At 44.9% G+C, this 57671-nt stretch carries 44 protein-coding genes and 1 pseudogene (1 of these 45 running past the window's edge); 33 read left to right on the top strand and 12 right to left on the bottom strand.

What is annotated here, in order from left to right:
• The 11 genes from QZW82_RS16900 to QZW82_RS16850 form a co-directional block, all read left to right on the top strand.
• Positions 1-330: the 3' portion of a hypothetical protein gene (locus QZW82_RS16900; protein ID WP_293150138.1), read on the top strand. It extends 54 nt beyond the left edge of the window; the window shows 330 of its 384 coding nt (coding positions 55-384); its start codon lies beyond the left edge, outside the window; the stop codon is at positions 328-330.
• Between the two features lie 240 nt (positions 331-570).
• Complete coding sequence (locus QZW82_RS16895) at positions 571-2025, top strand: transposase (RefSeq protein ID WP_293142584.1); 1455 nt, start codon at positions 571-573, stop codon at positions 2023-2025.
• 193 nt (positions 2026-2218) lie between these two features.
• Positions 2219-2662 carry a hypothetical protein gene (locus QZW82_RS16890; protein WP_293150196.1) on the top strand — a complete coding sequence of 148 codons (444 nt, stop codon included), beginning with the start codon at positions 2219-2221 and terminating at the stop codon, positions 2660-2662.
• A 24-nt stretch (positions 2663-2686) separates the two neighbouring features.
• Positions 2687-3256 carry a Uma2 family endonuclease gene (locus QZW82_RS16885; protein ID WP_293150136.1) on the top strand — a complete coding sequence of 190 codons (570 nt, stop codon included), beginning with the start codon at positions 2687-2689 and terminating at the stop codon, positions 3254-3256.
• Between the two features lie 95 nt (positions 3257-3351).
• The gene (locus tag QZW82_RS16880) at positions 3352-4722 is read left to right on the top strand and encodes a DNA phosphorothioation system restriction enzyme (RefSeq protein ID WP_293150134.1); all 1371 of its coding nucleotides are present in this window, start codon (positions 3352-3354) and stop codon (positions 4720-4722) included.
• 504 nt (positions 4723-5226) lie between these two features.
• Positions 5227-5490 carry a hypothetical protein gene (locus QZW82_RS16875; protein ID WP_293150132.1) on the top strand — a complete coding sequence of 88 codons (264 nt, stop codon included), beginning with the start codon at positions 5227-5229 and terminating at the stop codon, positions 5488-5490.
• On the top strand, positions 5487-7553 hold the full coding sequence (locus tag QZW82_RS16870; protein ID WP_293150130.1) for an AAA family ATPase: 2067 nt from the start codon (positions 5487-5489) through the stop codon (positions 7551-7553). Before QZW82_RS16875 ends, QZW82_RS16870 begins: the two co-directional genes overlap by 4 nt.
• Positions 7543-8199, top strand: a complete 657-nt coding sequence (locus QZW82_RS16865) for a Uma2 family endonuclease (RefSeq protein WP_293150128.1) — start codon at positions 7543-7545, stop codon at positions 8197-8199. The genes QZW82_RS16870 and QZW82_RS16865 overlap by 11 nt, the downstream gene beginning before the upstream one ends.
• A 12-nt stretch (positions 8200-8211) precedes the next feature.
• Positions 8212-8532, top strand: coding sequence for a nucleoside triphosphate pyrophosphohydrolase (locus tag QZW82_RS16860; RefSeq protein WP_293150126.1), 321 nt, complete (start codon positions 8212-8214; stop codon positions 8530-8532).
• An 80-nt stretch (positions 8533-8612) separates the two neighbouring features.
• Complete coding sequence (locus QZW82_RS16855; protein WP_293150124.1) at positions 8613-9083, top strand: DNA phosphorothioation-associated protein 4; 471 nt, start codon at positions 8613-8615, stop codon at positions 9081-9083.
• A 13-nt stretch (positions 9084-9096) separates the two neighbouring features.
• A complete protein-coding gene (locus tag QZW82_RS16850) occupies positions 9097-10113 on the top strand; it encodes an endonuclease/exonuclease/phosphatase family protein (protein WP_293150122.1) in 1017 nt (338 codons plus the stop codon).
• 56 nt (positions 10114-10169) lie between these two features.
• On the opposite strand, the gene QZW82_RS16845 is transcribed toward QZW82_RS16850, so the two are convergent.
• The gene (locus QZW82_RS16845) at positions 10170-11762 is read right to left on the bottom strand and encodes a DGQHR domain-containing protein (protein ID WP_293150120.1); all 1593 of its coding nucleotides are present in this window, start codon (positions 11760-11762) and stop codon (positions 10170-10172) included.
• A 193-nt stretch (positions 11763-11955) separates the two neighbouring features.
• Here QZW82_RS16845 and dndB point away from each other — a divergent pair, with 193 nt between their 5' ends.
• Positions 11956-13095, top strand: coding sequence for a DNA sulfur modification protein DndB (gene dndB, locus QZW82_RS16840; RefSeq protein WP_293150118.1), 1140 nt, complete (start codon positions 11956-11958; stop codon positions 13093-13095).
• 6 nt (positions 13096-13101) lie between these two features.
• On the opposite strand, the gene QZW82_RS16835 is transcribed toward dndB, so the two are convergent.
• Positions 13102-14277 carry a DNA sulfur modification protein DndB gene (locus QZW82_RS16835; protein WP_293150116.1) on the bottom strand — a complete coding sequence of 392 codons (1176 nt, stop codon included), beginning with the start codon at positions 14275-14277 and terminating at the stop codon, positions 13102-13104.
• 172 nt (positions 14278-14449) lie between these two features.
• Here QZW82_RS16835 and dndC point away from each other — a divergent pair, with 172 nt between their 5' ends.
• From dndC to QZW82_RS16800, 7 genes are all read left to right on the top strand, one after another.
• A complete protein-coding gene (gene dndC / locus QZW82_RS16830; RefSeq protein ID WP_293150194.1) occupies positions 14450-16138 on the top strand; it encodes a DNA phosphorothioation system sulfurtransferase DndC in 1689 nt (562 codons plus the stop codon).
• Positions 16139-16498: 360 nt separating this feature from the next.
• Positions 16499-16951 carry an IS200/IS605 family transposase gene (tnpA, locus tag QZW82_RS16825; RefSeq protein ID WP_293150114.1) on the top strand — a complete coding sequence of 151 codons (453 nt, stop codon included), beginning with the start codon at positions 16499-16501 and terminating at the stop codon, positions 16949-16951.
• Positions 16952-16961: 10 nt separating this feature from the next.
• A complete protein-coding gene (locus QZW82_RS16820; protein ID WP_293150112.1) occupies positions 16962-17126 on the top strand; it encodes a hypothetical protein in 165 nt (54 codons plus the stop codon).
• Positions 17127-17249: 123 nt separating this feature from the next.
• Positions 17250-19244, top strand: coding sequence for a DNA sulfur modification protein DndD (dndD, locus tag QZW82_RS16815; RefSeq protein WP_293150110.1), 1995 nt, complete (start codon positions 17250-17252; stop codon positions 19242-19244).
• A 5-nt stretch (positions 19245-19249) separates the two neighbouring features.
• Complete coding sequence (locus QZW82_RS16810; RefSeq protein ID WP_293150108.1) at positions 19250-19885, top strand: restriction endonuclease subunit R; 636 nt, start codon at positions 19250-19252, stop codon at positions 19883-19885.
• Positions 19886-19895: 10 nt separating this feature from the next.
• Positions 19896-20297, top strand: a complete 402-nt coding sequence (gene dndE, locus QZW82_RS16805; RefSeq protein WP_293150106.1) for a DNA sulfur modification protein DndE — start codon at positions 19896-19898, stop codon at positions 20295-20297.
• Between the two features lie 165 nt (positions 20298-20462).
• On the top strand, positions 20463-20657 hold the full coding sequence (locus QZW82_RS16800) for a hypothetical protein (RefSeq protein WP_293150104.1): 195 nt from the start codon (positions 20463-20465) through the stop codon (positions 20655-20657).
• 139 nt (positions 20658-20796) lie between these two features.
• Here QZW82_RS16800 and thiD read toward each other — a convergent pair whose 3' ends face one another.
• Positions 20797-21612 (bottom strand): bifunctional hydroxymethylpyrimidine kinase/phosphomethylpyrimidine kinase, encoded by an 816-nt coding sequence (thiD, locus tag QZW82_RS16795; protein ID WP_293150102.1) that lies wholly within the window; start codon positions 21610-21612, stop codon positions 20797-20799.
• Positions 21613-21761: 149 nt separating this feature from the next.
• Positions 21762-22688 carry a hypothetical protein gene (locus QZW82_RS16790; RefSeq protein WP_293150100.1) on the bottom strand — a complete coding sequence of 309 codons (927 nt, stop codon included), beginning with the start codon at positions 22686-22688 and terminating at the stop codon, positions 21762-21764.
• A 193-nt stretch (positions 22689-22881) separates the two neighbouring features.
• Between QZW82_RS16790 and QZW82_RS16785 the strand changes: the two genes are divergently transcribed.
• Complete coding sequence (locus QZW82_RS16785; protein ID WP_293150098.1) at positions 22882-23646, top strand: MBL fold metallo-hydrolase; 765 nt, start codon at positions 22882-22884, stop codon at positions 23644-23646.
• 176 nt (positions 23647-23822) lie between these two features.
• Here the strand turns inward: QZW82_RS16785 and ftsZ are convergent, their stop codons facing one another.
• Both ftsZ and QZW82_RS16775 read right to left on the bottom strand, forming a co-directional pair.
• Positions 23823-25091, bottom strand: coding sequence for a cell division protein FtsZ (gene ftsZ / locus QZW82_RS16780; RefSeq protein WP_293150096.1), 1269 nt, complete (start codon positions 25089-25091; stop codon positions 23823-23825).
• A 382-nt stretch (positions 25092-25473) separates the two neighbouring features.
• Complete coding sequence (locus tag QZW82_RS16775; protein ID WP_293150094.1) at positions 25474-26373, bottom strand: FtsQ-type POTRA domain-containing protein; 900 nt, start codon at positions 26371-26373, stop codon at positions 25474-25476.
• A gap of 232 nt (positions 26374-26605) precedes the next feature.
• Between QZW82_RS16775 and QZW82_RS16770 the strand changes: the two genes are divergently transcribed.
• The 6 genes from QZW82_RS16770 to QZW82_RS16745 all read left to right on the top strand — a co-directional run bounded on the left by QZW82_RS16770 (position 26606) and on the right by QZW82_RS16745 (position 37946).
• On the top strand, positions 26606-27817 hold the full coding sequence (locus QZW82_RS16770; protein WP_293150092.1) for an RNA-guided endonuclease TnpB family protein: 1212 nt from the start codon (positions 26606-26608) through the stop codon (positions 27815-27817).
• A 251-nt stretch (positions 27818-28068) separates the two neighbouring features.
• Positions 28069-29400 (top strand): ATP-binding protein, encoded by a 1332-nt coding sequence (locus QZW82_RS16765; RefSeq protein ID WP_293150090.1) that lies wholly within the window; start codon positions 28069-28071, stop codon positions 29398-29400.
• A 680-nt stretch (positions 29401-30080) separates the two neighbouring features.
• A complete protein-coding gene (locus QZW82_RS16760) occupies positions 30081-35558 on the top strand; it encodes an AAA family ATPase (protein ID WP_293150088.1) in 5478 nt (1825 codons plus the stop codon).
• A 500-nt stretch (positions 35559-36058) separates the two neighbouring features.
• Entirely contained in the window at positions 36059-36481 is a 423-nt protein-coding gene (locus QZW82_RS16755; RefSeq protein WP_293150086.1) for a pentapeptide repeat-containing protein, read from the top strand.
• Complete coding sequence (locus tag QZW82_RS16750; protein ID WP_293150084.1) at positions 36459-36860, top strand: pentapeptide repeat-containing protein; 402 nt, start codon at positions 36459-36461, stop codon at positions 36858-36860. Before QZW82_RS16755 ends, QZW82_RS16750 begins: the two co-directional genes overlap by 23 nt.
• Before the next feature lie 222 nt (positions 36861-37082).
• Positions 37083-37946 carry a pentapeptide repeat-containing protein gene (locus QZW82_RS16745; protein WP_293150082.1) on the top strand — a complete coding sequence of 288 codons (864 nt, stop codon included), beginning with the start codon at positions 37083-37085 and terminating at the stop codon, positions 37944-37946.
• Positions 37947-38048: 102 nt separating this feature from the next.
• Here QZW82_RS16745 and QZW82_RS16740 read toward each other — a convergent pair whose 3' ends face one another.
• The gene (locus QZW82_RS16740; protein ID WP_293150080.1) at positions 38049-38261 is read right to left on the bottom strand and encodes a hypothetical protein; all 213 of its coding nucleotides are present in this window, start codon (positions 38259-38261) and stop codon (positions 38049-38051) included.
• A gap of 215 nt (positions 38262-38476) precedes the next feature.
• Here QZW82_RS16740 and QZW82_RS16735 point away from each other — a divergent pair, with 215 nt between their 5' ends.
• The 3 genes from QZW82_RS16735 (at position 38477) to QZW82_RS16730 (ending at position 40555) form a co-directional block, all read left to right on the top strand.
• On the top strand, positions 38477-39193 hold the full coding sequence (locus tag QZW82_RS16735) for a pentapeptide repeat-containing protein (protein WP_293150078.1): 717 nt from the start codon (positions 38477-38479) through the stop codon (positions 39191-39193).
• Between the two features lie 133 nt (positions 39194-39326).
• Complete coding sequence (locus tag QZW82_RS32270) at positions 39327-39746, top strand: pentapeptide repeat-containing protein (protein ID WP_366665033.1); 420 nt, start codon at positions 39327-39329, stop codon at positions 39744-39746.
• 338 nt (positions 39747-40084) lie between these two features.
• Positions 40085-40555: a pentapeptide repeat-containing protein gene (locus QZW82_RS16730; protein WP_293150076.1), complete on the top strand. Its 471-nt coding sequence runs from the start codon at positions 40085-40087 to the stop codon at positions 40553-40555.
• A 216-nt stretch (positions 40556-40771) separates the two neighbouring features.
• On the opposite strand, the gene QZW82_RS16725 is transcribed toward QZW82_RS16730, so the two are convergent.
• Together QZW82_RS16725 and QZW82_RS16720 are read right to left on the bottom strand one after the other, a co-directional pair.
• On the bottom strand, positions 40772-49312 hold the full coding sequence (locus QZW82_RS16725) for a DNA/RNA non-specific endonuclease (RefSeq protein ID WP_293150074.1): 8541 nt from the start codon (positions 49310-49312) through the stop codon (positions 40772-40774).
• A gap of 246 nt (positions 49313-49558) precedes the next feature.
• A complete protein-coding gene (locus QZW82_RS16720; protein WP_293150072.1) occupies positions 49559-49963 on the bottom strand; it encodes a hypothetical protein in 405 nt (134 codons plus the stop codon).
• Between the two features lie 332 nt (positions 49964-50295).
• Here QZW82_RS16720 and QZW82_RS16715 point away from each other — a divergent pair, with 332 nt between their 5' ends.
• On the top strand, positions 50296-51099 hold the full coding sequence (locus QZW82_RS16715) for a TPM domain-containing protein (protein ID WP_293150070.1): 804 nt from the start codon (positions 50296-50298) through the stop codon (positions 51097-51099).
• Between the two features lie 403 nt (positions 51100-51502).
• Positions 51503-52138 (top strand): precorrin-8X methylmutase, encoded by a 636-nt coding sequence (locus QZW82_RS16710; protein WP_293150068.1) that lies wholly within the window; start codon positions 51503-51505, stop codon positions 52136-52138.
• A gap of 62 nt (positions 52139-52200) precedes the next feature.
• Here the strand turns inward: QZW82_RS16710 and bchI are convergent, their stop codons facing one another.
• Entirely contained in the window at positions 52201-53271 is a 1071-nt protein-coding gene (gene bchI / locus QZW82_RS16705; protein WP_293150193.1) for a magnesium chelatase ATPase subunit I, read from the bottom strand.
• A gap of 403 nt (positions 53272-53674) precedes the next feature.
• Between bchI and QZW82_RS16700 the strand changes: the two are divergent.
• A pseudogene (locus QZW82_RS16700) lies at positions 53675-53770 on the top strand (1,4-alpha-glucan branching protein domain-containing protein); the annotation flags it as partial.
• Between the two features lie 107 nt (positions 53771-53877).
• Here the strand turns inward: QZW82_RS16700 and QZW82_RS16695 are convergent.
• Together QZW82_RS16695 and QZW82_RS16690 are read right to left on the bottom strand one after the other, a co-directional pair.
• Positions 53878-54552: a PEP-CTERM sorting domain-containing protein gene (locus QZW82_RS16695; RefSeq protein ID WP_293150066.1), complete on the bottom strand. Its 675-nt coding sequence runs from the start codon at positions 54550-54552 to the stop codon at positions 53878-53880.
• Positions 54553-54622: 70 nt separating this feature from the next.
• Positions 54623-55651 (bottom strand): site-2 protease family protein, encoded by a 1029-nt coding sequence (locus QZW82_RS16690; protein WP_293150064.1) that lies wholly within the window; start codon positions 55649-55651, stop codon positions 54623-54625.
• A 943-nt stretch (positions 55652-56594) separates the two neighbouring features.
• Between QZW82_RS16690 and QZW82_RS16685 the strand changes: the two genes are divergently transcribed.
• Positions 56595-57671: S8/S53 family peptidase (locus QZW82_RS16685; protein WP_293150062.1), on the top strand; the 1077-nt coding region annotated here is incomplete at its 3' end.

The following is a 57671-nucleotide window of genomic DNA, read 5'->3' as shown; positions in this document are numbered from 1 at the left end:
GCTTCCTACGCTGGTGAAAAAGCTGGCAGCAAGTTAACTGAATTACGCACTGAAGCCCAAAAGCTGGCAGATGAATTGGTGAAGCGCGGTGAGATGTCAACAGAAGAAGCTCGTCGCTTTGTTGATGATATGGTGCAACAAGCTCAGCAGCAGCAACCACCTGTAGAAGCTGCTGGGGACAAAAAAACCGCTGAACCTCGGCGGATTGAAATTGTTTCTGAGGAAGAAGAAGTTTCTACAAAAGAAACTAAAGAAACCGGCGGCGTAGACAAGCTCCGCGAACAGGTACAGAATTTACAAGACGAATTGCGGCGGCTCAAGCGCGATTAAGCGAAAAAAGCTCGCGCAGCAAAGCATGAAGGGAACTCAGGATAATAATCTTGAGTTCCCTTTTTGAATATCTTCTCTGTCAGATGTGGGTGGATATACCGCAATAGGTAATAGAATTGAGATTAGGTGCGATCGCTTCGCTGGAGGCAGGCTGCTTTCGTATAGTAAACGATTTCTTGTAAATTCCTTGAAGATAGCGGTAGACATTGATACTATGTAATCAACAAAAAACCACCGTGTATGATGAATTCCAATACATTGGATACGGACTCAACTTCACGCGCCAAGAAATTCTTGCCTTTTTGGGACAAGTCATGTCAGGAGATATCGAGACAGTTGTGGTCGTCGATCGCTTTGACCTACTCGCGCCCAGGAGTTGACAGATCCATATTATCAAGTGGATCTGTCAACAGCAAAATTGCTAACTCCTGGTTCTGTGCCGAACAGACTTATCTCCCCAACCAGAAATGGTTGAAGATATCCTATGAATCATCCAGGCTGACGATTGCGGACTCTACTCCCAGCGTCAAGACAAATCTACTATCCAAAAAGATCCGAGTCTACCCGGAAACAAAACTAGCTCAGAAATGGCGGACATGGATAGCCGCAAGCAGATGGTGTTACAATCAAGCAATTGCCATTCTCAAAAATGAAAAAATCGGTAAATATGAATTGCGTAAACGCATCATGGATTCAGCGCCTGAATGGGTGTCTCAACAGCCATACAACCCGCGTCAACTAGCAGTATTTCAAGCCTGTGAAGCACACAAAGCAGCTTGTAAATCCCAAGGTACAGCCAAATTTAGAAGTTGTAAAGCTCCTACTCAAACTATTAGGTTTCAAACAGCAAACTGGAAATCAAACACATTCTATCCGCGCGAAACCAAAGGCTTGTCTTTTAAAGCGTCTGAAGCAATAGTGGAGGTAATGCAACACGAACCAACCCTTAGTATTATCAACGATCAATGGTTTATCTGCTATGCGGTTGACACTGTTGCACCGCCTCCGACTCAATCCGAATTAGCGATTGCCTTAGACCCGGGAATCAGAACATTTATGACAGGATTTGACGGTCATAATATACTGAAATTAGGCAAAAGTGATATCGGTCGCATTTATCGGTTAGCCAGACATTTAGACAAGTTAATGTCTCGGCTCGGAAAAAGCAAAGGTAGTCAGTTTAAGCGGCTGCGGTATCGATCGAGAAAAGTAGCAGCCAGGATTCGTGTTAAGATTAAGAACTTAGTTTCGGAATTGCACAATAAGGCGGCTAATTACCTAGTTAGCAAGTATAAGTTAATTTTCTTGCCAACATTTGAAACGCAGCAAATGGTAAAAAAGGGTAAGCGAAAACTTGCCACGAAGACAGCTAGAGCGATGGTAACTTTGAGTCATTATCGTTTTAAACAAACGTTGAAGCATCAAGCATCCAAGTACGGTTGTGTTGTAGTAGACGTGACAGAAGAGTACACCAGTAAGACTTGCTCAAAATGCGGTCATATCCATAGTAAGTTGGGCGGCTTAAAAACGTTTAAATGTCCCGAATGCGGACACACTCTGGACAGGGATTTAAACGGCGCTTTCAATATTCTGTTGAAAGCTTTGAGGGATACCTCCATGTCTGGTAAGCTGCAAGCTTTCCAGATTATGCCATACACAGTAGATTTGGGTGGATTCCTAGATTTACCGGGTTAAATGTATCTGTACTTATCTGTTAAATATTTTGCAATATAGCCTTTTTCAGTAACATGAGGTGCTCTTATGGGCATAGGGCATAGGGCATAGGGCATAGGGCATAGGGCATGGGGTTCCGCGGGCATAAGCCATTGGATTGGAACCTGCGTACCTCACCACGCTTGAGAACCGCTATAGTTTAGCCGTCAAATTTATGGAAGATTGGTCTAAAGATTTTTTTGAAGTCATGGAAAATGCTGTTTCTGAAGTAGAGCATTTTTTCACCGACATCGGCGAAGAGTTTGTCGAAATGCTGGACGTTTTGGTAAAAATTTCGGAAGAGTTTACTGAACAAGTACAAAATAACCTGATTGTTGAAGTTGATGGTTATTTAAATGAATTTGATGGTTATTTAAATGAATTTCTCGAACCAATAATTGAAATTTGCCGGGACTTTGAGCCGGATTTTGATGAGATAGATTCGTCGTTTGTGACTTATGTAGACCCTTCGCCGACGCAGCATCCGGTTTGTCGCGGTTGCATGAACTATCACGGTCAAGTTTACGGCGGAAATTTGTTGGTTTGTGCGATGCACCCTACTGGTGTGGAATCGGACAGTTGTCCTGATTGGGAAACTGACGGCGATGTGAATTTTTAAGAGTTTTTGAGGGTTGAATCGCTTATGCTAACGTCAATTCAGTCTCCGTCCAAGATTTCTCTGGAAGAGTTTTTGCTGATTCCAGAAACTAAGCCTGCTAGCGAGTATGTTGACGGTCAAATTTATCAAAAATCTATGCCGCAAGGAAAACACAGCACGTTGCAAACCCGTTTTGGGAATAGAATTAATCAGGTGGGAGAACCGCAAAAGTTAGCTTTTGCTTTTTCAGAATTGCGCTGCACTTTTGGAGGACGTTCTATTGTTCCAGATATAGCCGTGTTTGAGTGGTCGCGCATTCTTCTCAATGCTAATGGAGAAATAGAAAATAGGTTTAAAATTGTGCCGGATTGGACAATTGAGATTTTATTGCCGGATCAAAATCCAACTCGGGTTATTAATAATATTTTGTTTTGCTTAAATCACGGTGCTAAATTAGGTTGGTTGATTGACCCGGAAGAAAAATTAGTTCTGGTTTTTAAGCCGCAGCAGCAACCAGAGGGGAAGGAGGGTGAGGATATTTTACCTGTACTCGATGTGCTGTCTGATTTGCAACTGTCCGCGGATGACTTGTTTGGGTTGTTAAGTTTTAATTAGAAATGAGTTACAGTTGAATCAGGGAAGTTTGCATCTAACTACATTTTACAGTGAATCGATCGACCTTTAATCATTCGGAATTTGGGTTCCCGAGGATGCCGCCATCGCTGCAATTGCGACAGTATCAGCAACAGGCGGTTGATAATTGGTTTGCAAATCGGGGACGCGGTACGCTGAAGATGGCGACGGGTAGCGGCAAGACGATTACTGCGCTGGCGATCGCCACTGAATTATACAATAAAATTAACCTTCAAGTCCTGCTCGTAATTTGCCCGTACTGCCATCTGGTGAATCAGTGGGCGCGCGAATCGGAGAAATTTGGTTTAAAACCTATTTTAGCGTTTGATAACGCCCGCACTTGGCAAAAAAAGCTGGCTTCTGGTTTGTATGAAGTGCGATCTGGCGATTCCCTAGGGGATAGCTGCGCTTCACGGCTATTTCTGACAATCATCACAACTAACGCTACATTAATGTTGGATAGCTTGCGATCGCAAATCCGGTATTTCCCCGAAAAAACCCTAATTATTGGAGACGAAGTACACAACCTAGGCGCGCCTCGTTTAGGAGAAAGTTTACCCCGCAACATTGGACTCCGCCTCGCCCTTTCCGCCACTCCAGAAAGACACTTCGACGAACAGGGAACTGAAGCTATCTTAGATTATTTCGGCCCAGTTTTGCAGCCGGAACTCACCTTAGCCGACGCCATCCGCCAAAAAGCATTAGTACATTATTTATACTATCCGATTTTAGTCGAATTGACCGAATCCGAAACCCGCAAATATTCCTACTTAACTAAAAAAATTGGTTGGGCGCTGTCGGGCGAGGAAAAAATAGAACCAAATGATGCTTTAACAACCTTATTAATGCAGCGGGCTAGATTGATTGGGGCGGCGGCTAATAAATTAACAGCGTTGCGAGAACTAATGATGCACCGTCTCGACACATCCCATACATTATTTTACTGCGGCGACGGTGCGATCGAAGCAGGTGCGCGCCGCAGCAACCACCGCCAACTCACAGAAACCGCCAAATTATTAGGTTCAGAATTAGGTTATCGGATTAACACCTATACGGCGGCGACTCCCTTAGCAGAAAGAGAAAGATTGCGCCAACAATTTGAGAGTGGAGAATTGCAAGGTTTAGTCGCGATTCGCTGTTTGGATGAAGGCGTTGATATTCCAGCAATTCGCCATGCTGTAATTTTAGCAAGCAGCAGCAATCCGCGCCAGTTTGTTCAGCGCCGGGGACGAATCTTGCGGCCGCATCCAGGGAAAGAAAGGGCAACTTTATTTGATATGATAGTTTTGCCTCCAGATTTGGGTCGAAAAAGTTTAGAAGTCGAGCGTAACTTGCTGCGAAAAGAGTTAAAGCGCTTCCTGGAATTTGCCGATTTAGCTGACAATGCTGGGGAAGCTAGGGTCAAATTGGTGCAAATTCAAAAACGTTACGGATTGTTGGATATTTGACATTTATTCAGGTTCGGTTTATCTTAAAAAGATATAATTATTCGATCGCAGTTTGACCAGTTAGTTTAGTTTGGTGGCACGCACAGACCTCAGAAACCTGCTTTTTTCCTAAATTTCTCGTTTCTCGTCAAAATCGTAGAAACCGGGTTTCTTTGCAGATTTCTCGTGACACGACAGCAAAACTCGTAGAAACCCGGTTTCTCACCCCACGCGTCACTCTGAATGTTTTGATTTTGGCAACAAAACAACTAAGTTAACTTAATTAAATATCCAATAAAGATGACTCAAAAGCAAGCTGCCATAAGCCTTATTCCTTCTTCCTTATTTTTACCCCCTAGCCTGGCCTTATAGCCTTCTTCCATCGGACTGAATCCGTTACATCCGTTACATCGGTTGAGCGAATCCGTTGCCCAACTTCCTTCTTCCATCGGACTGAATCCGTTACATCCGTTACATCCGTTACATCCGTTACAGAATCCGTTGCCGAACTTCCTTCTTCTACTTATGACTGAAAATCTGGTTAGGGCTTTTAGATATGGAGATAGTGCGATCGCACCCGTACCGATCGCTATTTTAGCAGAAAAGCGTTCCAGCTATCATACTGACAAAGACTTGAGCGACGTACAGCAACCAATTACCACCGCGCCGCCGGAAGTCAGACAAATTATCGAGCGCGTATTGGAACTGGAAAAAGATAAACTATATATGAGAGTTCCCCGCTATATTAGCGATGACATTTTGAAAATAATTAAGGAAGCGGTTCTATGAAATTAATGTCAATTGTTCTGTGCAATTTTCGGCAATTTTACGGCCAAACTCCCGAAATCAAGCTAGCTTGGGGCGAACAAAACATCACGGTAATTCATGGCAATAACGGCGCCGGAAAAACAGCTTTAATGAACGGCTTTACTTGGGTGCTGTATGAAAAATTCAGCGCAGCTTTTGCGGTGGGAGAACAATTAGTCAATAAACGCGCCCTTGCGGAAGCCAAATCTGGCAAAAAAGTAGATTGTTGGGTAGAGATTATTTTTGAACATGACACAAGTCACTATAAAGTAAGACGTGCTTGCCGCGTTTATAAAGGTGAAAATAATGTAGAACATGGCAAGAACGAATTATTCTTGCAAATATCAAAAGATGACGGGCGCTGGATGCCGTCGGCGCAGCATCCAGACGATATTATCGGGCGGATTTTGCCGGAAAGTCTGCATCAATATTTCTTTTTTGATGGAGAACGAATCGAGCAAATTGTCCGTCACGACAAGAAAGAAGAAATTGCTGAAGCTACAAAGGAATTGCTGGGAGTAGAGGTATTGAGTCGATCTATCCGACATTTGGGAGAAGCCAAAAAGTCTCTAGAAAATGATTTAAAAACGATTGGCGGTTCCGAAATCAAGAAACTTTTAAAAGAAAAGCAAAAGCTTCAAGAAGAAAAAGATAAACTTTTACAAAAGCAAGTAGAAGTTGAGAAAGAATTGACCAACCAAGGTGAATTAAAAAAAGTAGTAAATGCTAGTTTGCTGGAACTCAGTGGTTCTGCTGAGTTGCAAAAATTGCGGAATGAATTAGAAATGCAGCAAACTTTGCTTAAACAACAAAATGCTACCCATTTAGATGCTATAAAAAGAGAAATCTCTGTGCGCGGTTATACGATATTTATGTCGGATGTGGCGGCTGAATTTGAAACGCTGATCGCTGATTTGCGGGAAAAAGGCGAGTTGCTTTCGGGGATTCAACGGCCATTTTTGGAACAGTTATTAGTACAGCAGCGGTGTATCTGCGGTGCCCAATTGGTGGAGGGTTCAGAAGCTTGCAAAAATGTCACGGGTTGGATGAATAAAGCCGGTGCTGGGGATGTGGAAGAAACTACGATCCGAATTAGCGATCGCATAAATGAGATCGATCGCCAAATAGCTGATTTTTGGGACGAAATCGATCGCCAACAAAGCAATATCAGTCGCGGTAGATCCGAACTTTCTCGCGTGGAAAGCCAGTTAGACGACATTCACACCAAGCTAAAAAACTTCCCTAACGGCGATGTCAGCCGCTTGCAAAAGCGCTTGGATGAGATTGAGGCAAAAATTGGCGATTTGCACCGAGAAACAGGCTCTAACCAGCAGCAGATTGAGAGTTTGACTGCCCAGATAGTGGCTTTGGACAAGCAAATCGACAAGCAGCAACTGAATGAGGAAAAGCAAGTGTTGGCCCAGCGCCGGATTGCTGCGTCTCAGGATGCGATCGATCGCCTGACAGAAGTGCGATCGCGTTTAGAAAAACAGTTTTGTTCTCATTTAGAAAAGCGAGTGCAAGATATTTTCAGTCAAATTTCTTTTACTCCTTACATCCCCAAATTGAGCGATAAATACGAACTAACCCTAGTAGAAAACACCTCAGGAAAAGAATCTCTAGTCGCCGCTTCTACCGGAGAAAATCAAATCCTCAGCTTGTCGTTTATCGGCGGGATTATTGAGGGCGTGCGCGAGTGGAGTCAAAAAAATACTTTGATGGGCCCGGATAGCAGTACGTTTCCCATTGTCATGGATTCTCCCTTTGGCAGTTTAGACGAAATTTATCGCAAACAAATTGCGAATAAACTGCCAAAGTTAGCAAATCAACTCATAGTTTTGGTAACAAAAACTCAGTGGCGCGGAGAAGTAGCCCAAGAGATGGAAAGTGCGATCGGTAAGGAATACGTGCTGGAGTACAATTCTCCTAAAGCTGATTGTCAAGAAGATTCGATCTACCTGGGAGGGACGCGCTATGCTTTAGTTAAGCGCAGTCCCGACGAATTTGAATATACAAAAATTGTAGAGGTAGATTATGGCTTCTAGTTCGGCAATTACACAGGTTTTGGAAACGGATATTTGGACAAAAGCAACTTGGGAAGAGTTTCTGGCGTTTGCTGATGACTCAACGTGGGAAAAAGGCAAATTTTATTATTACGAACAATACGTGAGGGTAGAAATATCACCAGTCGGGCCATTGCACGGGCGTCACAATTCAATTATCCCGTATGTAGTTATTCTGTTTGCTGCATTTAGAAATATCCGAGTAGTTCAATTTGCTAATGCCAGTTTCCGCAAAACAGGTATTCGTGAGTTTCAACCCGATCTAGCTTACTACATCGGTTCGGATTTGAGGGTTCCTCCTAATGACAGCAATTCACCTGTTAATTTGAATGAATACGATCCGCCTAATTTGGTAATAGAAATTGGCGCATCTTCTTTTAGTGATGATTTGGGTAACAAGCGGTTGCTTTATGAAGACGCAGGAATTAGCGAATATTGGGTTGAACGTGCAAACACGCGGGAAGTTTTTGCCTTTGCGATTAATGGCGGAGGTAGTGGCCGAATTCAACAGTCGCGGGTTTTACCTGGGCTAGAAATCGCGTTAGTTGAGGAAGCTTTGAATCAAAGTCAAACTCAAGATGATGGAGAAATTAATCGCTGGTTGATTCAAAATTTTAGTCAAGGTTGAAGGAAGTTTGATATGGAAAAAAAGTATTATAAGTTGGTGCGCGATCGCATTCCTGACATTATTCGCGAAAGCGGGAATGAATGCGAAACTGCTGTTTTGTCAGATGCCGAATACTGTCAAGCTTTGCGACAGAAATTGATTGAGGAAGCTGGGGAAGTGGCGGAGGCTTACGGGGACGAGTTGGTGGCTGAATTGGCTGATTTGTATGAGGTGATAGATGCGCTGATGCTGAGTTATGGCATTTCGGGCGATCGCATTTTAAACGCACAAGCCAAGCGCCGGGAAAACAGGGGCGGTTTTGCACAAAAAATCATGCTGTTGCGGACATTCTAAACAGTTGACAGTTGACAGTTGACAGTTGACAGTTGACAGTTGACAATTGACAGTTGACAGTTACCAATTCCAATTACCAAATGGCTGCCAACAGAATTAGAATTGCTAAAGACAAAGCCGATTTAGTTAAATCCTTAACTTTATCCGACAACAAAACCGGGCCTTTCCAGACTTACGCCGATGTCATCGCCTTCGCCGCCTCCTTAGGAAATAAGCGGAAAAAACGATCGCCCTTAGGGGAAATTTCCAAACGCGAACCCGGTTCAATCGATGTTGATATTTTTGTATCGAGGGGCTACGATATGGCAATTAAGCTAATTGCGATCGGCGAAACCAAAAATCCGCAAATTCTCTCCCATCTCGACGAAAAATCAGAGGCAGAACGCTTGCAAATTTTTGAAGAATATGCTAACGGTGGCTTGGAAATTTTGCGAGAAGAATTTCGGGGTGCCGCCGATTATACCGATCGCCTTTTGTTGTTCTTAATTTCTGAAAGGGACAATAAACATCGGTCAAATGAAGAATTCGATTTAAGCAAGTTCTTATTCTGAATTAACTATAATTATGATTCATAGATACTTCAAACAAGCTGTAATTTTTTTCGCTTACAGCTACTCAGCCTTCATTATCGGCTACTTCATTCTCAGACTAATCTTTTGGGATCGGCTGTGGATTGTTGCTTTTATTGGCACTTTCAGTCCCTTAATTTTATTGCCAATTTTATTTTTACCCATACTAGCATTTTCAATTATCAAAAACCGCTGGTTCTCTATTATTTCATCAATTGCCTGCATTCTACTCCTAAGCTGGCTGCATCTCAAATACTTTTCCCCCGAATCAACAACAAGCATCGCCAATTCCCATCCCAGCCTCAAAATATTATCGCATAACGTCGGTTGGTATACAACTAAGTCGCCAACTCTAGTTAAACTAATCGAGCGAGAACAACCGGATATTGTATTTTTACAAGAAACTGTTCGCCCGCATAGGAAAAGAGTTTTTAATGTGTTAAAAACAAACTATCCCTATCAAGTAGACACTCCGCCTGTAGGAATTCTCAGTAAGTATCCGATTTCATCCAGCGAAATATTGCACTTAGCCGATCATCCAGAAACGCAGCAGCGGGCAATTGTTAATTTCAAGCAGCAAGAGATAGTCATTTACAATATGCAAGCAACCGGCCCGTGGGTTAAAATCTATAAAATATGGCCTTTTCTAAAAATTCCTGTTTACAAATACAAACAACGCTTTCCCGAAATTCAAGATTTAGTAGAGCGAATTCAGCAAGAAACTTTGCCAGTAATTGTCGCGGGCGATTTTAACATGACAGACGAATCTCAAGACTACTACAGCGTGCAGAAAGTTTTGCAAGATGCTTTCCTAAAATCTGGGTTTGGGTTTGGTTTTACCTGGCCTCGCGGTTTCTTTGCGAAAAGAATTAACTTGCACTTAACTTATCCGGTTTGCCGCATTGATTATATTTGGCATTCAAAGCATTGGGGTGCTAAATCGAGTTCTGTTTTAGAAGCAACAGAATCCGATCATTTACCCGTAGCAGCGGAACTAATTTTGTTACAATGAATTAGTATGCAGAACTTTGGCGTGGTATTGACACCTGAACTACCGATTATCATAATTTAGCTCAGCACGGGCGGCAATCCCACCTCTTTTGGATGCACAAACCTGCTATTAAAACTAACAGCTTTATCCTCAAAAGTCCTCGCTTGGGCCACCGCTTGCCGCAAATGAGCCCGATCCATATCGTCCTCAATTCCCGCAACCAAATATACAATTAACTTCGTGGCTAAATCCCTTCCAGAAACTAGCATTCGCTTTTTATTCGGATCGTACAAAATCCCGTACCACGCAGACTCAGGATTCTCCATGTAGCTAAATCCTTCATCCACATCATACCTGCGGAGTTTGTCGAAAACAGATGTCAGCGACAATTTCTTTCTAAATACTAGAATTCCCAAAGCATTAGCTAAAGCAATTTGACCGACTGGACGAAACAAAATATTGCCCTCGCCACCAGGCTTCTCAAAACTAAATCGGCGCAATTCTGCTGTTTCTTCGCTGCTTTCAATTCTTTGATAGCTGGGCAAAGTTGCTAAATGATCGAACAATTTATGAAACTCTTCTATTCCCTCTTTCAGTTCTTCATCTTCCGGACGCATGGGAATTAAACCTTTTCTTTCCGGCTTCCAATGCGGGAATTTGTGTTCTAAATACCGCCCGGCCATATCTTGCAGCGCTTGCAATGTGGTTAACACAGTTGATTTGGCTGCGACTGTCGCACTATCCCAATTAACGCGGGGGTTTCTATCATCTTGTTCTTTTAATAAGGGATGGGTGACGGCAATTTTGCGGGCGCAGATGGCAAATCCATTATCTTCGTTCAATAATGCTAGCTGTCCCTGACTCAGAGTTACCGCCATCAGGTTAACGTGCACAAAGATCGATCGCACTCGCCGCTGTGCTTGCTGTCGGGTTTCCCCCGCCACAGCCGCCGGGACAAACTCAATTCCGATTTTTTCGTGAGCTAATTTATACACTGTTTCGGGGTCAATTTGATACTCTTGGGCTAAATCTTCGAGAGTAATTGCATCGCCGACAGGTTTTTTGTTTTTGTTGTATCTTTGCAGAATTCCGGTTTTAATTAAACTCATTAAACCTTGAACTCCCATCAGCCGGTGCTGACCGTCTAAGGCAAAAATCGAGACTTTTTGAGAGACATCCAACAGCCCTAAATTCCCATTTTTATCAAAGGATATGAATTCAGCCGCGGATTTAGTCGCGACGCCGTTTTCATCCCATTCTTGGGCGTGAGGATTGTCTACCCACGGGGGACTGACAACTACTAAAACTGCGGGGAATTTGTGGGATTTTCTGGCTGCTAAATATTGAGTGAGGGCTGCTTGGCGCGACCAATCTAAGGGGCGCTGGATAATTTCGTCAATGGTTTCGTCGTCGCGGACGATGTTGTTAGTTTGGAGGTCGAACTTTTGCCGGAAAAGCGGCATTTGCGAGGCGAAGCGGACGCGGGAGTCCAACCATTCTAGGGTGACTGAACCGATGTAGGCTTCGCTGTTTCCCATCTGGGTTTTTTGGACGAAAATGCGATCGTCCTTTCCTAAATAATTATCTAATAACAGTGCGATTTGTTGTCTTTCGCGATTTTCTTTTTCCAAAAATTGGTTAGCGAGGTCATCCGCTGGCTTGGTAGTCATTGGTAGTTTTTATATTATTTGGGTATTTTTTCAAAAATATCATGAGTTAAATTTTATGTCAACAGTTGTTTTTTAAAAATATTTGTGAAATACTTAACTTATCTTGCGATAGCCCGGACACATACCACAAGCCAGACAAAAAGTCAATAAATGTTAATTCCCATTCCCGATGCCCAATTCCCAATTCTAAATTATGTCTACTCCTTCTTTTGAATACATTTTGCCGGTAATTCGGGGCATTCAAGCGGGCCGTGAATATTACGTGTCGATGTGTCCTGTGCGTTTTTTACCGAAATTGTTCCCCTTAGAATCAGAAGATTTGCCACCGGAAATGCGGGCAAAACGCACGCTGAATCAAACTCGGATTCCTGAAATTGCTGATTATTTTGTCAAAAGTTCTGGGAATTATACTTGTGGGGCGATCGCTGCTTCAATCGATGCGGATATTACTTTTGAAGCGGTGGGAAACGAAGCCGAAGAACGAAAAATCGGTCGTTTGCGAGTGCCGATGGATGCTAAGTTTACTATTAATGACGGACAGCACCGGCGCGCGGCTTTTGAGATGGCTTTGAGGGAAAATCCGCAGTTGGGATACGAGACGGTGGCGCTGATTTTGTTTCTTGATATTGGGTTGGAAAAATCGCAGCAAAAGTTTGCCGATTTGAACAATTTTCAAGTTCCTTTGGAGTCGTCGCTAAGTGTACTTTACAACCACCGGGGCGATCGGGCTTTGGTTGTAAAAGCGGTTGTTAAGCAGGTTGAGGTGTTCCGCTGTTTGACGGAGATGGAGAAGGGGAGTTTGAACGGGCGATCGCCCAAATTGTTTGCGCTAAGTGCGATCGACCGTGCTATCATGGCTTTGCTGCGTCATATTGAGGCAAACAAACACGCGAAACCCTCTCGTTACCGCGCCACAAAACAGGAAAAAGAGGAAGAACTCGCTCAAAAAATAGAACTGGCGGTTAGTTATTGGAATGCGGTTTGCAGTTTTATTCCAGATTGGCAATTAGTGCTGCACAAGCAAGTGGCGGCGGGGGAAATCCGCCGGAATTGCGTGCACTGTCACAGTGTTGTGCTGGAGAGTTTGGGCGAAGTTGGGGCGAGTTTGCGATCGGTTTTTCCCGATCGTTGGGAGGAACGTTTAACTGCTTTGCGCGAGGTTGATTGGTCGTTTTCTAATCCTGATTGGGAGGGTGGGATTTTGGCGAAAGGGGGGATTTCGCGATCGAGGGCGAGTGTTACTTGGATGACTGATTATTTGAGAAAGCGCCTGGGTTTGGAAACCGCAGATGGATCGCGGGCGGGGCGCGCGTGCCACAATCCAGGCGGATAATATGGCTTAAATCCATTCTAGATGGGCTTTTACTTTGTTGACTGCCATTTTTACAGCATTAACACTAGCTGTTATTCTATAGTTACGGACAAGATTATTTGGCTTATTGTCCGACAAAACCACATTTCCCTCCCAAAGATGGCTTTTTCTTGACCAATCAAGCTGAGCAAGTTCTGATACTCGTTCTGGATCGAAGCAATAGCTATCAGCATCATAAGTGCAGTAGAGTAACTTTCCTAATATTTCTATTCCCACACTTCTGCCCAGTAAACAATTTTCTTTAAAGTCATCAATTTCATCAACTGTCAAATCATCAGATTCTGTCTCATAAATGTATTGAGTTAGACTGCATTCAGTAAATAATTGATTGAGGCAACTAATTATAGCTGCCGAGCATTCTGATAGATCGTAATCTTTCAGCTCGTTATTGGGATCGTTAGCAAAAGCGCAACTGACAGCCTTGGCTACATAATTCATTGTATATATTCGCTTTTCTTTAGAGGATGGAGAACCTTTAACTTTCTCTGTTTTGCCCTTAAAAATTGGCACTTGTTCAATTAACTGTTTGGAAATACCTATTCTACCTTCCATTTCGCCAAAGGACAAGAGTAACGATTTATCCAGCGCTTTTGTTTGCGCCATATCTCTAAAGTCTCTTTGACACTGATTAAAGTTGCCTTCTAAAACAAGCGTAATTGGGAAATCATTATCTCCTATTAACTCGCCGTTAGCACTCTCAATCAATTCGTGAATCGCTCGCTTGCGGTGCTGTCCATCGGTAATATCTAACTTAACACCACGAGGGATAACTACTAAGCAAATTCCCCGACTTAGTTCGATAATTTCAATCTTTTCTGGATCGACATTTGCAGTGAGTGTACCCACAATCCAGGGTTGGTCTTTTTTAACGCGCTTGAGAATGTACTCCTTGACTTCCTCAGCATGGCCCTTAATCTCTGGACGATTTTTGCCAGACTCAGGCTCGTTATTTGTAGAAGGTTTTGCTTGAAGGAGAGTAGGCAAATCATCAGCAGGCACGTTGAATTGTACCATTTTTCGCTTTCCATGCTGAAAGATTAAGCCCGGATAGCACTTCTGACGGTGGTATCTGGCGAAGTACGGCTCAAGGAATTCATCTAGTCGCGGGTTGAGTTCTGGCTGATTCGAGCTGTCATTAGCCATAGCTTGTAAATTAATTTAAAGGTTAATATTTAATTGTAAATCATCACGGGTTATAGTAGTCAAGCAGACTATTATGCTCAAAGCTCAACGATCGAGGGCAAACAATTATGTTGCGTCACCGGGTGGAATTCACAGCACAACTGTTGCTCCTTGGCAAGGGGAGATTAGTAAAATGACACAAGCTCAACAGATTCAACTATTCCCACCGCGCAGCGTTAAGCAGTTAGTGGATGATGTAGAAAAGTTAACTCAAGAAATTCAGGATTTGTATTGTAGCGATGAAATTCCCTGGGTTTTAGGCGTATCTTTTGGAAAAGATTCGAGCGCAGTATTGCAGTTAATATGGAATGCGATCGCAGCACTGCCACTAGAAAAACGCACAAAAACAATTCATTTAATTTCAACAGATACGCTGGTAGAAAATCCGATTATTTCTACCTGGGTTCGCAATTGCATTAAACAGGTCAAGCTAGCAGCTAACCAGCAAAAAATGCCTGTAGAACCCCATCTGCTTCATCCTTCCGTTCAAGAAACATTCTGGGTATGCTTAATTGGCAAAGGCTATCCAGCACCTCGAAATGGATTTCGGTGGTGTACCGATCGCATGAAAATTCAACCTGTTAACGATTTTATACGCGAAATGGTGAGATCCCACGGTGAAACTATTGTTGTCTTAGGTACTCGCAAGGCTGAAAGCAGCAAACGCGCTGCAACAATGAAAAAGCATGAAGTAGGTAGATTGCGCGATCGATTGAGTCCTAATTCTCGTTTGATTAACTCTCTAATCTACACTCCTGTTGAAGATTGGCGTGATGATGAAGTTTGGCTTTATCTAATGCAGTATCCTAACCCTTGGGGAGGTGACAATAAAGACTTGTTTACCATGTATCGTGGTGCAACAGCAGATAATGAATGCCCTCTAGTTGTTGATACTTCTACCCCAAGTTGTGGAGACTCTCGATTTGGCTGCTGGGTTTGTACAATGGTAGACCAAGATAAGTCTATGCAGGCAATGATCTTGAATGATGAAGAGAAAGAATGGATGCAGCCTCTACTTGATATTCGCAACGAATTAGACATTAAAGACGATCGCCCAAAAAGAGACTTCCGTCGCATCTACGGTAGAGTAGAACTGTTTGAACGCAACATGGGCGACGACACAACCTCCGTCGAACCCATTCCAGGGCCCTACACCAAATTCTGGCGAGAACACTGGCTGAGACGAGTCTTGGAAGCACAAACCCACATCCGCAAAACCGCCCCCTTAGAAATGCGCGACATCACCTTAATTACCCCGGAAGAACTTAGCGAAATCCGCCGCATTTGGCTGGAACAAAAGCACGAATTTGATGACAGTTTGCCCCGTATTTATCAAGAAGTCACGGGGGAACCCTTTGAAGATTCCCGCCCCGCCGCCGAAAGAAAACTCCTCGGTAGCGATGAATGGACTGTACTCGAAGAAATGTGCGAGGACAAAATGCACTTGGAATTGATGGCAAAACTCCTGGATACGGAACGCCAATACTACACCAAACCCCGCCGTACAGGCATTTACGCCGATTTGGACAAATGTTTTGAAACCAGTTCGCGATCGCAGGAAGAAGCCATTAGCAACGCCCACTATCAACGGAATCTCAAAAAAGCGGTGGAAGATGTCAAGGCAAATCCGGCCCTGAATATTCAGCAAGTCAAAAATGCGATCGCCCAAACTAACACTTCCGCAAAATCCGATACCGTCGATATTGCCAAACTCAAACAAGAACTTGAAAGCAGCAGCAACGAAGACAAGCAGTTATCTTGGGCGGATATCAAATATTCAACTCCAGATATCGGAGGGGGAAAAGAGGAAAAATTAGGATAATGTCGATAATTGGCGATCGGGCTTATCCACAAACCCGCCGGGAATTGAAATCCCCGTCTCATAGCGAAAGTCGGTTAAAACCGACTGAATAGCTCAATTCGATAATTGGCGATCGGGCTTACTTACAAGTCCGCCGGGGATTGAAATCCCCGTCTCATAGCGAAAGTCGGTTAAAACCGACTGAAGGGCCAAATTCCACAATTACCGACTTCAGTCCTCTTTAAGAGGACTTTCGCTATGAGACAGGGATTTCAATCCCTGTCGGACTGTCGGACTGACAAAAAGCGCGATTGACCCCGATCGCCCCCGATCGAACTTTGAGTATTCGCTGATATCTACCTAAAAAAAGGAAAAATGCTTATGGCAATGTGGCGGCTGTACTATCATTTAGTTTGGGCAACAAAAGAGCGACAGCCTCTCATATCTCCCGCAAAAGAAACAGAACTTTACTCTTATATCATCGGCAAAGCAGACACTCTCAATTGCATCCTCCATGCGATCGGCGGCACAGAAAATCACATCCATTTAATAGTTTCTATTCCTCCGACACAATCGATCGCTGAATTCGTTAAAAATATTAAAGGTAGTAGCAGCCGTTATCTCAATCAAACTTTACAAAATTCCAATAAATTTGCGTGGCAAGAGGGATACGGAGTATTTTCTTTAGGACAAAGACAACTCGAACAAGCAGTCGCTTATGTTATTAATCAAAAGGAACATCACTTGCAAAAAACCACAAACTCACATCTCGAACAAATGACTCATCAAGACGATTCACCCACCCGGTGGCACCCAAATTCACCAGAGAATTAATTGAAAAATATTGGCAGACTCCCCGATTTTTGGCATCTCCTGCTATCCGGACTCTTACGGGCGATCGGTTTTACCCGCAGTCCGCCGGGGATTGAAATCCCCGTCTCATAGCGAAAGTCGGTTAAAACCGACTGAAGAACCAAATCAAACGATCGCCGACTTCAGTCCTCTTTAAGAGGACTTTCGCTATGAGACAGGGATTTCAATCCCTGTCGGATTATGAGACTCACCGATCGACCCCGATCGCACCCACCAACTCTCATCCCACCAACCAACAACATCTACATCTACATCTACAATGCAATTCCTCGAACTCGTCCTCAAAAACTTCGGCCCCTACGCAGGCATCCAAACCATCAATCTCCGCCCCGAAAAAGACGGAAATCCCTGCCCGATCGTCCTATTTGGCGGCATGAATGGCGGCGGCAAAACCACCCTCATAGACGGCATTCGCCTCGCCCTTTACGGCGGCAGAGCCCAATGTTCCACCAGAGGAAATTTAAGCTACAGCGACTTTCTGAATCAATCAGTCAACCGCCACACTCCACCATTAGACGATACCCGCGTCGAATTAATATTTGAACAAGTCCAAGACGACAAATTAACCCAATACAAAATAGTCAGATACTGGACAAAAAATGACACCAAAGATAACTTAAGCATTCTCATATATAGTGAAGTAGTCAATGATTGGTGGTCAGATAAAGCCATTACTAAAACCTGGGATGAATATATCGAAACCCTTTTACCAGTCGGCATATCCAACCTATTTCTGTTTGATGGCGAACAAGTCAAAGAATTAGCAGAACTTGAAACCCCCCCCGAGTTTGTCGTTGGGGCAATTAAATCTCTTTTAGGTTTAGAATTAGCAGAACGCCTCGCCGTTGATTTAGAAATATTAGCTAGTCGAAAACGCAAAGCAATTGCGGACAAAAAAGACTTGGCCGCTTTAGAAAAAATCGAACAAACTTTTCAGGATATTACTCAAAAAACCGCCGATGCAAAAGAAAAACAAGCCAGCTTTAAAACCAAATTAGAGAAAGCTCAAAAAAATCAGCAACAAGCATCCGAGAAATTTATTTATCAAGGTGGTAAAATAGCAGCCGATCGCAGTCAACTAGACAGACAACTAGATGACTACAAAAATCAGGCAGAAAAAACCCGTAAAACCATGATGGAATTAGCCTCAAATACGCTACCACTAGCGCTAATTCCTTCCCTACTAACCGCAGCCAAAACCCAAGCAGAAACAGAAGCCAGCCAGCAGCAAGCAAAAATCGCTCAAAATGTAATCAAACAAAGAAGCGATCGCCTGCTGAACTATATCGCCGAAATCTCATTAAATGCTCAACAACTAGATAAAATTCAAGACTTTATCCGCCAAGAAGACCAAGAACTCGAACAGCAAGCAGGAACAGACATTCCGCCCTGGATGAACGCCGATGAAAATAGCATCCAGCAACTAGAAAACCTGCTTAGCTACCAAATCCCAGCCCAGCAAACCGCCACCGCCGAACAAATAGCAGAAATCAAAAACATCGAAGCAGAAATCGACTTCACAGATAGACAAATCGCAGGTGCAGCTTCCCCCGAAGCCTACGAGAAACTAGAATTGGCAGTGAAAAATGCTCAACAAGTAGTTGCTGATGCAGCCGCCGACTTGGAATCAGCCAACCGCCGCATCGATGAATTAGAGAAAGAATTAGCCAAAACCCAAAAAGAACTGGAAACCTACAGCAGCGAATATATCACCATCAGAAACAGCCAACACGTCATCGCCTCCATCGCCAAAGCCCAAGCTACCCTGAAACAGTTCAAAGAAAAACTCACCCTCAAAAAACTCAACAAACTCGAAGTAGAAATTACCGACTGTTTCCGCTATTTGCTGCACAAAACCGATTTAGTGCACAGAGTTGCGATCGACACTGACACATTTAGCCTGTCAATTTACGATCCAGAAGGCAAACCAGTACCCAAACACAGACTTTCGGCTGGGGAAAAACAACTGCTGGCGATCGCCTTTTTGTGGGGATTGGCCAGAGTATCGGGTAGATTGTTACCAGTGGCGATCGACACTCCCCTGGGCCGCCTCGACTCATCTCACAGAAACCACCTAGTTGAAAAGTATTTCCCCTCAGCCAGCCACCAAGTTATCCTGCTTTCTACGGACACAGAGATTACCAAATTAGAATATGATAAGCTGCAAGAATTGGAGGCGATCGCCCACAGCTACATCCTGAAATACGACTCTGCCAAACGCCAAACCACTGTGGAAGAAGGTTATTTTTGGTAAAATCTATGGTAAATATCCTACAAGCACAAGCCGTAAACCTCCGCGATCTAATCGATCAATTTGGCATTCAGTTAGTCGAAGATGAGCAATTTTTTCGCGAATGGCAAGACAACCTCCCCGAACTGACTGACTTAGACAAGCAACTTCTAGACAAAGTAAAAGCAGGTTATATTAACTTGCTCAATTACCCGCCTTTGCTAGAAAATGTGATTCGGATGTCTGTACTAGATCCGATGCTTTTTATCGGAGATTTTTACTTGACCCCATTTTATGTAAAAGCGGAAACATCTGTAGAAATTGTTAGCGAAGATGAGGGAACTATCATCCGAGGAAAGATGGATACCTTAGTATTAAGAGACCAATTCTGGGTGATGGTGATCGAATCCAAAAAAGCAGGATTTTCTATTGAAGAAGGACTTGCACAAATCCTTGCTTATATGCTATGTAACCCTTACCCAGATAAACCCAGCTACGGTCTGATTAATGCTGGAGGAAGTTTCATATTTGTTAAATTGGTGAAGGCAGAAGTACCTCTATATGCTTTGTCTGACCCTTTTGATATTCGCAGACGGGGTAATGATTTGTACACTGTTCTCAGAATTATGAAGCGTTTGAGTCAATTAGTAGTCTTATCAACCTAGGGTTAAAAATATGGAACCACCAGTCGATCGCATCTGCCTCTCTCAAACAGCCAAAGAGCAACTATCTAAACTCAAACGATCGACTAAAATCGATCGGTGGAACGTCCTGTGCAGGTGGGGATTTTGCCGATCGCTCGCCGAGCCCAGCATACCATCCCCAGTACCGATTCCCAGCGACAGCAACGTAGAGTTAAGCTGGGATGTTTTCGGCGGCGACATGGCTGATATTCTGATAATTGCTCTCAAGCAGCGGTGTCATCAAGATAATTTGGGTACGTCCAAGGAAACTCTCGCCCAACAGTTTCGCCTGCACTTGCATCGAGGTATTGGCTATTTAGCTGGCGATCCGAATATTAAGAAGATTGAAGATTTGGTGGCGATCGCTCTAGAGCCTGAGAAATTGAGAAATTAAACGAACCGCGAAGGCGCAAAGAACGCGAAGGAAGAAAGAGAAGGGAAGAGTTTACAATTTATTTGGGAGTGCTATCAGTGCCAATGTTTGGCTGTCGCGGTGGAGGATTTTATACCAAATTACAAATTTTACCTGATAGAATAAGGGTTGGAAGGAAGTAGATGTTTGAAAGTAGTAGTTGAGGAGTTCCATGGGGCTATTGTTAAATTCGATGATTTAACAATAGGGAATTCCTGGCGATCGCAGTTACAGCAAACTGTCACTTCCTGCGCTGACTCGCTCGCCTTCACTGCCCAAAACCCCCAAACCCTCACCAAATCAAACTTTCTTGCGATCGACATCCTGCATTCCCCAGCTTAAAAGCAGACAATTCAACAACTGTACCAGTAATAACAACGGTTCGTAGTGAGGACTTTAGTCCTTCTTCTTGCGGACTGAAGTCCTCACTACGAACCTATTTGATTGCGATCTTTCTTTTGGGTAATGAGATGACTAATGACTACTGACTATTGACTTCTTCCTTCCGCAAAAGCGGGAAAAAATGCCCCACAGGCCCTTGCCCTTCCCCAATATCTAAAGCATATTTTAGAGCAGTAGTAACATAATTCTTAGCTAATGTCACTGCTGTAAACAAATCTTTACCTAATGCTAGATTAGCAGCGATCGCAGCACTCAACGTGCAACCAGTCCCGTGAGTATTCCTAGTATCAACCGTCTCAGTTTTCAACACATCCAGCCGCGTACCGTCAAACCAAACATCAATGCCTCGCAAATCTCCCGCCATCCCGCCACCTTTGACTAAAACAGCTTTCGCGCCCGATCGATAAATCTCCTGCGCTGCCGATCGCATATCATCTAAAGAAACAATCTCTCTTGAGCTCAAAATCTCAGCCTCAAAGCGATTCGGAGTTACGACAGCCGCCAAAGGAATCAAATTATCGCGCAAAAATGCGATCGCACCCTCGTCAATCAACTTAACTCCCGCCCGCGAAACCATCACCGGATCGACAACCAAATTCCCTATATTTAAATTCTGTACCTGTGCAGCCACCGCCACCATAATCTCCCGGTTTAGCAGCATCCCAGTCTTCGCTGCCTGCACCCCAATATCTCCAACTACCGCCTGGATTTGAGCTGCTACAGACTCCGCAGACAAAGCATCCACCCGCGTCACCCCTAAAGTATTTTGAGCTGTCACGCAAGTCAGAGCGCTCGTACCGTGCACGCAGTGAAATGCAAACGTTCGCAAATCCGCCTGAATCCCGGCCCCGCCGCCGCTATCAGATCCTGCGATCGTCATTGCAACTGGTATCATTGATTTTTTAATTTCTGGCATAATTACAGCAGTTTTCAGGTAATTTCACGTCCGGTCGATCTACTGCGATAAGATTTGTTCGTAGTGTGGACTTTAGTCCGCAGCTTGAGAGCGGACTAAAGTCCACACTACGAACCGTTAATCAGATTTTATGGTTGCGGTTTGATTTCAACGATCGCTTCAGTCATTCCCAGAAATTTTTGTGCTTGTTGGGTAATACCAAATAGTCGATCGCCATGACAAAAAATTTCCCAGGCGCGAATTCCCATAAAACCAACACCTGCAACCGCCAAAGGCACCGCTGCGGCACCTAAAACCCCAGCAATTGGGGGAAATATCATACAAAGTGTTAACAAAATTCCCGTGATTGCACCGCCAGCAATACCAGCTTTAGCAGTGGCGGCGGCGACTTTTTCGACTAATTCTGACTGGGTAATTTTGCCTTCGACGCACAATAGCGAGTTTTCTAAGATCGAAAATACTAACTCAATTACGGCTGCTGCGATCGCCCCTTTAACTGCGGCCCCAACAATTTCCGCAACGGCTGCTTTAAAAGCAGCATCCGCTAAAACTTGTTTAGCGACTGCTAATTCTTCGACAGTCATGTCTGCACCACCACGGGCGCGATTCACCCAAAAATATTCAAAAATCCCGTTAGCAGCTTCGCTTCCGCCTCCATTCACGTGGGCTTGGATGTGACTCCAATCTTTGTCTTGACAGAAGTTGCGAATTGCTTCCGGGCCTTGGGCGCGAATTTGGGCGGGGATGGATTCAAATACTTTTGCTGCTTCTTCCACATTCCGCATTCCGTCACGCACGCCAGCCCTAGCAAATTTGAATTGCAGATTTTTTGGCAGATTCTCAAAACTGATGTTGTGGGCGACTTGAAAAGCTGCTTCAGTTGCGATCGCCCCTGCGCTCACAATTGAACTTGGTGCCGATTGTACCCATGCCGTTACTAAAGTTGCATTTTCTTGAACTTTAGCAGCCATTTCGTTCGCTAAGTTTTGGGTTTCAGCAACAGTTTCTTGTACTTTTATCGTTAAAAAATCGAGCGGATTCTGGTTGATTTCCATTTCGATCCAGCTTGCATCGTTAATAATTCAATTATTCTGAACTATAACATTTTTCTGCCGTAGTTATTCTTCGGAATCTTCCTGTCTCGCGTTGCGCGGACGAAAGTTTGTGTAGACCCGAATGACCTTCGGCGGTTATCTTCGCAACACAGGTTATCATTAAAATAAATGTAAATAATTATTGCAAACACTTATGAAACTCACCCGTATCGACCTCAACTCCTGGATCTTCCACATCGCAGGCCAAACCATCTTAGTCGATCCCTGGCTAGTCGATCCCCTGGTATTTTACGGTCAACCCTGGCTGTTCACCGCCTACCACAATACGCCTGTCGCCTTTACGCCCAGTACCTTACCGCCGATCGATCTTATCCTCATTTCCCAAGGCTTAGACGACCACTGTCACAGACCAACACTCGAAAAGCTCGATCGGACAATTCCCGCGATCGCCTCACCCACCGCCGCCAAAGTCCTCAACAGTTTAGGCTACACCAATATCACATCTTTAGCAAATTGGCAAGAGTCTAAATTTAAAGAAATATTACAAATCACCGCCGTACCCGGAGCCGAAATCCAGCCCGGACAAGAAGAAAACGGCTATTTACTCAAAGATTTAAACAGCGGCGAAACACTTTATTACGAACCGCATCTGCCGCCCTTAGAAAAAGTTAAACAGAAAATAGACACCGTAGACGTAGCCATCGCCCCCGTCATCGGTCAAATCTTCCCCTTCCTCGGACAAATCATCATCGGCCCTGCTGAGGCCCTGAAACTTGCCCAAACCCTAAAACCTCGGTTTTTTGTACCTACAACGACGGGAGATATCCGAGCCACGGGTATTTTACCGATGTTAGTAAAGTCGATCGGCAGCATCCCCGAATTTCGCGATTTACTTGCCAATTCGGGACTGTCCACCCAGCTACTCGAACCCGAACCCGGACAAACCCTAGAGATTTGAGATTTGAGATTTGAGATTTGAGATTTTTTAGATTGGAGATTGCCGATTGTAGATTTTAGATCTAATCAGCCATCCCCAATCCCTAATCTCTAATATATCTACATAGATTAGAGATTTTTTAGATGGGAGATTTTAGAGCGAATCCGCCTTCCTAATCCCCAATCCAAAATCCAAAATCATTTTGGGCGACGGTTTCGCAAAAACTCAGGAATATCCAATCCGAAATCCTGCGGTTTTGCTTTCGCATCCTGCGGCTGTTGAGCAGGAGTCACCGGCACAGTCGCAGCCCGCCAAGGAGCATTAACATTTTGCGTGCGCGAAGCCTGAGACGATGAGATCATTTCCCCCGAAAAACCAGTAGCGATCACAGTAATCTTAATTTCGCCCTGAAGCCGCTCATCAATCACCGCTCCAAAAATAATATTGGCATTCGGATCGACAACTTCGTAAATCGTCTCAGCCGCCGCATTAACTTCATGCAGCGTCATATCTGTACCGCCAGTGATGTTAAACACTACACCTCTAGCGCCCTCGATCGAGGAAGCTTCCAGCAAAGGCGAAGAAATCGCCTGCATTGCAGCTTCCCTAGCCCGCGACTTGCCCGATCCCACACCGATACCCATCAAAGCCGAACCCGCATCCGCCATTACAGCGCGCACGTCAGCAAAGTCAACATTCACCAAACCGGGAATGGTAATAATGTCAGAAATACCCTGAACCCCTTGGCGCAGGATATCGTCAGCCACTCGGAAAGCCTCTTGTACGGGCATTTGTTCCGAAATCACCGACAGCAGCTTGTCGTTGGGAATCACGATCAGCGTATCCACCCGGCTTTGCAAAGCGGCGATTCCTTCTTCAGCTTGGCTGGTGCGCCGCCGTCCCTCAAACGTGAAAGGCCGGGTTACGATGCCCACAGTCAAAGCGCCCATTTCTTTAGCCACTTCCGCGACAATCGGAGCCGCGCCCGTGCCCGTACCGCCACCCATGCCGGCCGTGATAAACACCAAATCGGCGTGATTCAAAGCATTAGCAACTTCGTCGCGAGACTCTTCAGCAGCCTTTTGTCCGATCGCCGGATTGCCGCCCGCGCCCAAACCGCGCGTCAACTTTTGTCCGACTTGCAAGCGTTTCGGAGCATTAGAGAGCACCAGAGCTTGGGAATCCGTATTCACGCACCAAAACTCGACACCAGAAACCTCGCTAGCAATCATCCGGTTAACGGCATTGCCGCCACCACCGCCAACGCCAATTACTTTGATTTTGGCGGCACTGCTGGGCATTATGTCTTTGGGATTGACCATAGGATCGATATCAATACTATCTACATTTACATAACCAGACTTGCGTCTAAACGGATTGGCGGAATCTAAGGCCACCGGAAAATTTTTTACTTCTTCCGAAGGGGGACTGTCTTGGTCAGACCCCTGACTATTATTAAGGTTCATGAGAGTCTGGGATAGTAGATTACAGCTTTTTAACTAAACTAAACGCCAATTCACCATCAACTATATGCTAATGTTGCGCGAAAAACTAACACTGGTCGAGGCTCAATGTTAGCAATCTCGGATTTGGCCGCTGTTGCTCGCCCATAGCTTGCATACCCCATCTAGGTGCTTGTGCACAAGGCACTTCTACGCAAGGCAAAATGAAAAAAATGGATACCAGCCCTTAACGCATCGGATCGAACCCAAAGTTATGAATTTTTTTTCCGATGCGGATCGGTATCAAAAAAGTGTCCCTATTTCCAGTCTTGCGTATTGATACCCAGAGCTAAAAATTCTGATTGTCGATCGACGACGATACCTTTTACCTTTGGCAGACACAGGCTCAATTCTGAGCCGGAGTTGGTGCGGGAGTTGAACTCTCCAAACTAGGAGGGGGTTCTGGCAAGTGGACGATCGGGGCAGCAGGATTTCTCAAGTCAATGTAGGCTATTTTGCTTGAATCTAGCTGTTTTGGCAATTGTCGCATTCGGTCTAAAACTTTAAGCTGCTCGATAGTCTTGGAACTGTACGGCCCTAAGTGTACCGTACCGATCTCTGTTTTCAAGATCAAGTTATTTGGGTTTTGCCAGTCTATCTCAAACACTTTCACAGTCAAGCCGCTGAGTCCTTGGTAAAACTTCGGCCACGAGGCTCGATACTGTTCCAAAGGCCCGATGACTTTTAAAGTTGGCAAAGAATGCTGGGGCCCGGTTCCCTGAGGGCTGACCGGTGCGATCGAACTATTGTCCGATCGCACAGCAGTATAACTCTCCGACGGCATCCAACCTCCGCGAGCATCCAGCCACCCCACCTTGTCCTTGTCGCTAGATTTCAACACCGCAGTCGGCTGCGCCACCGCCACCGGCAGCCTTTCTGAGACTTCTATTGTCAAAGAAGGTGGAAACAAGTTGCGAGTCACCTTCGCTTTGGCGATCGGCCCCGTTGATTCCAGCTTTTCGGCCAGGGCCTGCGGTTGAATTCCCCACAGCGACTGCGGGTAAGACAGCGGCACCAAAGAGCGCACCGCCTTGTCCGACAGCCACTGATTGCCCTCCACCTTCACTTGTTCCGATCGAGCAATCAACCAAGCCGGCTGTGCAATCCACCACAGCAAACCCCCGGCCATCGCGCTCGCTGCCAGCATTTGCCACAGCAGGGCTGCCGATCGAGCGCGACGCTGCCGCCGCAACTCTTCGCGCCTGCGCCCTAACTCTTTTTGAGAAACCACTCCAAAACTAGCCATCTACCTCTTGACAATTTAACTAGACAGACGGGAATTCCCCCACTATACCGTAGTCAGTTAATAGGGGATGAAAGGCGCGTGAGTTGTACCCAGCGAAACCTTCGGCGGAGTTTATCTGCTTGCCCTTCGACTAGGCGAGCGGATAAACGCAGTCGTTGGGTTCAGGGTATCGCAAATTTCTTGTATTTTCCTAGCATCTCTGATATATTAGCAGAGATGTGGATTGCCGATAATGTATCAAAACTATAAATTCCGAATCTACCCAACAGCCGAGCAGCAGACGTATTTTGCGGGTGCTTTCGGTTGTTGTCGTTGGTTCTGGAATTACAGCTTGAATCTATGCCAGCAAACCTATAAAGATACTGGCAAAGGACTGAGTAGAGGTGCAATACAAGGATTGCTTCCAAGCCTCAAAAAAGAATATACTTGGTTAAAGTCAGCTTATTCTCAATCACTTCAAGTAGTGGCGCTAAATCTATCTACTGCCTACAAAAACTTCTTTGATAAGCGAGCAGGTTTTCCGAGCTTCAAATCTAAGCATGGAAGACAGTCTGTTAGTTACCCTCAGAATGTTAAAGTAGGCGATAGTTTCATCAAGCTGCCGATCGTCGGTGAGGTACATTGTCGGATTCATCGACCGCTAGAGGGCACCATCAAAACCGTTACTATTTCTCAAAATACTGATGGTAAATACTATGCCTCAATCTCAGTAGATCGTGGACAAGAAACCCCTGAAAGTGATGCGTCGGGCAAGGCCATAGGTTTAGACGTTGGGCTGAACGATTTCTGTGTTACCAGTGATGGCAGCAAGTATGTCAACCCCAAACATCTCAAGAAGCATAGCCGGAATCTGAAGCGTAAACAACAGAAACTAAATCAAAAACAAAAGGGGAGTAACACCAGACAAAAGGCTAAAAAATTAGTAGCCAAAGTTCATTCAAAAATCAAAAGAGTGCGCGAAGATTTTCTGCACAAGCTGTCCCGCAAGATAGTAGACGAAAACCAAGTTATTGCAGTAGAAAATCTCAACATCAAAGGTATGGTATGCAATCACTGTCTAGCAAAAGCTATTAGCGATGCTGGATGGGGAATGTTTGGAACAATGTTAAAGTACAAGGCCCAGATACTAGGTAAGGTCTACATCGAGGTAGACCGCTTTTTTCCTAGCTCTAAGACTTGCAATAATTGTCTCCACAAGGTATCATCCATGCCTTTGAATGTTCGTCATTGGGATTGTCCTAAGTGTCATAGCCGTAACGATAGAGACGTGAACGCGGCGAAGAATATTAGAGATGAAGCCTTGCGGATTTTGGCATTGGGAACCAGTGCTACTGCCAATGGACGGAATGTAAGTCAACCTGGTAAGATTTCGGTCTTGCTGGATGCTGTTCCGCTTGAAGTTGGAAGCTCCCGTCATAGCGGTATCCCGCCTGACGATGAGTAGTTCACCCAGATCCCCGCGAAATTACCCATAAGCAGGGCAAATATCCGTAAATTCACTGGTTCAGTTAGATAATTAAAATTTCTTAATTAAAAATTCCAAATTCCCGCGCCGTCCGGTTCATTAGCAGATAGAGGTTGTTTAGGTATTTAGGGCATTACCCCACACGGCAAAGTGTGATAAATCAAACTAAACTCAACGAAAGAAAGTTTAGACTTTCGATTAACTCTTTTAACTTTTAGCCGGCTTCAATTGTGATCGCACTCGAATTAGACAGATTTTATAAAGCCTGCAACCCGAGCAAGACCCTTGTCGCGGGAGACCCAGGAGATTATCAATACTACATCGATTTTGGTTCTGTGCGGGGTGGCAAAATCATTGAATCTTTACAGCGAACCATCACCCGCATCTCCCCCGACGAGCCAACCTGTCAGCTATTTACAGGGCATATCGGCTGTGGCAAATCTACCGAATTGTTTCGACTCAAAGCTGAGCTAGAGCAAGATGGTTTTTGCGTCGTCTACTTCGAGTCTTCCCAAGACTTAGACATGGGCGATGTAGACATCAGCGATATTTTGCTGAGCATTGCCCGCCAAGTCAGCGAAACGATGGAATCCGCCAAAATTAAACTCAGACCGAGCTACTTTACCAATCTGTTTGCAGAAGTGGCAGAATTTTTGCAGACTCCCATAGATTTGTCAGCGGAAGCGGAGTTATCTATAGGCATTGCTCGAGTTACTGCTAAAACTAAAGATTCTCCCAAACTGCGATCGCAACTCAGGCAATATCTCGAACCCCGCACCAACAGTATCTTGCAGTCGATCAACGAAGAACTCCTCGACAGAGCTAATGCCGAACTCAAGCAACAAGGCAAAAAAGGCCTCGCAGTCATCGTTGACAATCTCGATCGCCTCGACGCCTCCCTCAAACCCAGCGGACGCACCCAGCCAGAATACCTGTTTTTAGACCGCGGCGAACAGTTGAAAAAACTCAATTGCCACGTCGTCTATACCATTCCCCTGACTTTGATTTTTTCTAACGACTTTGGCCGTCTCGCCAGTCGATTTGGAGTCAAACCCAAGGTGATGCCGATGGTACCCGTGCTGAGGCGATCGGGCGACGATCATATCGAAGGAATGGCACTGCTGCGCCAGCTCGTATTGGCTAGAGCTTTCCCCACAGTCGCTCCCGCCCAACGCATCGATTTGATTTCCAAAGTCTTTGACTCTCCCGAAACTTTAGACAGGCTTTGCCGGATTAGCGGTGGCCATGTTCGCAATCTACTGATGCTTTTGTATAGCTGTTTGCAACATGAAGATCCCCCCTTCTCTCGCGAATGCCTCGAAAGCGTCATTCAAGAATATCGCGATGACCTTTTGGGAGCCATCAATGACACGGAATGGGAATTGTTGTTTCAAGTCGTCAACCGACAAAGTGTAACCGGCGAAGAAGAATCTCAAATCTTGTTGCGAAGTATGTTTGTCTTTGAATACCGGGATCAAGAAGGTCGCTGGTTTGGCATCAATCCAGCCCTAGCAGAAACCAGAAAATATCAGGAGTGGCAGCAACGAAATCACCAAGAATAGTTGGGATTTTTGAGATCGCATTCTTCGACTCTAAGATCCGTTAGCGGCGAGTAAATTGGAAACTATTTAACTTAAAATTTACCGTTCAAAACTCCCAATTTCTACAATCCAATAAGCACGCAGTCAGCGGTTTTTCCCACTGGCTGATTTCTCTTAAATGCGGTCTTTACGCCGCGCATATAATTGCCCCATAAATATTTGTCACCACACAATACATTTCCCCAACCTCAACTGTCATATCTCCCATGCCAGACCATGTAGGTAGGTATGTATTGATCCGTTGCTCCTAGTCTGGAGCGAGCATCCATGACGAGTTTTTTTCTTTTTTCCAAATATATGCTACAGATATACCTATTGTTTACTAATAGCTAGTCGCTGGTATTATCGATACATTTAGCTGTCTGATATTTATGAATGGAGGATTTTATCTGTAGCTGACTAAAAAATATTTGATCTAGGTTTAATTTTTATTGTCAAGTTTCCCATTCTCTGAGATTGGGAGCTATGATGTTTTTAGATTAAACCTGATGACTATGTAAGTATTCATAGGAGAAGTACGAAAAACTACGTATTCCTACAGATATAAAGCGCCAGACAGATACGGGCATCTCTAGGTAGATACTGTTTCCGTCACGATCGGCAATCGTTAGGTAATTGATTTCTGCAAAAGGGGTGCACGCATGACCGATCTACTTAAACAACAAGAAACCGCCAGCTACAACGAGCGATCGCTCAAAACTCTGGTAAGATCCATCGCCATGTCTCAGCAGCAATTTTCGCTAATTTTGGTGCGCTGCAACTACGAGCAGTTGCGGCAGCACATAGCGCAGCGGCTGCGAGAAATGTCCGCAGTTCCAATTCAAGATCTCGTCCTGCCAGCATCCGTCAAAACCCTTTACACTACCCTCCAGGCAAACACGCTTCAGAACGGGGCTTCGGCTGTAGGTTCTGCCTCAGCTTTGATGGTATTTGGTTTAGAAACAGTAGTAGCGATCGACGAATTGATGGCCTCTACCAATCAAGTGCGAGATGAATTTCGCAAAAATTTTTCCTGTCCGGTGATTTTGTGGGTAACAGATGACATTGTGACCAAAATGATTCGTCTGGCCCCGGATTTCAAAAGTTGGGCCGCCGCCACCATTAAATTTGAAATGGCTGTTGACGAATTAATTAATTTCTTGGCACAGCAAGCCGATACTATATTTAAAGTAGGCGAAATAAATCAAGAACTCGGCAGCAGTACAGCAGGCACCCGACCAGGTTTTTGCACCTGCGAAACCGACTGGGAAAAACCAGCCCAGGAGCATCAAATTAGCTCCGGAGAACGCTTTCTCACCTTTAACTCTCAACTCCAAAACGGACGACAATTAGATGTCCACTCGTATTCGCCTTTGAGTCCGGGCAATACCCTCGATTTGGCGATCGGCTCTTTGTCGCGCCGAGAACTAGAATTAGCTTTAAGAGATTTACACAATCGCGGTCAAGAATTAGAACCCGCCCTGAAAGCCAGCCTGCAATTCGTTCTGGGTCGAGATTACTATGTCAGCGACCAAACCGAAACAGCATTAATTCATTACCAAGAAAGCTTAATATTTTGGCAGCAGCAAACCGGCAACTGGGAACTGGCAAACTGGGAATATGCCGAAAATCGATCGACCCTCTGCTCATCATTGTCGAATCCTGTCCCCAACATCCTATTTTTAGAGAGAGAAGGCATAGTGCTATTTCACATAGCCCTGTGTCACAGATTGCAAGCAGCCAGAAATCCGGTAGCCAACCGCCACCACTGGGAACAAGCTTGGATTAGCCTGGAACAATCTAGAAACGCTTTCTCCCTTGCCGATCGCCCAGAATTGGTAGCTGAGGTGACAGCACACCTCGGAGAGGTACTGCAACGCCTCAAAGCTTGGGGAGAGTTGCAAGCATTAGCTGAAAATTCTTTGCAGTTGCACTTCACCTACGGTACTCCCAGCCAATTAGCTCAAGATTACGGGTTTTTGGCTGAAGTTGCCCTGCAAGAGTCCAGGTGGACTCAAGCCCGCCAGCTAGCCGAGTTGGCTTTGGCGATTTTGGATCAAACACCTAACGATTTAAGATTGTTGATTGAAGATTTGAGATTGGGATTTGCGGGAAATTATCCAGAATTCGTGGGTACTAACGAGTTCAGTAACGATCCCAAATCTAAAATCCAACATCCCAAATCCGATCGCAGTTCGTATCTTTTACTGTTAGCTCGCAGTTTGCGGGAGCTAGGCCAGTGGGAAGCCGCGGTTCATTCTTTGGAGTTAGCTCAAAATCAAAGCGAACCCAAGTACGATCCCCGACTTTACATCGATATTTTGACAGAACTCCAAGCGGTTTATTTCGAGCAGGGAGAGTATCTCAAAGCTTTCCGGATTAAAAAAACCCAGCGATCGATCGAGTATCAATACGGATTTAGAGCTTTTATCGGAGCCAGCCAATTGCAACAGCAGCGTCAAGCTGTCAATCCTTCGAGCCCCTCAGCTCAAAATCAAGCTGCGATCGCAGCGGAAATGACAGCTTATTCCCGCCAAAAAGATATCAATAAATTGCTCGAAAGAATTAGCAGGGACGATCATAAATTAACTATTATTCACGGGCCCAGCGGAGTCGGAAAAAGTTCTCTAGTCAACGCCGGCTTAGTACCTGCTTTGAAAAATATTACTCCGGGCGCACGCGATGCCTTGCCAGTAGTTATCAAAGTTTACACCGACTGGCTGGTGGAATTAGAAAACGCTTTGAACGGAGCGCTGTACGACAAACAAGCCGAAGATGAAACGCAATTAATCGCTCAAGGACTAAAGGAAATCCACAAAAGCAGTTGCTCTATTTCTCCAGAACGCGGCTCGGAAACTTCTTCTTTTATTATAGAGCAGTTACGCGAAAATGCCACAAATAATTTGTTAACTGTGCTGATTTTCGACCAATTTGAAGAATTTTTCTTTGTTTCGACTTCGGTGGCACAAAGACAACTTTTTTATAACTTTTTGCGATTGTTTTTGAACCTACCTTATGTCAAGATAATTCTGTGCTTGCGCGAAGATTACTTGCACTATTTACTCGACTGCGATCGCTTCCCCGATCTCGACGCCATTAACAATAATATTCTCGACAAAAGCATCCGCTACCAACTACGCAGTTTTTCAATGAAAGACGCGCGGGCTGTGATCGGACACTTAACGAAACGGGCAGAATATTATTTAGAACCGGCACTGATCGATGCCTTCGTGGAAGATTTAGCAGACGAACTGCAAGAAGTGAGACCGATCGAATTGCAGGTAGTGGGAGCGCAACTGCAAGAAGAAGGTATTACAACTCTAGCACAATACCAGCAATTGGGCGCCAATCCCAAAGCAGAATTAGTGAAGCGATCGCTCGAAGGAGTGATCTCTGACTGCGGCCTGGTTAACGAAGACGCAGCTTGGAAAATATTGTTTTCCCTGACGGATGAAAGAGGCGTTCGGCTGATTAAAACCAAACACGAACTGTCCTTAGTGACAGGCCAGCAGCCGGCAGATGGGGGCGAAAGTGAATTATTGGCGATCGGCAGCAGAGGAAGAATTTCCCTACAGCGACAGTTCGCAAAAGAACCAGAAAGCGGACAAAAGAAAACCGACAACCTCGACTTGATTTTAGACATTTTAGTCGGTCACGGTTTGCTATTTCTGCTGCGGGAATCGCCCGAAGACCGCTATCAATTGGTACACGACTATTTAGTGCGGCCGATCCGCCAAAGATTTGGCTTAGAAGCCAGACTCCACAAAGCAGAAGCCGACAAAAAGATGAGTCAAGCACAGCTCTACCGAGCCAATACTTTTCTCAAACAAATGCTAGGAGTAGCAGTGATCGGCGTCCTATTGCTAACGAGTTCCACGATCGCCGCCGTCAACTTTTGGTGGCGGGCAGTCGGTCAAAAACAGCTAGCTGTCGCTCAAACTCAGCGAGCCGAAATTAGTACCCTCACAGCAGCTTCTGAAGCTCTTTATTTCTCAAACAACAAATTTGACGCCATGCTAGAAAGTTTGAGAGCGGGTAAAAAGTGGAGACAGATAGAACGCTCCAAAGAAATGCACACTCTCAAAGACACGGAAATTCTGATTGCTGCTGCCCTCCAGCAAGCAGTTTATGGCGTCAAAGAACGCAACCGTTTGGAGGGACACGGTGACGTAGTTTGGGGTTTGGCTTTCAGTCCAGACGGTCAAACAATAGCTTCTGCTAGCGTAGATAAAACCGTGAAACTTTGGCGGCGCGACGGCAGTTTGCTGGCTACTTTCAAAGGACACACTAACAGCGTCTCCTGTGTCACTTTCAGTCCCGACAATAAAACGATCGCCTCGGCAAGTTTAGATAAAACTGTCAAAATTTGGCAAACAGACGGCACTTTGCTGACCACTTTAACGGGACATACTAATAGCGTTACCACCGTTGCTTTTAGCCCGGACGGCCAAACGATCGCCAGCGCATCCACAGACAAAACTATCAAAATTTGGAAAACCGACGGTACGTTGCTGCAAACGATCGCACAACCAGCTCCCATAAATTGGATCAGCTTCAGCCGCGATGGTAAAATCATCGCTGCGGCGAGCGATGACGGCACTGTAAAACTGTGGAATGCTGACGGCAGGTTAATCGCTAATTTGTGGCACAGCGAAAACAAAAAACCCTCCAAAGTTTACACGGTCAGTTTTTCCCCCGACGGTGAAACGCTCGCCAGTGCCGGTGAAGACAAAACGGTCAAAATCTGGAGCATCGCTGCCATAAAATACCCAGCCCGAAAAAAATCAGCCAAGGCAAATAAGGGCGAACTGCTAACAACTTTGCGGGGACACAGCAAGTGGGTATTTGGTGTCAGTTACTCCCCCGACGGTAAAACACTTGCTTCTGGAAGCGCAGACGGGACTGTCAAACTCTGGAGTCTGGCTGGTGTTGGCGACAAACGCCCAACGGATGCTAGCAATATTAAACCGGACAGTCGTTTGCTCAGAACTTTTGAGGGACACGCCGATCGAGTTACTCAGGTAAGTTTTAGCCCGGATGGCAAAACTTTGGCTTCAGCAAGTTTTGACAAAACAGTCCGACTTTGGCGGCTCGATGATGTGCCGCTCAAAACCCTCGACGGACACCAAAACCGGGTGCAAAGCGTTATTTTCAGCCCCGACGGTCAAAAGCTGGCTTCTGCTTCTACGGACAAAACTATCAAACTCTGGAGCCGCACGGGGATTTTGCTCGAAACCTTGGAAGGACACACTCAGAGAGTCGCCAGCGTCAATTTCAGCCCCGACGGACAGCTACTGGTTTCTGGGAGTTACGACAAAACGGTGAAAGTCTGGAGTCTGAACAAAGATGCGACGAGTAATAGTCTCCCTTGTCCTTCGGCGCCGCTATTCCCGTGTTCGCCTTCTGTGCTGTTTACCCTCGAAGGACACGGCGACAGCGTGATGAGCGTGAATTTTAGCCCTGACAGCGAGATTATTGCTTCGGCGAGCAAGGACAAGACTGTGAAACTCTGGACGAGACACGGCAGGTTGATTAAGACTTTGACGGGACACAAAGGCTGGGTGACTGGGGTGACATTCAGTCCTGACGGTACGATGTTGGCTTCTGCAAGCGATGACGGTACTGTCAAAGTGTGGAATCGGGACGGTGGTTTGCTGAGGACTTTTGAAGGGGCTCACAATAGTTTTGTGTTGGGGGTTGCTTTTAGCCCTGATAGCAAAATGCTGGCTTCGGCTGGTTACGACAATTCGGTGAAGCTGTGGAAGGTGGACGGAACTTTGGTAGCGACGCTGCTGAAGGGTTCTAGCGACAGCGTGACTAGCGTGGGTTTTAGCCCGGACGGTTTGTTGGTTGCTTCGGGCAGTTACGATCATAAGGTGAAGTTGTGGAGCCGCAGCGGGACGTTGCTGAAAACTTTGACCGGTCACAAGGATAGTGTGATGGGCTTGAGTTTTAGCCCGGATGGGAAAATTCTGGCTTCTGCTAGCAAGGATAACCGGGTAATTTTGTGGAATTTGGATCTTGATGATTTGCTGGTGAGGGGCTGCGATTGGGTGGGGGATTATCTCAGAACTAATCCTAATGTGAGCGATCGCGATCGGCGTCTGTGCGACGGAGTAGCGCCTAAATCTCAGTTTTAGTCAGTTGATTGTTGATGGTTGGCGGTTGACGGTTGACTGTTAAGCAACGGAGGAGACGGCAATGCCGTTTCTTGCGCCGCAAAATAATCTATCGCGATCGCACCAGATGTAACGATCGCCCGATTAATTGTAGGGAAACGGCACTGCCGTGTCCTGACTTTGGGTAATATTAATTTATTGGTGCGATCGTGGACGAAACTTCCTTTGATAGTTCAAATCTCACCCACGCTAATCTAATGAGGGTTCAACCAGAGCCTAGTCTGATGACAAACAGAGTTAGGCTCATGGGAAAAGGGTTTGAAGATGCGATTTTATGCAAAACTATCATGCCAGATGGAACTATCCGAAATGATAATTGTACAGCTTGATGAATGCTAAACATTGCTGAAAACAGATATACCCTCCGTTTGAATATCCATCATATTTCTGTTTCGTTCGGAGTCAGGTCAGAGGATGATTGTACTATAATTCAGAAGTTAAATTAATTAAATAGATAATTTATGAACGCTGAAGAATTACTTAGAAGATATACCAGTGGAGAAAGAGACTTTGCTGGGGTTGATTTGAGCGGTGTCGATTTGAACAAGGCAAATCTCCTTGAGATCAATCTCGCCAATGCCAATCTGATTAATGCTAACTTGAGTTATGCTGACTTGAGTGGTGCTGACTTGAGCAATGCTAACTCGATCAATGCTAACTTGCGTTGTATTGACTTGATTAATGCTAACTTGAGTAATGCTAACTTGAGCGAGGCTAACTTGGATGGTGCTCAGTTGATGAATGCTAACTTGAGTGGTGCTAACTTGAAAGGAGCTTGGTTGGAAGGGGCTGACTTGAGTGGAGCCAATCTAAGTAATGCCTGCTTAGAAAATGCAACTTTGCACTATGTTGACGCGACTGATGCCAACCGAGCGTGGAGCTAATTTGAAAAATGGTTTTTTATCTCGCCTCAACTGTGAAAACACAAATCTCACTGGAGCCGACCTCAGCGATGCAGATATCACTGAAGCTAGTTTTCATAAAGCAACTCTAATTGGCGCGAATCTAAGTAACACCCAGTTGCATCAAACAGGGTTTACTAATTCAGATCTTACTGGAGCAAACCTCACTGGTGCGATTCTAGAGGAAACTTGGTTTGACGGCTCAAATCTTAGCAATGCTAATCTGATGGGAGCTAGAGGAGAGCCTGAATATGGCCCAAATACAACAATCAATCTTTGCGGAGAATGGGAAGACGCTACCTTGTGCAATACTGTCATGCCAGATGGAACGATCCGAAACGATAATTGCCCAGAGCGATAAATGCTAAACATTGCTGAAAACATATCTACCCTCCGTTTGAATATTCATCATATTTCTGTGTCGATAGGCGTCAGATAAATTAATACAAATCCGCGTTAAATATCCCCTTGATAATTAACCGCACCAGCGCGACTAGGAGGTGGAGTGCGATCGGATAGGACTAGCAAAACAAAGGATAATTGTACTATAATTCAGAAGTTAAACTAATTAAATAGATAATTTATGAACGCTGAAGAATTGCTCGAACGGTATGCCAATGGCGAGAGAGACTTTGCTGAGGTTGACTTGAGCAATGCCAATTTGAAGAAAAGCAAGCTTATTGATATCAATCTCACCAAGACCAATTTAACAGATGCTGACTTGAGTGGTGCTGAGTTGATGAATGCTAACTTGAGTGGTGCTAACTTGATTTCTGCTGAGTTGATGAATGCTAACTTGAGTGGTGCTAACTTGAGCGATGCTAACATGGATTGTATTGACTTGAGCGACGCTAACTTGAGCAATGCTAACTTGAGCGAGGCTCACTTGGATGGTGCTCAGTTGATTAATGCTAACTTCAGTGATGCTAACTTGAAAGGAGCTTGGTTGGAAGGGGCTGACTTGAGTGGAGCCAATCTAAGTAATGCCTGCTTAGAAAAAGCCAACTTAGGTCATACTGACTTAACTGATGCCAACCTCAGTGGAGTCAATTTAAAAAGTGGTTTTTTATCAGGAATAAACTGTGAAAATACTAACCTCAATGGAGCAGACCTCAGCGATACAGATATCACTGAAGCCTACTTTGAAAAAGCGACTCTAATTGGCACGAATCTAAGTAATACCAAGTTGCATCAAACTGGGTTTTGGAATTCTGACCTAACTGGAGCCAATTTCAGCGGTGCAGTTCTCGATGAAACTTCGTTTGAAGGAGCCAATCTCAGCAATGCTAATCTAAAGGGGGCTCAACCAGAACCTACTCTCCTCACACAGAGGATTAGGTTGATGGGGAAAGGGTTTGAAGAAGCTATCTTATGTAAGACTATCATGCCCGATGGCAGTATCCGCAATGATAATTGTATGCCTGAACAATCCAATGAGCTAATATAAAAATTTTCAGATCCAGACAATACAAAGTGGGGATAAAAAATCAGGCTTCTTGGAGAAGCCTGGTTTTTTGCTACATTACACTCATCGGAAAACCTCTATCAATTATTCACTCTCAAGTTCCTCAGATTCCTCTTCTGGATCTGTAGGGTCTTCTGGAGGTGGCGGTGGATTTGATTTCCAAGGAAGGCTATCCCAAGTATCTCCAATAGATTTTTGCTTTGGAAAAATGTACTTGATATCTTTGATATTTTTTTTGATTTCTTGAGGAAGAAGAGGGAATAGATCGTAGCCGATCTCGTTTTCTATTTCTTCCAAAGACCAGACAGGACGTTGAGTGCGATCGTCAATCTTACTCCAATCCTTGTTTCTCCAGCCTGTGGCAATGTTACCGGGTTTTTCATTTGGCTCTTGAAGATGGGACTGCGATCGAGTTTTGCGACCATGATTGGTGAAGGGGGTAGGGGTGTTTTTAGAGCATTTGCTATAATTAAAATCCTCGGATAATTATCCTTTTTAAATCCTTGAAAAATATGGATGCAGAAGAATTAATGAAACGATATGCTGCGGGAGAAAGAGACTTTGTAGGTCTTGACCTAAGTGGCATTCTCTTGGGTAGACGTTACGCTGACGAGTTAATCAAACGATATCAAACTGAAGAAAACACCAGAATTGGAGGAGTCAACCTGCGCGGTATAAATCTCAGTGGCGCTAATCTTGAAAAGGCTAACCTAGAAGCCGTTGATTTTATGGGGGCCAATTTGAGTGAAGCCAACTTGACTGGAGCTATATTGCAGGTGGCGAGGCTCAATGAAGCTAACCTGAGCAGAGCTAACCTGAGAGAAGTTATCCTTAGCTCGGCTCGACTGCATCAAACTAACTTGAGTGGGGCTATTTTGGAAAGAGCAGTCTCCTATGATGCCAAATTCATAGGGACGATTCTGAGGCGAGCAAAGCTCAGGGGGGCTGGTTTGGAAACTTCTAGCTTTATTGACGTTGACTTTACCAGTGCGGACTTAAGAGAGGTCGGTATGGGACCAGCTACCATCGAGCAATGCAACTTTACCAAAGCCAACTGGAACAGAGGAAATATTTATCAATGTCATTTCTTTGACTGCAATTTTACGAACATCTCCTTTAGCAAAGCCAAGATGGATGGAATAAGATTTGTTCGTTGTGATTTTACCAACGCTAAATTGACAGGAATTCATCCTTTTGAGGCCGGTTTTGAGGAGAGCGTTGGACTTTAGAAGATGAGTAAAAAGTGCTATTATCAAAGGTGTAAATAGATACAGGATTTGAATTGTGGAAAAGGAAAGGATTACTATAGAAGAATTACTTAGACGCTATGCTGCTGGCGATTGAGATTTTAGAAACATCATTTTGGAGTACGCTGACTTGAGCGGGGTTGAACTGCAAAATATTGACCTGACTGGTGCTCAATTTAACTACGTTAATTTGAGCCGACTCAATTTGCATAGGTGCGAGTTAGGGTCGGCTCAATTTTGGTACTGTAACTTCAGGGAAGCTAAAATCACCTCAAGTCATTTGGAATACAGTAGGTTTTTTGACTGTGACTTGAGAGGATTTAACAGCAGTAGATGCGACATAAGCTCGGTTAATTTTACTAGAGTCAATTTACAAGGTGCGAAGCTTGGGGGCTTTGGCGAAGACCCTTCCCTTGTAACTACTGGGACGTTATTCGCCATGACGGAGTTTTTATTTCTGGTTTCACTTCCAATCTGTATCGCTCTTCCTGCAGCAATACTAACAGGGAAGTATGAGATTATAAGAATATCCTAAAAAGTTATGAGAGTATGATTACTTCTGGGCTAAACGGAACTTCCTCCTGTAAGACCAAGTTCCGTTTAGCCCAGAAGTAAAATGTCAAGAAGGAGGAGAATATCTCCCTTGATTCTTCAGAGCTTACTGAATATCTTCTGGCAGATTTGACAGGAAATCAAACTTAAAGTCATAGTTACGAACTTTGTTGCGTTCGTTAAGAATATTTGTGAGTTCTGGAAGAGTAACTCTCCAAGTATCAGGATTTTTCCAAACCGTTGTGTGAGTTATGCGGTCGATATATAAAGCCTTAAAAAAGTGCTATTGTTGATTGTGTAAATAGATATAGGAGTTGAGTTATGGAAAAAGAAAGAATAACTGTAGAAGAATTGCTCAGGCGCTATGCTGCTGGTGAGAGAGGTTTTAGACACATCATTTTGGAGTATGCAGACTTGAGCGGGGTTGAACTGCAAAATATTGACCTGACTGAAGCTCAATTTAATTATGTTAACTTGAGCGAGCTTAATTTGCATAGGTGTGAGCTAGGGGGGGCTAATTTTTTGAACTGTAACTTAAGAGAAGCCAAATTCTTTGGTTGTCATTTGGAATACACTAGGTTTTTTGACTGTGATTTTAGAGGGGTTAATACGAGTCGTTGCAACCTGACTTGCACTCATTTTATCAGAGTTAATTTTCAAGACGCTAAGATTGGGGGTTTTGGCGAAGATCCTTGCCGGTGCTGGGATATTACTCGAGAAGATGGGGTTTTCATCCCGGGTTTCACCTTCAATCCCTTTATCTCCTCTGACAATACTGACAGGGGAGTATGAAATTTTGACCAGTGTCCAAAAAAAATTATTGTAGTTGGAGGATTTAAGTAGGTTAACCCTTACAAATCTGAAATGCCGGACGATTCGGTGAAATCTGGTTCTTTTTTAAAATCGGGGTTCTCAGGTTTCTGTTTTTGAGGTGGAGCTACTTACCTCTACCATCAAGGAAATACAAGGTCAAGAGGGAGGAGAATATCTCCCTTGATTCTTCAGAGCTTACTGAATATCTTCTGGCAGATTTGACAGGAAATCAAACTTAAAGTCATAGTTACGAACTTTGTTGCGTTCGTTAAGAATCTTTGTGAGTTCTGGAAGAGTAACTCGCCAAGTATCTGGGTTCCTCCAATCCGTTTTCTTTATGTTACTGCGAACGCTGTCCAAAAAGGGAGAAAACATATCATTGTTAAGCGGATTAGCAATCCCATCTAAGGATACATTATTCCAATTTGGTTCTGCTATGTTAGGCGTCATATATGCGAAAGCTTCTATGTTTGACGAAGTAACATCAACTCCTGGTTGTTCCACAGCCATGATTGTTTTCCACGTCCATCTAGGGATGTGAATTTGTCGGTTTGACAAATTGCTAGGGCTTGTATTTCCCTGATTGATCAACTCTCCATTGAAACGGTCATCAAGCAACTCAGGAACATTCGTTTTCTTTTGAGTATTTGGATTGTTACCAACTGCGCCGGCAAAAATGTAAAGTTCTTGCCCCTGTTGAGCCGCTCGTTGAGCTAATCTATTTTCTATATTTGACCAAGCAGAAGCATCTTTTTCCAAAAAATTAGGGATGAAAAATCGATTATTATCCATCGACTGGGCAATCACATTAGTTGTTAAGTAGGTGGCTAACTCATCTTTGGGATGTCTCAATCTATCTCTATCAGGAGACAAATGACCTCGATCCATTCCTAAGCCAGTAAAGATATTTCCATCATAGGTAAACAAGCCACTAGCCAATAAATCTGGATCGGTTATAAATTCAGGTCTTTGTATTAACCCATTTGGTGATTCTCCTTGTTGTGGCGTTGTCACCCATGTCTTATCTACTTTCCAACCAACCCAGTTGGCAATTTTGGTATCAGCATTGTAAGACACAACGTACTGTGGCTTTTCAAGCAGCAAGTTGTTTTGATATGTGCTGCTGTTGCCAGTCTGCCATCTAGCTTCAGTGGGATTGCCAAATTTGAGATGGTCGCTCTTGAAGAAAACATTATCTATGTAAACGGAATTACCACCCTCTAAAGAAAAGGTTATTTTCGCTGGCTTACCTCGAAACTCTGCGATTTCTGAATCAGTGAGGTTTAACTTAAGTTGGAAGGTTTCAAACCCTTTTCTGCCAAACCCAATCTTATTTTCAATGTCTGAATAGATGTTCTTAATAGACTCAGTATTATTTTTGTTGGTTGCATCAATTTGAAAGTTTGCATCTTGTGCCAGATTGATGGTTACATTTTTACTTTGTCCATCTATCGTTTCAAGCTTGGCATTTAGTGTTCCTCCTTTAGTGGGAGCAAAAACATCAAATCGTAAATTTCCCCAATCCGGTACGACAAAGGGATTGTGCGTGATGCTGTCGCCTGTACCTAATTTTAGAGCATAATTGGTTGAACCCGAATTAGCCCCTACTACAGGGCTAGATAAAGTAGTAATACTGTTCCGATTCACCAAGGAGCTTTGCAACACAGACTTATTATCACCATTGTACAAAGACCAACCAGGAATGGGTTGTGAATCTAGTTGAGCCGCTACAGCATCAAAATTCCCATTAAACAAAGTAGGAACCGCATAATCACCCCGCATCCTAGCCAAGTAGGTATTATCTTCTAACACCGAAACCCGATTATTCTTCAAATAATTCTCAAAGTTAGCCAACTCATTTTTAGTCTTCTTCCCACCATCAAAATAAGGTCGTAATTGAGAACCTCCACCTAAAACAGAGTTGAACCAACCCGTACCAATTCCTTCCCAAGGAGCTTTAGTATCTCCCTGAGTAAAACTAGCATTAGTATGGTCAGGAGTATACCAAGTCTTAGTAGCATCAGCAATATTATTTTGCTCCAAATCGCCCAAGCGACGGTAAATTGTGTCACCGTTTTCCGATGGCAGTTTGCTACCCGTGAGATTAGCAGTTCCCGCATACCAAGCCAAAGCCTCCCGATGGGAAGCACCTGCCCCGTCATCCGGCGTAAATCCAGCCCGGTTTCCTAAAGAAACATTCCAATCAGATTTCCAGTTTGTTCCAGAAAGTTCTCGCCCGTTAATTGTATTCCCAATACCATTTGTTTGGTAGTAATTGTCAGCATAAGTGACATTATTCCACACCTTAATTTCCGGGTCAAGAATGTTAAGGTAAGGCCCAGAAAAAGAATTATCATCGTAATCGTAAGGGTCAATAGTCGTCATTTGCAGGTCGCGATTTGCCCGACTGGTACCTCCAGCATTAGGTAAAAACGTACCCAAACGCTGGACAATTTCACTATTAACCACAGCCCCCTGCCCGAAACCGACAAAATGTAGCGGTGAATTGAAAACAGCTCCTTGAGTGCGGATTAATTTACCCGTACTATCATAAAGCTGACCTGGGCTACCGACACCACCACCCTTATTTAAATCCAATTGCACCATTGAAGCAAATAAAGTATCAGCCGCCGCCTCAGCAAAACCAGAATTATAAAGTTGCTTCGGCTCAATCCCATCCATCCCGTTCATCCCATCCATCCAATTAGCTAACAGCACTAAGGGTTTGCCATAAGCAGGCTGAAGGCTATTATTAGATATCCAACTATTTCCTTGAGGAGTAACAGACTGCCACTTACCAGTTGCCGACTGATATTTCATGACCGTACCGCCAGCATCAAAAATGTGTTTAGCAACTCCATTAATTTGCCCATCAATCAACTGGCTATTTTCGGGATTTCCGGGTTCTAATCCTCGCGTTAAAACAGTAACGCTGCTGAAAGTATTACCACTAGAAATGGGAGTCGGCAGTAAAGTCTTAAACTTATTGGTAACAACTTTTCTTGTCCCTTTCTTCGTCGTAGCTTCCACAGCCCAATGATATTCCTGACCCGCCGTCAACATTCGATCGCTAGAAAGAGTAAACTCCTCTGAAGAACCAGCCTTAGTTTTCCCATCCCAAGTCCACGTACCGTTTTCCCATTGAGCAGTCAGAACCCGATTCGGATTGTAATCTTTGTCGCCAGCCGAATTTAACCCATCCCACCTATCATCGGGCAACAAGCCCTTCCCTTGCGGAAAAACGCTTACATAAAGATTGACCTTATCGACATCAGTATCGGGCTTAAAACCAGGAAGACCGCAGGGTTCATTCTCACCCTTCAAATCCCACTTAAAAGTAGGAGTTAAAGGATTGCTATCATTCTTGCTATCCCCGATCAGTCCTTTTAATTCCAACCAGTTTTTAGCATTCGCTATCGCCAAACCTTTAGGATTTCCACCGATACCAATGGGAGCCCGGTTCGTACCTGACGGCACGCTAAAGGTAAAGTTATTAATCCAATTTCCCCCGGTAATTTCGTAGTCAGCCGCAATACTTACCAGAGGGTTGATATCATCAATCGGTACGCGGGCGAGGTCAGCAACAGTCGCATTTCGCTCAGTGTTAGTCACGAAACCAACGCTACCCACACCCCTGTCGCGGGCGTCAAGCTTGTAATTCCCCGGATTCTCTGTTGCCTTAATCATTTCCTCCACATCGAAAATGTAGGCACTGCCTCCCAAATTTAAAGTGGGATAGGAAGCAATCAAATGTTTACCATCGCTAGAGAGCGCTACGTTGTTAGGTAAACTGCCCGGAATTGGTCGAGTTGCAGCCACCAATCGAGGATTCGTCAGCGGGTTTTTGATAATGCCAATATTGCCACCCTCGCGCGCATCGCTAGGGTTGGTGTTTCCCCTATTGTTGCGCCCTGCAACAAACGCATACTGCCCGTCTTTCGTTATCGTTACAGCCGCTCCCTCATTGACATCGAAGTAATCGGAATCGCTACCCAGCGACAAGTTCGCGTAGCGTGCCTCCGCCGCAAAACTCAGGGGGTCGCTGTTGGTAATTTCCAAGACACCAAAACCGCTGCCGTCTGTAGCAGTATTGCCACTGGTAAAAGTTATCTTCTCGAAGTCAGAAGTTGCAGTTATTCCCATTGCTCCGTTTGGAGTTAATATTTTGCCAATCTGTTCGCGCCACTTGCGGGGATTAGAACTCGAATTAGTCGGTCGATCGCTCGGGTCGATGTTAACAACGTGAATGTTTCTGTCGGAACCAGTTACAAAAAGTTTGCGTTCGTCGCTGTTAATTGTTAACTGTTGCAATCCCGAGGGCGAATCGATCGCAATTGTCTCGACGACGGTATGATAAGTTGCCGAATTCGGATTGATGTCGAGGACGTAGATGTTAGGGCGACTCTGGTCAGCAATGTAAGCGTAATTATCCCTCTTGTCGATCGCAATAGCTTGTGGTCTGGCTCCAGAGGGCAAGCTAATCGCATCGACAGTCTCCGTTTCCTTAGTAGTGTCTATTTCTCGCAGCGCTATCAAATCCACTACCGAAACGCGACCGGTGTCGCGCAGAGTCACGTAGGCGCGGGTAGCACTGTTAGTAGCCGCGATCGACTCAGGTCGGTCTGATGTATTGGGATTGCCTACAGGAATGTTAATCGCAACCGCCAATTTATCGCTGTTCTGGGTTTCAACAGTTGATAAAGGGTCTTTGAGGTTAATAACGTTGATTTTGTCGCCCGTGCGTTCTGTTACCAGCGCCAATTCAACGCAGGTAGGAGCGAGACGGATATTTTCTTTACTTTCTAGTTCGACAGTCTCGTAATCTCCAATACCCTGCCCGAAGCGCTTTTTCTGCTTTCTCGACACTACAATGCTGGATTCGCCGACGGGTACGGTAATCGGAATTTTGACCGCAATTCTGTAGCTATTTTCTCCCAAATCGGTGTTTTTATCCGGTATCAATGTGCCTGGATAAGTTTTGTCGCCGACGCGGAAGCTGACTGTTAAGTCTTTAAATTCACCGCCTAAATCATTGGAGTTATTCAGGAAGTTGCTGCCTGTCAGGACGACGGTTGGTTCGCCATTTTCCAACTTATATTCAGCGGATTGAAGCACTGGAGGTGCGAAGGGGTCTGCTGGGAATAGTGTGGGTATGTTTAGAGTGGCTGTGACGCGGGGAATCCCTTCTGGATCGAGTTCAACACCCGCCGGAGTGACTACAGGTAAACCGACTTCAGGAATGGCAATAATTTTCAATCCAGATTTCAGGTATTTAGCCAAGTAAGCCAGCAGTAAAATTGTAGCGGCGAATTGAGCTGTGGTGACGGTGGCTATACCGATTAAACCGGCATTGGCTGCTAAAAAGCTGTTTTGGAGACCGACATTTGTTGAGAGAAGGGAACCATTTGGGAGACCGACATTTGTTGAGAGAAGGGAACCATTTATATTGGAGGTGGTGAGCAACTTTTCCAATGCCAACTTCTGTAACTCCAGGTCCGGCATTGCTATCATCGCTATTTCGGCAGTCTCCAAAATACCGGTAAATGGTGGAGAATTAGTGCGAATAGTACCGCTGGCATCGACTACACCGGATTCTTGAATCAGCCAAATTGGGGAATAAATATTGTTAGCATCCGGCAGCGAACCTTTTCGCAGGAATAAAATTTCGGTACCAGGAGATAAGCCGGCAGGGGCAGGAATTGCTAATTGAGCGGGAATTTTCAAGGAGTTGTCACCCAAGTCTAAATTGAAGCCTCCGGCAAACTGCAAACCGTCGGGAAGTTGTAGGGATAGAGCATTGCTGGTTAGAGATGTCAAGCTAATAGCTGTATTTTCGGCAAGAGCACCGGGTGGCACCATCACAATTGAACCGTCACTGCCAGTAACTGCACCGCCATTTACTCCTAAAATTGTTCCGGCGACGGCGGGAAGGGAGACTCGTACTGGCACGACTTGTTCGGCGGCTCCGTGAATGACAGTGACGTTAGTAACTCCTTCTTTTATAGCGGTAATAACGCCGTCTGAATTCACTTGCAACAGGTTAGAGTTTCCGGGGAAATAGCGAGTTCCTGTAGAGCCGAATTTCAGATCGGGGGATTTGATGATATTTTCAATTCCTACTAAAAGCGAACGTCCCATTCCGGCTGTCATCGTGACTGCTTTGGGATAGACATTCAAACCGTTAATCTCAGCTAGTGCTCCATTAAATTCTGCATCGTTGGTTGGGGCTGGCAATTTTCCGACTCGCACCGCTGTTACTGCTTGCAGGTTGTTGCGACTTGCACTCAAAATTGAAGTGCCGTTGACCAAACCTGTCACTTTACCAGTTGGATCAATTGGTGCTACTTCTGGATTGAATGAAGTGTAAGTTAGATAAGAATCTGGCAGCACTACACCTTTTTGGTCGGCAAAATCTCCGAGCACAATCAATTCCGTATTTTCTCCTGCATTGAGGATCGGATTTCGCTTCACAAAATCTAGATTCAGCAGGGGAACATCGCTGACATTGACTGTTACGCGCGCGGGCGTTGAACTCCCAAAAGCGTCGCTGGCAAGGAAATCAAAGCTGGCAATACCGGAGAAACCGGATGCTGGTTTAAACGATGCTTTGTTCGTTAAGGGATTGAAAATTACTGTGCCGTTTACTGGATTGAGGACGCTAATTGTCAGAGGGTCGCCCTCTGCATCTGTGGCAAGATTGTCTAATGAAATAGTTGTCTCTAATTCTGTATAAGTCCGAGCGCTTGTCGGCGAAACAACGGGCGGATTGTTGTCAGAATTCGGGGGATTGACTGCGGCGAGCAATTGTTGTCCTAAAGCTGTATTGCGCCATTCTTTGTCAGGGTTGATGACTGTATCTAGCAGCGGTGCGTTTCCGGTTGCGCCACTAATTTTAAAGATTAGGTCATTGTAATCTCTGTCTGAGTTAGCAGCCGACATATCTTCGAGGGCGAAGGTGTTGCCGGTGCCCGTAATGTCGGCTATTTGTAGCAGATGAGCGGTATCGCTGGGATTGGCTGTGGCGATACTGAATAAGGGGCGGTTTTCGGGGAACAAATCCCACAGCCAGGAGTATTGGAGGGATGATTGTACTGTACCGCTGGGTACGAACATGACAGCAAAGGTATCTCCAGGGGTCATGTTGAAAGTTTTGATACCCTGATATTCTCCTGAACCGAAGTCGTATTCTCCCGGCATGGAACCGGTGAATTTGGATCCTTCTGTACTGTCGCGGATTACAACGTTTCCTAATGTGGAATTAGTTAGGACTCTCCTAGCAGCTTCGGCGATGAATTCTGGAGTACCAGGTGTAAATGCTTCCATTCCTGAAAGGCTAAAAATGCCGACTTCGCCAGTAAAGTACCCGCCGTCAAATACATAGTCAAATTTGACTTGTCCTTGGTCATCTACAAGGAAAGTGCCGGGATTGGGTGAGTTGGCTGCTGCTGTTATTGAGAGATTTGTTGGGGAATTGGTATTGCTTTGAAAGTTGCCAGTACGCTGTGTTGAATTAGGTTTAGTGTCTGCAATATTGTCTGAAAGTTGAGCAGATTCTTCGGTTGCTGACAGTAGCAAACCGCTTGTCATCTCTGCGGATTTGGGCGCAATTTCAGGATCGGAATACGCGGGTAGGACGGCGACAGTTTCTGTGGGATTTGAATTGCTATTATGATTTTTTGAATTTGGTTCAGGTGGGGATTTAAGAGTTGAGGGTGAAGCGCTTGTTTCGACTTCTGCTATCTGTGTCGTAACTGCTGCTGTCTCTGATGGAGTTGAGAAGAGTGCTGGGCTTTTCTCAGTTTCTAATTCCGCTGCTGTTTCAGAAACAGTAATGTCCCGTTCGATTGTATCAGCAGTGAATTCTGCTGTCGATGGCGAATCGGTTTTTGTTGGCAATTCGCTTTCAAGTTCTGATGTTATTTCAGGAAAAGTGTTCTCATTTTCTACCGTAGCCGAATCGTTTTTTGTGGAAATAATCGACTCGGTTTTTGTTGGCAATTGTTCGGGTGCGGTAGAAACGTTGGAGTTAGTTTGTTTGGGTGATTGTTCGCCAACGTTAGAGACAAGCGACTCTGTTTTTGCAGGAGATTTTTCCGCAATTGGAGCGAAAATCGACTCTGTTTCTGCGGGAGGTTTAGAGATGCTGGAAGTTGCATCTTTGTCGGTTTTGATTAATTCAGCATCTGCTGATTGACTGACAATAGATTCTGTTTTAACTGGCTGTTTAATTTCCGAAACTGAGTTAGTATTGTTCGGAGTTTTTTCTGGAATTTTAACTGCTGCTGTTGCTGTCGTCACCGTTACATTTTCACTGGCTGCTGTTTTTGGTATTGCAGCAGGTTCGATTTTTAATGGGTCAACTTTTCCTGTATCATTCTGTTTGTCAGTTAAAGATTGAGTAGCGGTTTGTACTGGCTTTTGTAAATCGGTTGATTTGACTTCTGCACTGATATTAGTGTCAGGTAAAACTGGGTTAGATGTGGCTGGAATTAATTGGGCTGTTGGGGGCTGTGTTGTCGGCGGCAGTTGAGAATCTGAAGGGGGTTTTTCTGTCGGTGTTGCATCGACTTTTGGGGATTTTTTATCTGAGTTTATCAGGGTAGCTTCGGCAACAGGAAGCTGTTTGTCTGAGTTTTTTGTTTCTGAAGTCTGGGCAATTGGAGCTTTTTGAGCGGAGTCTATTTTGTCAGAAACTTCGGCAGTACGAGATTGTTCGCCTGAGTTGGCTTTCTCCACAATTGTGGAGTTTTGAGATTGCTTGTCTGAGTCTATCTTGTCGTCAGTTGTGGCAACTGGGGACTGTTTGTCTGTAGAGGTTTTATCAGTTGAGGGAATATTTGGGCTAGCCGCAACAGTTTCGGTTGAATTTGTTACTGCAATTTTCTCGGATTTTTCTGATGAAGTTGTATTATGATCTGGAATTGCGCTTGATGCAGTTGCAGGTGATGTTTTGTTGGGTTATGACTAACTGTTGAGTGTAATCTATGATGATCGGGGTGTTTTGTGTTCTTCGGGTTTTGAAGTTGTTTCAGCGGTTGCGGGTAATGGTGTTTTGTCCGAAGCTTTTTCTGAGTTTGTGGATGTAGTTATAACGGGTGAGGTTATTCGATTCGGGTTGGTTAGGGGGTCTCCTAAGTCCGAGTCCAGTTTGCCAATTAGCGGGTCAATTTCATGATTTGTTGCATCTCTGGGGTTGCTGTTAGTTTTGGTCGCACTGGTGTTGGCAGAAGGTGTGCTGTTAATATCGGAGGGTTTGTTAATAATAAAAGCATCAGCCTTTGCTCGAATTAATTCGTCTTTCGACTGGCTTGCGGGTTCTATTAAGTTGAGTTGTTCGGAGTTTGATGATTCGCCGGGAGTTTGATAACGGTCTCTCTCTGTTACCATCGGCTTGAATTACGATCGATCGTCCTGGACGCACTCCTACCAAAGAAACCGGGTTTTTTACCTAATCTGCTGCTCACCGTGAAGTATTCTCGTAAAAAAACCCGGTTTCTGGGCCCATCGTTAGTCCCGATCGATTAACGGAACTGCGATCGCGCCCTCTACGGTTAATTGTCAGCCCTTCCCCCGATCGCAAACTTTCCTTCCCCGAACCCTTCCCCTTGCTCTCGGCTTCCTGTAAAGTAAATAATTGTAAAGAAATATGAGTTTTCTCTTATCCTCTGGTTAAGACCGCCAGCTAACATTCACAATTAAGACCCGGATTAGAATTTCCTATGTCACAGCTTTTCCCCCGCAAATTTCTAGCCTCTGCTGTCGCCTTTTTTCTGGCTGTGTCGGTGTGGACGATCGCACCTGCGGCCCATGCTTTCAACAATCCCGATTTGTTGCCTTCGACTCAAACGCCGATCATTGATTTAGCTAAAGCCCTTACGGATATTGAAGAAGAGGGTTTGGCCAAAAATTTAAACGCCTTTGAAGCTGAAACCGGTTGGAAGCTGCGAGTGCTGACTCAGTACGATCGCACGCCCGGTTTGGCTGTGAAAAGTTATTGGGGCTTAGACAATAAAAGTGTATTGCTAGTTGCTGACCCGCGCGGTGGCAATTTACTAAATTTTAATGTGGGGGATGCGCTGTATCCACTGCTGCCGCGCACTTTTTGGGTGGAATTGCAAACCCGCTACGGCAATCAGTTTTTTGTGCGGGACAATGGCGAAGATCGATCGATCATTGAATCTTTGGAGTCGATAGAAGGCTGTTTGCGTCAGGGCGGTTGTCGCGTAGTTCCAGGTTTGCCGAGGGAACAGTGGGTGCTGACATTAATTACGTCGGTGCTGGGCGGTGTGATCTGCGGGTTTGCGGCTCAGCCTCGGAAACCGGGAGACGGTGTGTCTTGGCAGTGGGCGCTGATTTTTTCGCCGCTGTGGGGGATTCTGTTTTTGGCCTTCGGAATTGGGCCGGTGGTGACTCGGACTTCTGATTGGTTGCCTTTGGCCCGAAATGTGGCCGGTTTTGCGATCGGGGCTTTGGTAGCATTCTTGACTCCAGTATTGGGCAAGTCTCCTTCAGAAGAAAGTTAGTCATCAGTCATTAGTGCGAGCGTCCCCGCTCGCGAACGTTAGTCATTAGTCATTATATAATGTGCGGTTTGTAGTGCGGACTTCAGTCCGCAGCATAAAGCGGACTGAAGTCCGCACTACAAACGGTTGCAAGCAAGTTAACTCATGAAAAACCCGGTTTCTCGGCCCCGCGCGCAAGTCAGAAGAAACCGGGTTTTGTAGCTTTTTTTGCGATATGCAACCAAGTTAACTCCTGAAAAACCCGGTTTCTGCCCAATGTGGCAGTCGTGAGATGATTTGTCGGCCGCCAAAAGTACCCAAAAATCCCCTCCTGACAAATAACTAATCAGTGATGACTAATGACTAATCGCTAAAAGCTGGTAAGCTGATACCTGACAACACACAGGCGACAGCTATCCAACAAATGGAATGGCACGTAAGCGATGCCCAGAGTCTGGGATTAATCGATAACGAAATTGGCGACCACGGTTTTTCTGCGGCGGAGTACGAAATAGTCCGCCGTGTGATATATGCGACTGCTGATTTTGAGTACAAGTCTTTAATTAGTTTTTCCGATCAGGCTTTGCAAGCTGGGGCGGCTGCTTTGGCTGCACGAACTACGATCGTAGTAGATGTGCCGATGGTGCAGGTGGGGATTACGCCGCTGATCCAAAGTACCTTTGCGAATCCGGTTTACTGTTCGATGGAGGCTTTGACGCGTCCTCAAAAGGAAAAAACGCGGGCTGCTTGGGGGATTGAAACTTTGGCCAGACGCTATCCTGAGGGGATTTTTGTGGTTGGTCAGGCTCAAACTTCTTTGTCGGCGCTGGTGGATTTGATTGAGGCTGAGGAAATTCGACCGGCTTTGGTGATTGGAACGCCTTCTGGGTTTGTCGGGGTTGACGTGGCTAAGTCGCGACTGCACGATTCGATGGTTCCTCATATTCGGATTGAGGGGCGCAAGGGTTCGGCGGTGGTGGCTGTGGCGATTGTTAACGGTTTGGTGGATTTGGCTTGGCAAGCCTATGGCCAAGAGGGGAACAGTCGATCGGGTTTATGAGATTTTAAAGCCGACTCGTAGAGATTCCTTTTGTTAAGATACGACTCTTGGCCATTGACGCTCTAACCTTCGGTTGTTTCTAGGCCGAATACTCGATCGAACACTTTTGTCACTTTATAGCCGGAATCTATGGATTCGAGCGGGTCTTTCCGCAATCGGTGGCGCAAACACAGAGTCATCACCTTGCGAATATCGTCCACTGTTACCTCTGTGCGGCATTCTAGGGCGGTGTAAGCTTTTGCGGCCCGATTTGTGACCAAATCGCCGCGCAGCCCGTCTACGTCCAATTCCGCGCAGACTTGGGAGATTTTTACTCGCAAATCGCGATCGAGATTTACGGATTTTAATCTTTCTTGGGCTTCCACCAATTTCTGCTGCATATCGTCTTGTTGGTGCTGATATTTTGCGAGAAACTCGGGTGGATCTTGATCGAAACTCGATCGCTGTTCGACAATTTCTACTCTCAGATTTGGGTCTTTTACGGTGCGAATTTCGGCGTGCATTCCAAATCTGTCAAGCAATTGCGGCCGCAATTCTCCTTCTTCTGGATTCCCGGAACCGATTAAAATAAACTTAGCTGGGTGGCGGATCGAAATGCCTTCTCTTTCAACAGTATTCCAACCGCTGGCGGCGGAGTCGAGCAAAACATCGACTAAGTGATCGTCGAGCAAATTGACTTCATCGACGTAAAGAATGCCGCGGTTAGCTTTAGCTAAAAGGCCTGGTTCAAAAGCTTTAACTCCTTCCGACAAAGCTTTCTCAATGTCGATCGTACCGCACACTCTGTCTTCGGTAGCGCCGAGCGGCAAGTCTACCATTTGTACTTTTTTGCGGGCGATCGGCATTGTACCGTGATGCAAAGTGCGATCGCGCACTTCATCGCTCATCAAATCGGGATCGGTGGGATGGCTGTTAAAAGGATCGTCAGCCACGACTTCAATTTCTGGGAGTAAATCAGTGAGGGCGCGGATTGTGGTAGATTTGCCTGTACCGCGATCGCCCATAATCATCACTCCGCCAATTTTGGGATCGATGACATTCAAAAGCAGCGCCAGTTTCATCTCCTCCTGGCCAACAATCGCAGTGAAGGGAAAAACAGCGCGGCGGGCTGGGGTAGCGGTAACGGTTGGCAGAGCGCCCGCATTTAGGTTATTGCTGACTTCGGCAGTAGGACTCACAGGATAACTCAAAATATAATAATTGCCTGTTTATTGTAAGGGATAAGGGATTTTAGATTTTAGATTTTAGATTTTGGATTTTGGATCGTGACGGGCTTCAGCGCTGAAGGGAAACGAAAAGGGCGATCGAGCCAATTGTAAACAAATGTAACAATTTTGCGCGATTCGCATAAAAACCTCGGCTGAGTCCAGATAAGTCATTGAGATCAAAGTCAAGCAACCATTTTTTTGAAGAGTGCAAATTTCTGAAACTAACATCGGTGCATTAACTGGCAGCAAAACCTACACAAGCACAGTTGACAGTAAAAATATTTTTGACCTTTACCAATCTAACATCAAAAATCCTGGAAGTTTGCAAGTTAAAGAAGACAAAATAGATTCCGGTTGGCTGGAGAAGGTTCAGGAGATCGATCGCATCTTCCCTGAGATTAATTATCGCATTTATCGATCGCTTGAAGTTACCCAAAACAGATGCAGACGGCGGTTGAAACCGCGCCTACACAAACAAAGTCTGCCTCCGCAGACTGAAGAAAATAACGTAATTTTAACCGCTAGGTCTTCTTATCTTTTTGTGCGTTTTTTCTTCCACAATAAACCCATTCCCGCCGCCACAAACGTACCAGCCACCGTCATCGGTTCCGGCACAGGTTCATACTCATAAATTGCACTAACTGTAGTATTAGCCGACACCAAACCTCCAAAATTACCTCTAACCGGATTTCCGGTAATTTTAGTCAAACCCGTAGTCATCAAACCTGCGATAAAAGTATCACCATCGCATCCACTTAAAGCACTCAGAGACTGCTGGGAATCATAACTTTTTGACACAGTACCGGAAGCCGAACCACTAACACTTCCCGTACCACCGCTAGCAATCCTCGTTTCCGGCGGACTTGCTAACACACTCAAAGTCAAATTAGGGTCAACTTTCAACAGCGGAATATTCACAGCAATACTTGCATTAGTTGTCGCCGTCCCCGTAAAATCTCCAGTCAAAGGAGTAATGCTGACACTATTATTAACAGTAGACTTGACCGTAACATAAGCCTTCAACAGAGTACCCAACAGCGAATTAAACTTCGGCAAAATCACATTTGTGCTGCTATTTAACGGCTGCGAACCCAGATCCACAGTATAAGTTTGAGTAAGAGTAGCAGCTTGTACTGACAAAGATTGACTAACAAGTACAAAACTCAAACTTCCGCCAACAATTCCCAACTTTTGACAAACATTCATTTCGATAAACTCCTAAAATAATAAAGTGGTATTTTGTGACACGGGCGTCCCGCCTGCGATCGATCTGCGGTTAAAAACTCGGAACATTTAGCAAAGCCCAGTTTCCCAGCAAGGACATTAAATAACTCAAAGCAAAAACAGTATAAATGATACTCAAAGGCGCATAAGCTGCCAAAACCAATCTATCACTTGATTCTGCCTCAATCTCGTCTCTCCGCAACAAATCCATATAAAAATCAAACGACTTTTGACGCAGATTGTTAATCCCAGTGGCTGCAACCAAAAAATAATAACCGTCAAATCGGTTGAGGGGATTCAAATTAATTGCTACAGTCAGCAAAGCCGCCACCATCAATAAATAACTAATTTGATGACAGACAGGATTCGACTGAGAAAACAGCCAAACCCAAACAGCAACCGCCCAAATTGTTACTTGAATCAAAACTCCCGCCGCCACGACTAAAACCCGCTGTTTTCGCTTGACTAAACTGTATTGGTCGCTAGTATCTGTATAACATCCAGGAATGAAACACATAAATAACAATCCAATTTCTTTAACAATGCCGCCGTAATGTTTGAGCGTGAAAGCGTGACCGAGTTCGTGCAAAGATATTACCAGGATTGTCAGCAAGACAAATGTGATAATAGTCTCAATTTTCCCGGCTGTCCACAACTGCTGGTGCGAGACAACAACTTCGGCCGAGGAACCAAACCATGCTGCTGCGGAAGATGCGATGAAAGCGCCCAGGAAAAACCCAAATTCCCACGTCCAAATCCAGCGCAATTTGTCGATGTGCTGCGACAGCCAGACATCGGGATTGACTAGGGGAATTGTGAAAGATAGGAGATTGAATTTGGCTTTCGGGGCTTTTGTGCCTTCTAGCATTCCCGTTTGTGCTAAGCTTCTCAAGAGATTTTGCACATCTTCTAAATCGATGTTGTATTCAGCGAGAGTGTTTGTTACGGGTTGTTTGCTTAGTTGCAAGATTACCTGTTTGTCAAAGTCGTCAATTTCCATGAAAGTCATGTCTTCGGGATTGCGAAGAATCCAATGACCGTCTGGATGAGCTATCCACTGCACCGCTGATTTGAGTTCCATAGCATATTGTTACTTTGGCTGAGAAAGTTTCGATTTAATTGAATAGAAATTACTCGTTTTTAGGCGGAGATTGCGATCCCCCCTAGCCCCCCTTAATAAGGGGGGGACAAGAGTGTTCACCAAGTTCCCCAAAACATTCGGGAGAAGAAGAGAATTCACTCAAAGTCCCCCTTCTTAAGGGGGATTTAGGGGGATCTAGACTTTCGGATCGAGCAGAGAGACAGTGGGTTTTAGGCCGAAACTCCATCGCATCGCCCCTAGCCCCCTTAAGAAGAGGGGGACAAGAGTGTTCGCTCAAAGTGGGTGTTTTTATTGAATTGTCTTGAATCGATCGCCCTATTATATTTCTATGTTTTCTCCACTGTATTTTTGAGTATTTCGAGCCGCCCTAAATCTTGCTGAAAACGTAAAGTTTCCAAGTAAACATTGCCCCTGTTTCAAAGAAGCAGGGAAATGGGGGAGTAGTTTTTGAAGAAGCTTTGGTGATATTTGCTAGGGCTTCAGACCTCATTCCAAACTTCACCTCTCGGTTCATATTATCAGAAATCATAAAAAAAGCAAGGGCAAATTCTAACTATTTTTGGAATGTAGGGCTGGCGGCCGGAAACCGGGTTTTTTATCGATTTTAAAGGCTGCGATCGCATATTTTCGTAAAAACCAGGTTTTGGAGTCAGACCTAATTAAGTTTGTCAAAAAACTTTACACAAAATTTACAATAGAAAGAGGGTTTTTGGTGTAGGATAACCGTGAAGAAGCTAAAAAAATCGAAAAATTAAGCATTGACAAAGTGTTGGGCGATCGCCAACGAGACCGTTAGCAAAGCGCGGCAGATGTGAAGCGATCGCCAATACGTAAAATTTGTCAACCTTGCGTAGTTTTTCAAACAAAGAAAAATTTTCAGATTATTACTTACAGATTTTTGTCAAGTAACGATTTTGGTTGAATGCGGGAGGCATTCGATCGAGTTCGTGCGATCGAAATTCATATTAATCAAGGTGGAAAGATTATGGGTTGGCTAAATTTTGGTGGCAAAAAACGCAAAGAGGCTCAAGGTTTTGGGAATTCACCGAAACGCAAAGGCCGCAAAAAATCCCGCAGTCATGTATTGGAAAGAATTGTAACTCCGAGTGCAGGTGTTGGGGGATGGCTGGATGATTTGAATCCGCTGCATCAGTTATTCGGTTCTTTGTCGCTTCCTGATTTAGATTTACCTAATTTCTTGGCTGATAGCGGTGTTTGCCCGATCGCCCCTGATGCACCAACTAACAATCTACCGCCGCTGATTGATTTCGACCCGCTGGGTCTCTACCATGATGGGATTGCGACTCAAACTCCTTACAATCCGGGCGGTGCGTTTGAGACTTTGCCGGTTGCTGTAATTCCTGTCGATCCCCATTCGCCGAATCCTAACAATCCGAATGCCATCCGTCAATTGCTGAATTTTCCTTTAGCTTCTCAGCCTTTGGTGGGAAGTATTGATACTGGTGTGAGTGCGGATAGTCCTTATTTGAATTACGCGAATATTAAGAAGGGCCGCGATTATGTGGGCGGGGATGATAATCCGTTGCTGAAAGCTGGGGAAGGTAGCGAGCACGGTACTTTTATGTTGGGGATTGTTGATGCAATTAATAAGACTGCGCCAAAGTGGGTGGGAAGGGCGATCGATTCTGGGAGATGGGCGGATTCTTTGGTAGAGTTTGTGGATGCTGCGAAGGCTTCGGGACAGAAAAATGCGATCGCCAATCTCAGTTTGGATTTGACTCAGAAGAATGCTGACGGGATTGTGACAACGCGCTATGAGCTGACTCCGCCAGAAAGAAGTGCGATCGAATATGCGCGGCAAAATGGGGTAATGCTGGTAGTGGCGGCGGGTAACGACGGCGGTGTGATGTCGGTTTTGGGTCAAGCTTCTCAGGAGTTTGACAATATTTTTACGGTTGGGGCTGGGGATATTAACGGGCGATCGATCTATTCTAGTTATGGTCGTGGTTTGGATATTGTGGCGGATGGCGGCACGACT

Origin of the sequence: Microcoleus sp. bin48.metabat.b7b8b9.023 (assembly GCF_013299185.1) — a bacterium.
GTDB lineage: Bacteria > Cyanobacteriota > Cyanobacteriia > Cyanobacteriales > Microcoleaceae > Microcoleus.
This window is presented reverse-complemented; position numbering and strand designations above follow the sequence as displayed.

Coding starts and splice junctions, on each gene's coding strand:
- QZW82_RS16810 (WP_293150108.1), top strand. CDS start 19,250: ATGGTAAATATCCTACAAGCACAAGCCGTAAACCTCCGCGATCTAATC.
- QZW82_RS16835 (WP_293150116.1), bottom strand. CDS start 14,277: ATGGCTAATGACAGCTCGAATCAGCCAGAACTCAACCCGCGACTAGAT.
- QZW82_RS16755 (WP_293150086.1), top strand. CDS start 36,059: ATGAACGCTGAAGAATTACTTAGAAGATATACCAGTGGAGAAAGAGAC.
- QZW82_RS16880 (WP_293150134.1), top strand. CDS start 3,352: ATGCCGCCATCGCTGCAATTGCGACAGTATCAGCAACAGGCGGTTGAT.
- QZW82_RS16865 (WP_293150128.1), top strand. CDS start 7,543: ATGGCTTCTAGTTCGGCAATTACACAGGTTTTGGAAACGGATATTTGG.
- QZW82_RS16850 (WP_293150122.1), top strand. CDS start 9,097: ATGATTCATAGATACTTCAAACAAGCTGTAATTTTTTTCGCTTACAGC.
- QZW82_RS16860 (WP_293150126.1), top strand. CDS start 8,212: ATGGAAAAAAAGTATTATAAGTTGGTGCGCGATCGCATTCCTGACATT.
- dndB (WP_293150118.1), top strand. CDS start 11,956: ATGTCTACTCCTTCTTTTGAATACATTTTGCCGGTAATTCGGGGCATT.
- QZW82_RS16875 (WP_293150132.1), top strand. CDS start 5,227: ATGACTGAAAATCTGGTTAGGGCTTTTAGATATGGAGATAGTGCGATC.
- QZW82_RS16690 (WP_293150064.1), bottom strand. CDS start 55,651: ATGGAACTCAAATCAGCGGTGCAGTGGATAGCTCATCCAGACGGTCAT.
- QZW82_RS16785 (WP_293150098.1), top strand. CDS start 22,882: ATGAAACTCACCCGTATCGACCTCAACTCCTGGATCTTCCACATCGCA.
- dndE (WP_293150106.1), top strand. CDS start 19,896: ATGGAACCACCAGTCGATCGCATCTGCCTCTCTCAAACAGCCAAAGAG.
- QZW82_RS16715 (WP_293150070.1), top strand. CDS start 50,296: ATGTCACAGCTTTTCCCCCGCAAATTTCTAGCCTCTGCTGTCGCCTTT.
- QZW82_RS16710 (WP_293150068.1), top strand. CDS start 51,503: ATGGAATGGCACGTAAGCGATGCCCAGAGTCTGGGATTAATCGATAAC.
- QZW82_RS16775 (WP_293150094.1), bottom strand. CDS start 26,373: ATGGCTAGTTTTGGAGTGGTTTCTCAAAAAGAGTTAGGGCGCAGGCGC.
- QZW82_RS16855 (WP_293150124.1), top strand. CDS start 8,613: ATGGCTGCCAACAGAATTAGAATTGCTAAAGACAAAGCCGATTTAGTT.
- QZW82_RS16895 (WP_293142584.1), top strand. CDS start 571: ATGATGAATTCCAATACATTGGATACGGACTCAACTTCACGCGCCAAG.
- QZW82_RS16770 (WP_293150092.1), top strand. CDS start 26,606: ATGTATCAAAACTATAAATTCCGAATCTACCCAACAGCCGAGCAGCAG.
- QZW82_RS16870 (WP_293150130.1), top strand. CDS start 5,487: ATGAAATTAATGTCAATTGTTCTGTGCAATTTTCGGCAATTTTACGGC.
- thiD (WP_293150102.1), bottom strand. CDS start 21,612: ATGATACCAGTTGCAATGACGATCGCAGGATCTGATAGCGGCGGCGGG.
- QZW82_RS16720 (WP_293150072.1), bottom strand. CDS start 49,963: ATGGTAACAGAGAGAGACCGTTATCAAACTCCCGGCGAATCATCAAAC.
- QZW82_RS16735 (WP_293150078.1), top strand. CDS start 38,477: ATGGATGCAGAAGAATTAATGAAACGATATGCTGCGGGAGAAAGAGAC.
- QZW82_RS16730 (WP_293150076.1), top strand. CDS start 40,085: ATGGAAAAAGAAAGAATAACTGTAGAAGAATTGCTCAGGCGCTATGCT.
- QZW82_RS16885 (WP_293150136.1), top strand. CDS start 2,687: ATGCTAACGTCAATTCAGTCTCCGTCCAAGATTTCTCTGGAAGAGTTT.
- QZW82_RS16790 (WP_293150100.1), bottom strand. CDS start 22,688: ATGGAAATCAACCAGAATCCGCTCGATTTTTTAACGATAAAAGTACAA.
- QZW82_RS16890 (WP_293150196.1), top strand. CDS start 2,219: ATGGAAGATTGGTCTAAAGATTTTTTTGAAGTCATGGAAAATGCTGTT.
- dndD (WP_293150110.1), top strand. CDS start 17,250: ATGCAATTCCTCGAACTCGTCCTCAAAAACTTCGGCCCCTACGCAGGC.
- tnpA (WP_293150114.1), top strand. CDS start 16,499: ATGGCAATGTGGCGGCTGTACTATCATTTAGTTTGGGCAACAAAAGAG.
- ftsZ (WP_293150096.1), bottom strand. CDS start 25,091: ATGAACCTTAATAATAGTCAGGGGTCTGACCAAGACAGTCCCCCTTCG.
- QZW82_RS16745 (WP_293150082.1), top strand. CDS start 37,083: ATGAACGCTGAAGAATTGCTCGAACGGTATGCCAATGGCGAGAGAGAC.
- QZW82_RS16695 (WP_293150066.1), bottom strand. CDS start 54,552: ATGAATGTTTGTCAAAAGTTGGGAATTGTTGGCGGAAGTTTGAGTTTT.
- QZW82_RS16750 (WP_293150084.1), top strand. CDS start 36,459: ATGCCAACCGAGCGTGGAGCTAATTTGAAAAATGGTTTTTTATCTCGC.
- QZW82_RS16760 (WP_293150088.1), top strand. CDS start 30,081: ATGACCGATCTACTTAAACAACAAGAAACCGCCAGCTACAACGAGCGA.
- dndC (WP_293150194.1), top strand. CDS start 14,450: ATGACACAAGCTCAACAGATTCAACTATTCCCACCGCGCAGCGTTAAG.
- QZW82_RS16845 (WP_293150120.1), bottom strand. CDS start 11,762: ATGACTACCAAGCCAGCGGATGACCTCGCTAACCAATTTTTGGAAAAA.